Here is a 57,349-nt window from a genome sequence, read left to right as displayed (position 1 = left end):
TCATCGAAGATCTTCGGCAGATGCTCCTCGGCAATCCCCCGGCCCTGGTCATAGATGACAATGGCCAGGCCTTGGCCACGCCGGCGCACGCCAATCAGCACCGGCCGTTCCGCGGCGTACTTGAAGCAATTGGACAGTACGTTCTGCACCATGGTCGCCAGCAGCCCCGGATCGACCCGCACCCAATGGGCGCAGGGCCGCAGCCGCAGTTCGACACCTGCCCAGCGCGCCGCCTCGGAATTCTGGCGCACCAGGTCGCGCAGCAGTTCGCCCAGGTGGACGGTTTCGTACTTGGGCTGCACTCGCCCGTTGTCCAGGGTGTAGAGGTCGAGGATCGAGCGGAACAACTGCGAGACGTTGAGCAGCGAACGATCGATGTTGTCGACCAGGCGCCGCTCATCCCCCCCCAGGCTGGCTTCGCGCAGGCAGGCGGTGAACAGGCCGATGGAGTGGATCGGCTGGCGCAGGTCATGGCTGGCCTGGGCCAGGAAACGGGACTTTTCCAGGTTGGCGGCAATCGCCTCTTCCGAAGCCAGGCGGGTGCGCTTGAGCAGGATGTGGGCGTACACCGGGATCACCGTGCTGGTGATCATCAGCATCAGCACCATGTAGGGCTGGGCCTGCCAATAGGGGGTCAGCAGGTAGACCATGAACAGCGCGAACAGCGCCAGCACGGTGGCGATGGCCAGGTAGCGCGAGCCGAAACGCATGCCATTGCCCAGGTTGACCCAGACCATCACCGCATAGATCGGCAGCGCCCCCTCGCCGCCTACCACCAGGCCGTAACAGGTGCCGGTGTAGTCATAGACCATGCCCAGGATGCGCCGCGCCGGGTAGTGCCCGGGCCAACGGGCAATGGCCATGCGCAGCACGATCGAACCCAGCATGAACAGGGAAATGTAGATCATCACCGGCACGTAGGGATCCACATCCTGCCCCGGCAGGAAGCCGATCACGCCAAACCAGACCAGGGCGCATCCGGCGACGATAATCCGCAGGGTGGCCTGATCGAGTTCACTGTCTTTCTCAACTTTCATGCAATCACCTCCTTGTGCAATATGCGCTGCCGTGGTCTTTTGCCGTTCGGCAAACTGGCCCATCGGACACGACCAGCGGGCAGTTACAACGCCGTGCGCCAAGTTAGCATGCCCACAGGACTGGATGTTTCAAGGAGTTTCAAACATGACATGCCGGATTATCGTCGCCGACGACCACCCGTTGTTTCGCGAAGGCATGCTGCGCACCATCCAGCGCTTGCTGCCCGATGCCGTGCTCGAAGAGGCCGGCGACCTGGCTGCGGTAATGGCCCTGGCCGAGAGCGGCGAGGAGCCGGACTCGCTGATTCTCGACCTGCGCTTTCCCGGCCTGACCTCGGTCAGCATGATTGCCGGCCTGCGCCAGCAATTGCCGCGCACCTCGATCATCGTGGTGTCGATGGTCGACAACCAGGACCTGATCGCCGAAGTCATGGCCGCCGGGGCCGACGGTTTCATCGGCAAGAGCATCAGCCCGGACGAGATCGGCCAGGCGATTCAGGCCATCCGCGAAGGCGACGTGGTGGTCAAGTACGCGCCTTCCGGCCTGCTGCTGCCCCTGGACGCCTGCGCCGAAGTGAGCCAGCTGACCACCCGGCAACAGGAAGTCCTGCGCCTGATCGCCCAGGGCAAGACCAACAAGGAAATCGCCCGAGAGCTGGATATCTCGCCGTTCACCGTGCGCATCCACGTGTCTTCCCTGCTGCATACCCTCAAGGTGCCGTCACGCGCCGCGGCGGCGGTGAAGTTCGCCGGCACCTGGTAAACCGGGACAATCGGGGCCGCGCTATCGGGCGGCCTGCACCAGAATGCCAAGACACGGTTGGTCAGCGCGCGCCGTTAATGCTGGGAAGCCCTGCGCAAATGAGGCAGCATCGGTTTCGGCACGCCGGTATAAACGCCATGGCATTGGGCGGCACGCCAGGAACAGCGTGCTGGCGCGACCGCCCTCGCAGGAGAAAGACATCATGAGTACGGATAAGCGTGATGAGTTGTTTGAACGGTTACACCACTGGTTCGGTGACTCGGAAGCCGCCAACTGGAACGAATACACCACCGAGCAGGTGGCCAAGGGAGTCCTCCACGCCTTTACCCCGGCGCAATGGCAACGCCTCGGCGAAACCCTGCTGTCGCGCCCCGAGTACTGGCAGCACCGCTGCGCGGTGTCCCTGGGAGAGTTGCGCAGCCCGCCGGCCATTGAGCTACTGAAACGCCTGCTGGTGGATTCGCCCTACCTGGACGTGAGGGTCATGGCGATCTATGAACTGGACTGGTCGGAAGCGGCCATCGAGCCCCGCTATGCGCCCTGCATCCTGGAAATCATGGACAACCTCAGTGAGGAAGGCATAGAGCCGGAGCTGCAAAGCCTGTTGACCAAGGCCGAGTCCGCCGCTCCCTGAGCGCGCCCCCTGGATGGCCCCTCGGCCATCCAGCTTTCAGCTCGACACCCGGGAGTTCACCAGCCAGCGCTCAAAGGCCTCGGTCGGCAACGGTCGGCTGATCAGATAGCCCTGCACCGTGTCGCAGCCCCAGCTTTCCAGCAATTTCAGGCAATGCTCATATTCCACGCCTTCGGCCACCACCTTGAGCCCCAGCTTGTGGCTCATTTCAATGGTGGAGCGCACGATCACCGCATCGCCGCTGGTTTCATCCAGATTGCGGATGAACGACTGGTCGATCTTCAGTTCCTGCACCGGCAGGCGCTGCAACTGCGCCAGGGATGAATAGCCGGTACCGAAATCGTCCACCGACAGGCTGATGCCGCAGCCGCGCAAGCGTTGCAGCACGGCCAGGGCCTGCTCCGGGTCGCGCATGATGGCGCTCTCGGTGATCTCGAACACCAACTGTTCGGCTGCCACCTGATAGCCCTCAAGGTAATCGCTGACCCGTACCTCCAGGCCGTCGTCCTCCAGGTCGCTGGCCGAGATGTTCAGTGACAGGCGTACGGGCAGGGCCCGGCGGTTCCACTCCGCCAGTTGGCGGATACAGGCTTCGATGACCCAGGCGGTGAGGCTGTGCATGCTGCCGGTGCGCTCGGCCAGGGGAATGAATTCCGCCGGCGAGACCACGCCGAACACCGGGTGCTGCCAGCGCAGCAGGGCTTCGGCCTGGTGCAGGTAGTCCCGGCGCAGATCGAGCTTGGGCTGGTACAACAGGAACAGCTCACCTTCGGCGGCCGCCCGGCGCAGGTCGCGGATCAGGCTGATCTGCCGCTGGTGAGCCAGGTCTCGGTCCTGCTGGTAGACCTGCAAGTAACCGGGCTTGAGCGAAGCATCATGGCGGGCGATAGCGGCGCGGCTGATCAGTTCCTCGGCGGACTTGCCGTCGGCGGGGTACACCGCCATCCCCATGCAGATCTGCCGGCGCACCTCATCGCCCTGGATCAGTTGCGGCCGGCTGAGCAGGTCATGCAGCCGGTCAGCCATGGCCATGGCCCCGTCCAGTTCGGTGTTCTCCAGCAGCAGGAGGAATTCACTGGCGGTGATCCGGGCCGCCGTATCGCCCTGGGACAATACTTCTCGCAGGCGCCGGCTGAGCTCGCCCATCATCTGGTCCAGGCCTTCTGTGCCAAAGCCTTCGTTGATCGCCCGATAGTTGTCGATGCCCAGGTAGAGCAGCACCACATTGCGCCGGGCGGCAATGGCCTTGGTCAGGCGTTCGATGGCCAGGGCCCGGTTCGGCAGCCCGGTCAGCGGATCATGCAGAGCGTTGTGGGCCAGTTGCCGTTCGCGGGTGGCAATGGCGCTCTGCATGGCGTTGAAGGCATCTGCCAGCACCCCGAACTCGTCGCTGCGCTTGATGGTTACCGGGGCCTGATAGTTACCGGCACCGATGCGTCTTGCCGCCTGGGCCAGGTCTTCCAGGGGCCGCGATACCCGCCGCGCCATCAGCAGGGCGCAGACCAGGGAGACCACCAGCGCCACCATGGCGATCCACATGAACTCCCGGTCCAGCGGGGCAAAGGCCTGCAACGCCTGCTCCAGGGGGCTTTGCAGCAAGGCCATGACCCGCGGATCGCCGGCATCCCCGGTATTGGCCAGTTGCAAGGCCTGGTTGAGGAAACGCTGGCCATGGGTCTCGCTCAACTGCGGCAGGGATTGCCACAGGGAGTCGGCCAGGACATTGATGATGGGCGACCAGAAGAACTCCGGCTGGGTGCTGAACAGCTCGCCGGGATGCTGACCATCGACCGTCAGAAACGACACTTCCAGGTTGCTCATGGAGCGCAGTTCCTGGGCAAACAGCTCATCCATGGGAAAGCCCATCACTACCCGGGCGATGGGTAGCGACTCCAGCACTTCCCCCTGGACCAGCAGATAGGGCCGGCCCTTGATTGCGACGAAGAGCATGTGGGTGTTGTGCCGCATGGCCCGGCGCAGGGCCTGGTCGTAGGGAAAGTGCTGGTCCCGGGCGATCACCGGCAGGGTGCTGGCGATGACCCGGCCCTCGGGGCTGAGCACGAACATCTCGCTGGAACGGATGCCGCCGCTATGCTGGGCCAGGGCGGCAAGGATATCCACCGGCTTGCCGCTGAGCACCGCCCGGCGAAACTCGGAATCCACCACCAGCCAGTCGACACCGTACTGCAGGTTGCGACCGCGCAAGTCCAGCAGCCGTTCGAATACCCGGGTGCCGATCTTCAGTTGCAATTGCGCCTGGCGCTCCACCGCTTGGGTAGTGGCGGTCTTGACCGCGAAATACACCGCGGCAATCAATACCAACAGCAATAGCGCCAGCACCCCGACAATCCTTGCCTGAAAGGTTCGGCGCCACTTCATAAGGCTGCTCTCAGTCGCTCCAAGTCCCCGGCGGGCCTTGAAAAGGCCAACGCGGATAACCCCTGCCGGAAGCTGAAAAATCCCTTCTTCATACCCATCCCTCTGAGAAGCTGAATGCGCGCGTCAAATAAATGCCAGCTTCATTCCGGCATTCCGGGCAATCAGATTAATCCTCAAATTACACAAGATCACGCAATAAAACAGGTGACATCGCAGTCATTTTATTGACAACCCATGTCAAACAGCCCCTTCAAGTGAGCTTGAATCCCTTCGCAAAAACCCCCAGGCATGCAGCAAGAACAGCCTAGACCGCGGCTATGCAACGCTTCTCTGCCAGGGCAAGAGGCGATGCAGCGGTATTTCCCACCGCTTCGGAAAAACGCTGAAACCAGTCCCCCATTGAAACCCGCGGCGACCTGCCCCATCTAAGCTGCATAGTCCATCGCGCAGGAGCCTCCATGAGCGACCAGCAAGAATTTCCCGAAGATCCACGTGACTACGTCGATCCGGAAAACACCGAACACCAGGCTGCCCATGGCACCGGCCTGGCCCTGCCCGGACAGAATCTGCCGGACAAGGTCTACATCATCCCGATTCACAATCGTCCCTTCTTTCCTGCGCAAGTATTGCCGGTCATCGTCAATGAAGAGCCCTGGGCCGAAACCCTGGAACTGGTGAGCAAATCCGAGCATCACTCCCTTGCCCTGTTTTTCATGGACACCCCGCAGGAGGACCCGCGACACTTCGATACCTCCGCGCTGCCGGAGTACGGCACCCTGGTCAAGGTCCATCACGCCAGCCGTGAAAACGGCAAGCTGCAGTTCGTTGCCCAGGGCCTGACCCGGGTGCGCATCCGCACCTGGCTCAAGCACCATCGTCCGCCCTACCTGGTGGAGGTCGAGTACCCCCATCAGCCCAGCGAGCCCACCGACGAGGTCAAGGCCTACGGCATGGCGCTGATCAATGCGATCAAGGAGCTGCTGCCGCTCAACCCGCTGTACAGCGAAGAGCTGAAGAACTACCTCAACCGCTTCAGCCCCAACGACCCGTCGCCCCTGACCGACTTCGCCGCCGCCCTGACCTCCGCCACCGGCAACGAACTGCAGGAAGTGCTGGACTGCGTGCCCATGCTCAAGCGCATGGAAAAAGTCCTGCCGATGCTGCGCAAGGAAGTCGAAGTGGCGCGCCTGCAGAAAGAGATTTCCGCCGAGGTCAACCGCAAGATCGGCGAGCACCAGCGCGAGTTCTTCCTCAAGGAGCAGCTCAAGGTGATCCAGCAGGAGCTGGGGTTGACCAAGGATGACCGCAGCGCCGACCTGGAGCAGTTCGAACAGCGCCTGACTGGCAAAGTGCTGCCGCCCCAGGCGCAGAAACGCATCGACGAGGAAATGAACAAGCTGTCGATCCTGGAGACCGGCTCGCCGGAATATGCGGTTACCCGCAACTACCTGGAATGGGCCACGGCCGTGCCCTGGGGCGTCTTCGGCGACGACAAGCTCGACCTCAAGCACGCGCGCAAGGTGCTGGACAAGCACCACGCCGGGCTCGACGACATCAAGAACCGTATCCTCGAATTCCTCGCGGTGGGCGCCTACAAGGGCGAGATCAGCGGCTCCATCGTGCTGCTGGTAGGCCCACCCGGTGTCGGCAAGACCAGCGTCGGCAAATCCATCGCCGAATCCCTGGGGCGGCCGTTCTACCGCTTCAGCGTCGGCGGCATGCGTGATGAAGCCGAGATCAAGGGCCACCGCCGCACCTACATCGGCGCCCAGCCGGGCAAGCTGGTGCAGGCCCTCAAGGAAGTGGAGGTGATGAACCCGGTGATCATGCTCGACGAGATCGACAAGATGGGCCAGAGCTACCAGGGCGACCCGGCCTCGGCCCTCCTGGAGACCCTGGACCCGGAGCAGAACGTCGACTTCCTCGATCATTACCTGGACCTGCGCATGGACCTGTCCAAGGTCCTGTTCGTGTGCACTGCCAACACCCTGGATTCGATTCCCGGCCCGCTGCTGGACCGTATGGAAGTGATTCGCCTGTCCGGCTACATCACCGAAGAAAAACTGGCCATCGCCAAACGCCACCTGTGGCCCAAGCAGCTGGAAAAGGCCGGTGTCGCCAAGACCAGCCTGAGCATCAGCGACAGCGCCCTGCGCACGGTGATCGATGGCTACGCCCGGGAAGCCGGGGTGCGCCAGCTGGAGAAACAACTGGGCAAGCTGGTACGCAAGGCCGTGGTCAAGCTGCTGGACGAGCCGGACGCCACGATCAAGATCGCGCCCAAGGACCTGGAGGCTTCCCTGGGCATGCCGGTGTTCCGTAACGAGCAGGTCCTGAGCGGCACCGGGGTCATCACCGGCCTGGCCTGGACCAGCATGGGCGGCGCCACCCTGCCTATCGAGGCCACGCGCATTCACACCCACAACCGCGGCTTCAAGCTCACCGGGCAACTGGGGGATGTGATGAAGGAATCGGCGGAGATCGCCTACAGCTACGTCAGCTCGCACCTCAAGCAATTCGGCGGCGACAGCAAGTTCTTCGACGAAGCCTTCGTCCACCTGCACGTTCCCGAAGGCGCCACCCCCAAGGACGGCCCCAGTGCCGGGGTGACCATGGCCAGCGCCCTGCTGTCCCTGGCGCGCAACCAGCCGCCGAAGAAAGGCGTGGCCATGACCGGCGAGCTGACCCTCACCGGCCACGTGCTGCCCATTGGCGGGGTGCGCGAGAAAGTCATCGCCGCGCGGCGCCAGAAGATCCACGAGCTGATCCTGCCGGAGCCCAACCGCGGGCATTTCGAAGAACTGCCGGACTACCTCAAGGAAGGCATCACCGTGCATTTTGCCAAGCGTTTTGCCGACGTGGCCAAAGTACTGTTCTAACCCCTTTCGCCGGCAAGCCGGCTCCTGCAGGGCCCCCCTCGCAGGAGCCGGCTTGCCGGCGAACAGGCCATAACCGCCAACCTTTATTCCCCTCCCCACACCGCCCATCATCTTCAGTTATGCTCGCCGTTCGTCATGAATGATCGGAGCTTCCTGACCCATGCCCACACCCCGCCTTCTTGCCCTGCTCAGCCTCGCCCTGCTGACCGCTTGCGCCAGCCAGCCCAAGCAGAACGTCACCGTTGAAAACCAGAGTGAATGCCCGCTGCAACTGCACAATGGGCAGAACCTGATCCTCACCCTGCCAAGCAACCCCACCACCGGTTATCGCTGGGCGATCCAGGATTCGGCCGGCGGCATCCTGCGCAAGGTCAGCCCCGAGGTCTACAGCAACCCCGAAGACACCGGCCTGGTGGGCAGTGGCGGGCAGTCGATCTGGCGCTTCCAGGCCTTCGCCAGCGGCCAGGGCCGGCTGCTGCTGACCTACCAGCAACCCTGGGCACCGGAAGAGGCCCCGGTGAAGGCCTTCGACTGCTCGATCACGGTGAACTGACATGGGCTGGCTGATACTGGCGCTGATGGGCGCCGCGACCTTCCTCTACGGCGTCAGCGTGCATGCCACCCTGCTCTGCCTGCTGGTCAAGCCACTGCCGGTGCTGGCCCTGCTGGGCTGGCTGCACGATGCACCGCCCGGGGACTACCGGCGCTGGATCATCATCGGCCTGCTGTTCTCGGTGCTGGGGGATGTCCTGCTGGCCTGGCCCACGGACCTGTTCGTGTTCGGTCTCGGAGCCTTCCTGGTGGCACACCTGGCCTACCTCAAGGCTTATCTCAGCGACTGCCGGCGCCCGGCGCTGCTGCCCTTGCTGGTGGCACTGGCCATTGGCGCGGTGCTGTTGAGCATCCTGATCTCCCACGGCCTGGGGCCGTTGCTGGTGCCGGTGATCGTCTACGCCCTGACCATCAGCGCCATGCTCTGGCGCGCCTTGGCACGCCTCGGCTCAGCGGTGCCCACGCGGTCCGCGGTACTGGCAGCGCTGGGCGCCCTGAGCTTTGCCTTCTCCGACAGCCTGATCGGCATCAGCCGCTTCGTGCTGGCCTTCGACGCCGCGCCCTACCTGATCATCATTTTCTACTGGCTGGGCCAGTGGGGCATTGCCGCTTCGGCGTTCAGCCAGAAGCCACGCTGAGCCGCCTGCGCCGACAGGCCGGTCCCTACTCTCCGTAGGAGCCGGCTTGCCGGCGAAAGGACCCCACCTTGCGTCGCCCTTGCGCCCCTGAAGGCCCTGCGGGCCTTATCGCAGCCTGCGGCAGCGGCTACAATGCCGCCCTCTTTTTATCTCCATCGCCGGAACCGCCGTGAGCAAAGAACCCGACCGCCTTTTCGCCCAGCCACTGGCCCAGGTGCCCGACTTCGCCTTCAACGAGGATGTGGTGCGGGTGTTCCCGGACATGATCAAGCGCTCGGTGCCGGGTTACCCGACCATTGTCGAGAACCTCGGGGTGCTGGCGGCGCAGTTCGCCCAGCCCAACAGCGTGCTCTACGACCTGGGCTCTTCCCTGGGGGCAGTGACCCAGGCCCTGCGCCGCCATGTGCGCACGGATGGCTGCCGGGTCATCGCGGTGGACAACTCCGCAGCCATGGTCGAACGGTGCCGGGAATACCTCAACGGCCAGGATTCGATGTTCCAGGAGCTGCTGCCGGTGCAGGTGATCGAGGGCGATATCCTGGCCCTGGAATTCCAGCCGGCCTCGGTGGTGGCCCTGAACTTCACCCTGCAGTTCATCGCCCCCGAGCAGCGTCTGGCCCTGCTCGGGCGCATCCGCCAGTCGCTGCTACCCGGTGGCGCGCTGATCCTCTCGGAGAAGCTGCGCTTCAACGATGACCAGGAACACGCCCTGCTCACCGACCTGCACATCGCCTTCAAGCGCGCCAACGGCTACAGCGAACTGGAAATCGCCCAGAAGCGCAGTGCCATCGAAAACGTCATGAAGCCCGACAGCCTCGAAGAACACCGCGAACGCCTGCTGGCTGCCGGGTTCTCGAAAGTCGTGCCGTGGTTCCAATGCCTTAACTTTGCCTCGTTGATTGCCCTGCCATGATTGATCTGTCCCCCCTCGCTCGCCGTCTGGCGGGTACGCCCCTGGCCACCTGGGCCAATGGGCTGCAAGCCCAGCTCGACGCCAAGATGGAAAAAGGCCATGGCGACCTGGAGCGCTGGCAAAGCGCCCTGGATGCATTGCCGAAGATCCAGCCCAGCGAAATCGACCTGATCAATGGCCTGCGCCTGGACACCGACTGCGACGACGCCACTCGGGCGCAGATGCGCACCGCACTGATGGGCCTGTCGCCGTGGCGCAAGGGCCCGTTCGACCTGTTCGGCGTGCACGTGGACACCGAATGGCGTTCGGACTGGAAGTGGTCGCGGGTCGCCCCGCACCTGAACCTTGAGGGCAAGCGCATCCTCGATGTCGGCTGCGGCAATGGCTACTACATGTGGCGCATGCTTGGCGCCGGCGCCCACAGCGTGATCGGCGTCGACCCCAACTGGCTGTTCTTCTGCCAGTTCCAGGCGGTGCAGCGTTACTTGTCGGAGCCTTCGGTGTGGCACCTGCCCTTCCCCTTCGAAGACCTGCCGGCCAACCTGGAAGGCTTCGACACGGTGTTTTCCATGGGGGTGTTCTACCACCGCCGTTCGCCCATCGAGCACCTGCTGGCGCTCAAGGACTGCCTGGTCAAGGGCGGTGAACTGGTGTTGGAAACCCTGGTGGTGGAAGGCGACCAGCATCAGGTGCTGGTACCGGAAGACCGCTACGCGCAGATGCGCAACGTGTGGTTCCTGCCGTCGGTGCCGGCCCTGGAACTGTGGCTGCGGCGCGCCGGGTTCAGCGACGTGCGGTGCGTGGATGTCAGCGTGACCAGCGTCGAGGAGCAGCGCGGCACCGAGTGGATGAAGTACCAGTCCCTGAGCGACTTCCTGGACCCCAACGACCACAGCAAGACCATCGAAGGCCTGCCGGCGCCGATGCGTGCGGTGATAGTCGCCAAGAAATAACCCCGTCTTCCCCCGCAGGAGCTGGCCGGGCGGCGTTCCGCTTGCCAGCGAAGGCGCCCGCCAGAACGGCGCAAGGCTCAAGAGCCTCTTCGCCGGCAAGCCGGCTCCTACGGTTTTGTGTAGGCCGCGAACCGGTTTGCGATCAGCGCGCTCGACGCGCCTTGAAGAATTCGCTCAGCACCGTGCCGCACTCCTCGGCCAGCACCCCGCCCTCGTACAGCACCCGATGGTTGAGAAACCCTTGGGTGAAGAACTGCCCCTGGCTCTGCACAATGCCGGCCTTGGGTTCCAGTGCGCCGTACACTACCCGGGCAATGCGCGAATGGACGATCAGCCCGGCGCACATGCTGCAAGGTTCAAGGGTCACGTACAGGGTGCTGCCGGGCAGGCGATAGTTGCTCACCGCCTGGGCCGCTTCGCGGATCGCCACCATCTCGGCGTGGGCGCTGGGATCGCTGCCGCTGATGGGGCAGTTGTAGCCACGGCCGATGATCTGCCCATCCAGTACCAGCACCGCACCCACCGGCACTTCCCCCAGGGCGGCGCCTTGGGCCGCCAGGGCAAGGGCTTCACGCATGAAGTCCTGGTCGCGGCTGCGGTCGATGATCGGCGCCGGGCGTATCTGGCGCATCACACCACCTCGATGGCGGCCATCAGGCCGGTTTCCATGTGGTCGATCACGTGGCAGTGGAACATCCAGACCCCCGGGTTATCCGCCACCAGGGCGACCCGGGCACGCTCGTTCTTGCCCAGCAGGTAGGTGTCGGTGAAGTAGGGGGTGATCTTCTTGCGGTTCGAGGCGATGACCTTGAAGCTCATGCCGTGCAAGTGGATCGGGTGCTGGTACTGGGTCATGTTCTTCAATTCGAAAATGTAGCTCTTGCCCTTTTTCAGGGTGGCAATCGGGCGGTCGGCGCAGGTCTTGTCGGTGATGTCCCAGGCCTGGCCATTGATCTGCCACAGGCTTGGCGGCTTGCCATTGTCCACGTTCACCGAGACCGAGCCAACCCATTCGAAATTGAAGTTGAGCTTCTCGGCGTTGTCGAGATCCGGCTCGGCCACGGGGTTGGCCGGCAAGGCGGCGGGCCACTGGGTGGGCGCGTCGTTGTTGGCCACCGAGCGCAAAGTGCCCAGGCGCACCGGTCCGTTGCGCAGGGACAACTCCACACCGGCCGCCGGCGCCTTGATCGCCAGGCAGATGCGCATGCCCGGGCCCAGCCAGTATTCCTTGCCCAAGGGGCGAGGCTCGATGGGGTTGCCGTCCAGAGCGTAGATCTGCGCTTCGACATCCGGGATGTTGATGCGGTAGGTCAGGGTGTTATCCAGGTTCAGCAGGCGCACCCGGGTGATCTGCCCGGCCGGCAGGTCGATCACTGCCTGGGACACACCGTTGATGGTGGACAGGCGCCCGGCCGTACCACCGCGCGCCGCCTCCCGAGGGATGCTGAAGGGCATGAACGCGCCCTCTTCATCCACGTGCCAGCTTTTCAGGCTCAGGGTGCGCTCGTACTTGAAGCCGGTGGGTTCGCGTTCTTCGATGATCAGCGGGCCCACCAGGCCGCGACCCAGTTCTTCACTGCTGTTCACATGGGGGTGATACCAGTAGCTGCCGGCATCCGGTACGCGGAACTTGTAATCGAAGTATTCGCCGGGCAGCACCGGCAGTTGCGAGACGTAAGGCACGCCGTCCATTTCCAGGGGCAGGCGGATGCCGTGCCAGTGGATGGTGGTGGCCACCGGCAGGTGGTTGATGAAGCGTACCCGCAGCCATTCGCCCTGGCGCACCCGCAGTTCGGTACCCGGCGCTGAAGGGCCGAAGGCCCAGGCCTCGGTCTTGTGCCCAGGCACCAGCTCCACGTCCAGTGGCGCGGCGATCAGCTCGTAATCGTGCCCCGCCTCGGCGTCAGCCATCTTTCCCAGCCAATAACGCGATGCGCCGCCCGCCCCCACGCCCACCACTACCAGACCGGCCAGACCACCGAGTATTTGTCGACGGGTAAAGGACATGGACTCAACTACCTCACGTATCAGCCGCGGGCCCAGGCCCGCAAAAGGCGAATACGATACACCCGCAGTTGAGAAACAGTAAGGCCGGCGCGGCGACGGGACGCAGGCGAGACGGGGAAACGATGGGTGTTTTCGAGAGTCTGCTCGCTGGCAAGCCCGTTGCTCTTGTAGGAGCCGGCTGGCCGGCGAACAGCCCCCTCAGCCCTGCAATCCCAGCAGCAGATGCACCACGCCACCGGCCAGGGGCATCACCGCCGGTACCCCCGCCACGCGCAAGGCGCTGCTGTCCAGCAGTTGCGGATCATGCAGCTCAAGGCGCAGGCGGGTCAGGGCCAGGGGTTGCTGGCTCTTGATGTTGGCACTGCCACCCAGCGCCGCCAGCATTGCGTCATTCAGAACATTGCCGTTGGCCCTGGGGGCCTTCGGCTGATCAGGGATCAGGTCCGGAGTCAGGGCTTTCCAGAACGCGCGTTGCAATTTCTCGAACATTTTCAGTTCTCCAGAACCAGTGAATCGGCTGCGACTTGCTGCTTGTGCAGGTATTCACGTACCTGAACCGCGTCCTCCAGATCGATGATCCGAGCTGCCAGCGCCTGGCATTCGCTCAGATCCAGCTCGCGTACCCGGGCCTTGATGGCCGGAATCAACGGCACGCTCACCGACAGTTCGTCCACCCCCAGGCCCAGCAACAGCGGCACTGCCAGGGTTTCGGACGCCAGTGCACCACAGACTCCGACCCACTTGCCGTGGGCATGGGCGGCCTGCACCGTTCGCGCGATCAGGCGCAGCACCGACGGGTGGAAGCTGTCGGCCTGACTGGCCAGGCGCGGATGATCACGGTCCATGGCCAGGGTGTACTGGGTCAGGTCGTTGGTGCCGATGGAGAAGAAATCCACCTCCGGAGCAAAGCGATCTGCCATCAGGGCCGCCGAAGGCACCTCGATCATGATGCCCAACTTGGGCCTTTCCGCCAGGCCCAGGGCCCGAACCTCGTCATCCAGTAGCTGCCGCGCCTGACGCAGCTCCGCCAGCTGGCTGACCATGGGCAACATGATGTGCAGGCGTGCCTGCCCGGCGCTGGCGAGAATCGCCCGGAACTGCTCCCGCAGCAGTTCGGGGCGCTCCAGGCACAGGCGGATGCCACGCAGGCCGAGAAAGGGGTTGGCTTCACTGTCCATGGGCACATAGGCCAGGGGCTTGTCGCCGCCCACGTCCAGGGTGCGCACCACCAGATTGCGCTCAGGGCCCAGGGCCTGGGCGATGGCCCGATAGGTTTCAGCCTGCTCCTCCAGGCTGGGGGCGTGGCTGCGGTCCTGGTAGAGGAACTCCGAACGCAACAGGCCGACGCCCTCGCCTCCCAGGCTCATGGCCTGCTCGGCCTCCGCCAGAGAGGCAATGTTGGCCGTGACCTCCAGATGATGACCATCGCGGGTCACCGCCGGTTGCGCCGCCTGGGCCAGGTCCTGACGCTGGCGCAGGCGTTGCTGCTGACGCAGGGACTCCAGTTGCTGCAAGCGTTGCGGGTCAGGGTCCGTATGCAGTTCGCCGCGATCGGCATCCAGCAGCACCCGGGTGCCGTTGGCCAGGGACAGGACCCGGGGCGACAGCCCACAGATCGCCGGCAGGCCCAGGGCTCGGGCGAGAATCGCCACGTGGCTGGTGGCGCCGCCGCCGACAGTGGCAAACCCCAGCACCTTGGCCGTGTCCAGGCTGGCGGTCTGCGAGGGGGTCAGTTGCTCGGCAATCAGAATGGCCTGGTCCGGCAAGCTCACGGCATGCTCTTGCACCCCGAGAATCAGCTTGAGCACCCGTTGGCCGACGTCCGCCAGATCCACCGCGCGTTCAGCCAGCAGCGTGCTGCCCAGGCCCTTGAACAGCTCGGCGGTAACCTCGATGGCACTGTTCCAGGCAAAGGCGGCGCTCTTGCCGGTGACGATCAGGGCTTCGGTTTGCTGCAACAGGCTCGGGTCGTCGAGGAGCTCCTGGTGGGCACGGAAGATTTCCTGCTGTGCTTCACCCGGGGCATTGTCCCGCAGCTGTTGCAGGCCCCGCACCGCCTCTCGCAAGGCCCGCTCAAGGACTTCACGCTCCTGCTGCGGGTTTGCCGCCCACTCGCTTATCTGCAGGCGCTGCTCAGCCACATGGACCACCTGGCCGACCGCCGAACCCGGTGACGCACAGACACCCCGCAGAACCGTCTCCAACGACTCATCCCGCGCCGCTACTGGCTCAGGACTCGGCGCCGCAGCACTGACTTTCTCGCCACAACCCGAGGCCAGCAGCTCCACCAGAACCTGGATCGCCTGCTCGGCATCCGCACCCGCAGCACTGACCTGCAAGACATCGCCCTGCACCGTCTGCAACGCCATGATCGACACCAGGGACTTGGCATTGGCCGAGTCCTGGCGCCGGTGCAGGCAGATATTCGCGGCAAAGCCCTTGGCGGCCTGGGCCAGCAACGCCGCCGGACGTGCATGCAGCCCCTGGGGGTTGCCCAGGATCAGCGGTTTGGAAAACAGCGCCTCTGCTTCAGCGCCCTCGGCCTTGGCCCCTTCCTCTGCGCAGGCGGGCTCGATCTGCAACACCGGCTGTCCCAGCTCCACCAGCAGGCTGCCGGACACCAGCCCCATCACCGCCTCGCCACTGACCACCAGCATCAGGGTCAACAGGCTGCGCGCGTGCCGGGCCAGATAATCAGCATCGAACTCGATCAGCGGCTGGCCTGCCGAGACCTGCTGACCCTCCTCGACCAGACAGGTGAAGCCCTTGCCCGCGAGGTTCACCGTGTCCAGCCCGATGTGCATCAGCACCTGCTGGCCCTGTTCACCAGTGATGCTCACCGCATGGCCGCTGTGCTGCAGGTTGCTGACCACCCCGGACAGAGGCGCACAGAGGGTCTGGGAAGTCGGGTCGATGCACACGCCGTCGCCGATCACCCGGCTGGAAAACACCGGGTCGGGCACCTGCTCCAGGGGCAGCAGCACCCCGGACAGGGGCGCGAGCAATTGCAAGGGTTGGGTTATGGCCATGACGTCACCTGCTAATGATTCCTTGAAGTGCCGATGGAGCGCGAGCCCCGACAGCATCGCTTATTTCCACCAGTACTCGACCTGCAAACCGACGTTCGCACCGTGTCGGGCGGTGCCGAATACACCGCTGTCGGACAGCGCGGAGCCGGCCGCCAGTTCGTTGGCCGCGCGTTTGGCGGCCTCGTTCCAGCTGGCATAGGTGTAATACAGGCGCACCTCGGGCCGCGCCCAGAACTCCGGCCCCTTGGGTGACCAGGTGGGCGCGAAGGTGAACTTGCTGAGTTTGCGGGTGCCCCCGGGCGCCTCCACCTGATCATGACCAAACTCGGTCACCAGCTTGAACTGTTCGGTGATGGCATAGGCCGGGCGCACACCCAGGGAGATCCAGTTCTGGTCCTGGCCGTCGGGGCGAATGTCCTTCTGATAGACCGCCTCTACCTGGCCGCCGAAGCGCGGGGTGACCTGCCAATCGAAGAACTCCACCAGGCGATAGCTCTTGTTGCCGTCATCCAGATAGGGATTGCCGGTGTAGCCCAGGCCGGTACCAGGCCCCTCACCGTATTGCAGGGCCAGTTTGTTCTTGCCGCCGAAGAAGTCTTTCTGCACATGCTGGGTGGTGATCGCCCAGCCATTGTGGGCACCACGGCGATCGGGCTTTTCCAGGTAGCTCAGGCCCAGCTCCAGCTCGCCGCCGGGGTTGGTCTGGAAACCGGCAACGTTGAAGTCGTGACGGCTCACGGCCTGCTTCTGGTAGAGGTTGTCCTTGCGGGAAAAGGCGTAGCTGTATTTCAGATCGCCGATGCGCACGTCCTCGACCCCGCCGCCAGTGGCGCTCTGGTTCCAGTAGTAGAAGTCGGAAATATGGATGTCGTTACGCTTGTAGTAACGGCGCCCGGCCCACAGCGAGCCGCCATTGAGGCTGGGCAGGTTCGACCACTGGGCGTACATCTGCGGCATGCGCGCCGAGCCGTTTTCGCCCTGGAAGGTCAGGTTGCGGTCGTAGCGGTTGTAGAGCGAAGCCATGCCGTCGACGCTGAGCACCGAGCCGTCCTCCAGGGTGTACAGGTCCTGGCGCAGCTCAAGCTCGGCGTACTGCTCACACTCGTTGCCCAGGCGGTACTTGGAGGGCGCGCCGGGTAGCTGAAAGCAGGACTGCGGGCCGCTGTTGACCGAAGTGCCAAGGCCGCTGCGCAGGTAGCCGGCGAACTCCAGGGCCTGGGCCGGAAAGGGCAATGCCAGGCACAGGCAGGACGCCGCCAGGCCGCGATTTATTGTTGTTTTCATAAGCCACCCCATTATTTTTATTGTGATATTTCGATCCGCAGAAGCCGGCTTGCCGACGAACGAAGCCCTGCGCTGTATCTGCAACAGCGCATTCACGGCAGAGGCAAACCGCCCGGCGGCTTCTGCGAGGATTGTCAGCAGTCGGTCAGGTGCAGGACGAAGGACTCATAGGGCCGCAGCCGCAAATGCCGGCTGCGGGCGCCATCCCCCGGGTAGTTGCTGATCAGCAGACGCTGCTGCATGCCCGGCTCGATGACCTCCTGCGGCAATTCAACCTCGCACGGCGAACCGTAGAAGTTGTTCACCACCAGCAGTCGCTCGCCCTGCCCTTCCCGCACGTAGGCCCAGACCTGCGGATGCTCGGGCAGCAATTGGCGATAGACGCCGTGCTGGATCAAACCCTGCTCACGGCGCAACGCGATCAATTGGCGATAGTGGTGCAGCACTGATTGCGGGTCGTCGAGCTGTGCCTGGACATTGATCTGGCCAGCGTTGGCCGCAACCTCGATCCAGGGGGTGCCGCTGCTGAAACCGGCATTGGCCCCGGCACTCCACTGCATTGGCGTACGCCCGTTGTCCCGGGACTTCTGCTGGATCGCCGCCATGATGGCCTGCGGCTCTTCACCGGCCTCGCGCTTGAGGCGGTAGATGTTCAGGGTCTCGACGTCGCGATACTGCTCGATGCGCTGGAAATGCGGATTGGTCATGCCCAGCTCTTCGCCCTGATAGACAAAGGGCGTGCCCTGCAGCAGGTGCAATGCGGTGGCCAGCATCTTCGCCGACACCACACGGTGTTCGCCGTCGTCGCCAAAGCGCGAGACCACCCGGGGCTGGTCGTGGTTACACCAGAACAGCGCATTCCAGCCGCCACCGGCCTGCATGCCGGTTTGCCAGTCGGAGAGGATGCGCTTGAGCTCGAGGAAGTCGAAATCGGCCCGCAGCCACTTCTGCTGATTGGGGTAATCCACCTTCAGGTGATGGAAGTTGAAGGTCATGGACAGCTCCTTCGACTCCGGGTTCGAGTAGCGGATGCAGTGTTCCAGGCGGGTGGACGACATCTCGCCGACATTCACCAGGTCATGGCCGGCGAACACTTCCCGATGCATTTCCTGCAAGTACTCGTGAACGTTCGGGCCATCGGTATAGAAGCGCCGGCCATCGCTCTGGTCCTCGGGGAAGTCCGCAGGCTTGGAGATGAGGTTGATCACGTCGAGACGAAAGCCGCCGACGCCCTTGTCCCGCCAGAAGCGCATCATCTTGAAGACTTCGGCGCGCACCCGTGGGTTGTCCCAGTTGAGGTCGGCCTGGGTGTGATCGAACAGGTGCAGGTAGTACTGGCCGGTCTGTGCCTCGTATTCCCAGGCAGAGCCGCCGAACTTGGACTCCCAGTTGTTGGGCTCATCGCGCCAGATGTAGAAATCCCGGTAGGGGTTGTCCAGGCTGCTGCGGGCCTGCTGGAACCAGGCGTGCTCGATGGAGGTGTGGTTGACCACGATGTCCAGCATCAGCTTGATCCCGCGCTTGCCGGCCTCGGCGATCAGCAACTCGCAGTCGGCCATGCTGCCGTAGCTGGGATCGATGGCGTAGTAGTCGCTGATGTCATAGCCGTTGTCGCGTTGCGGCGAACGCAGGAACGGGGTCAGCCACAGGCAATCGACCCCCAGCCAGTGCAGGTAGTCGAGCTTGTCCACCACTCCCAGCAGGTCGCCGGTGGCCTGCCCTTGGTGGCTGTGAAAACTTTTCGGGTAGATCTGGTAGATCACCGAACGCTGCCAGTCTTGCATGGGGGAATCCTTTGGAAAGTGCGAGGGCATTCGCCGGCGAGCCGGCTCCTGCAGGGCCGGTCAGGCCACTCGGTAGCCGGGACGGATGATCTTCAGGCTCAGGCCGCAGGTCAGGACGAAAGGCACCACCAGGGCGACGACCATGCCGATCACGAACATCGGGATGTATTGCGGAATGATCGAGATGAACCCCGGCAGCCCACCGACGCCGATAGCCGAGGCCTGGACCTTGTTCAGCGAGAGGAAGATGCTGCCCAGGGCCGAACCGATCAGCGCGGCATAGAACGGAAACTTGTAGCGCAGGTTGACGCCGAACATCGCCGGCTCGGTGATGCCGAAATAGGCCGAGATCGCCGAGGTCGAAGCCATGCTGCGGTCCCGGGCATTGCGGCTCATGGTGAACACCGCCAGGGCCGCGCTGCCCTGGGCCAGGTTGGACATGACGATCATGGGCCAGATAAAGGTGCCGCCCTGGGTGGAGATCAGTTGCAGATCGACCGCCAGGAACATGTGGTGCATGCCGGTGATCACCAGCGGCGCATAGAGGAGGCCAAAGATCGCCCCACCCACCACCGGCGCCAGGTCGAACAGGGTGACCACGCCTTCGGTGATCAGGATCCCCAGATGGCGGGTCACCGGGCCGATGATCGCCAGGGCCAGCACCCCGGTGACCACGATGGTGGTGATGGGCACCACCAGCAGGGTAATGGCGTTGGGCACCCGGGCCCGCAGCCATTTTTCGATCACGCTCATCACATAGGCTGCCAGCAGGATCGGCAGGATCTGCCCCTGGTAGCCGACCTTCTCGATCTGGAACAGGCCGAGGATGTCGAAGTACGGCAGGCTCTGGCCATCCAGCCCGGCCACGGCCTTGCCGTAGTTCCAGGCGTTGAGCAGGTCCGGGTGCACCAGCATCAGCCCCAGGACGATGCCGAGGATCTCGCTGCCGCCGAAGCGCTTGGCTGCCGACCAGCCCACCAGGGCCGGCAGGAACACGAAGGAAGTGTTGGCCATCAGGTTGATCAGGCTCCACAGCCCGTCCAGGCCCGGGTAGGCCTCGAGCAGGGTCTGGCCCTCGATGAACATGCCCTTGGCACCCAGCAGGTTGTTCACCCCCATCAGCAGGCCGGCGATGATCAGGGCCGGCAGGATAGGCATGAACACATCGGAGAACACCCGCACCAGGCGCTGCATGGCGTGGGTCTTCTGCGCGCCCTTGTCCTTCACATCGGCAATGGTCGAGGCCGCAAGGCCAGTCTGCTCACGCAGCGCCGCATAGACCTTTTCCACTTCGCCGGGGCCGATCACGACCTGGAACAGGCCGCCGGTGAAGAACGATCCCTTGACCAGGTCGATCTGGTTGAGCGTGGCGCTGTCGACCCGGCTCGGGTCCTTCAGGGCCAGGCGCAGGCGGGTCACGCAATGGGCAGCCTGCTCGAGGTTGTCGGCGCCACCGAGGCTGTGCAGCAACTCGCTGGCGATCGTTGAATAGTCGTGGCTCATGCTCGTTCTTCCACCTGAGTTTTTTGTTATTGGCAGCACGCCGAGGAGGAAACTACTCGTCTGTACGAGTTAAATCAACAACTCGTACAGACGAGTTTGGATTTTTCTTCGAGCCAACGCTCGAAATGTGCTTTTCCGAGCCGACTCCGGCCTGCTAGGTACATGGACAAATACCCCGCGCAGCCCTTAAGGTGCCTACCTTGAGCACAGCGCGGCACAGAGCCATCCCATGAGCAAATACAACCAGATCTACAGCGATCTGCTTGCCAGCATCACCACCGAACGTCTGGAGCGTGGCGCCCGCCTGCCTTCGGAAAGCGAACTGATGGACAGCTACCAGGCCAGCCGCGGCACCGTGCGCAAGGCCATCGAACTGCTGCAGGAGCGCGGCTTCGCGCAGAAGATCCACGGCAAGGGCACCTTCGTGCTCTCGCCCAATCCCATCGAGTTCCAACTGGGCGGCATCGTCAGCTTCCAGGAAACCTATCCAGGCCTGGGGGATGACGTCAGCACCGAGGTGGTGGAGTTCAGCCAGTTTCCTCTCGAAGGCCCGCTGCGGGCCCATCTGCAAGCCGAAGAAGGCAGCCTGATCACCCGGATCAAGCGGGTCAGGCGCATTGACGGCAAACGGGTGATTCTCGACATCAACCACTTTGTCGCCGATCTGATTCCAGGGCTGGACCGGCAGATCGCCGAGCAGTCGATCTATGCCTACATCGAACAAACCCTGCAATTGAGCATCAGCTACGCCCAACGCACCATCGAGGCCAGCCCGCGGAGCAAGGACGACCAGCAGTTGCTCGACCTGGACGGCCAGAGCCACGTGATCGTGGTGAGCAACCAGACCTTTCTCCAGGACGGGCGCCAGTTCGAGTACACCGAATCACGGCACACCCTGGACAAGTTCTACTTCTCCGACGTGGCGCGGCGCTGATTCAGCAACCATCTCCGAGGACGCATACGTCTATCAGTGGCACTGGTTGCAGGACACCTTATCCATGTCAGTAAATTGCCGGCCTCTGTAGATCACCACATGGGAGCTTGCTGACTCGATTACTTACACATTGCATGGAGCAGCGATGAACCGACCTTTACTGGCTACAAAAATTGCCTCAGGCCTTTCTGGGTGGCACCAACTTCAAACCGCTCAGAATCTCAACAACTTATCCGGTGAAGACTCCGCCCGGTCCGTCACGGCCCAGATCATAAACGCACAAGGTCAATTTCTTCCGGCAACCAGCCAGCTACCACCCGACTGGGGAAACACAAAAAAACGGGTAGATCTGGCCCTTCTGGGACGTTCGCTTAATACAGTTATCTGGTACGGCGCCATTGAACTCAAATGGCCGAGTTCGGCTGTCGATATGCATCAAGTCCGACAGAATATCTTCCAGGATGCTATGCGCCTGGCATTTATCAGCACAAACGGACTGAGAGCCAGATTCCTCATCGTGGGTGGTGAAAGCAGCACTATCAGCACATTGTTCGATACCCAACATCCCAATGCGCCTGATCGAGAAGGCCGCCGGCAAGCCTTTGCCCGCCTGTTCTCCCGCGACTTGAGCAATCCCCGTGGCTTTCTTCCTTCCAACGAATGGGCGGTAAGCTTTCCGCAGGCCGGCGATAGAGTGCCGCAAACGACGTTCAACGGATTCAATGGCAGATTGAAAACCGAACTCATTGCGCATTCACAATCGAAAATAGGCTCCACCACCGTAGGCTCTGTGTTTATCTGGCAGTGCAGCCGCACCCGCGGCACAGCAGCCCCGAATAGCGGACAAGCGGGTTTGACACCATAAGGGTGGTGCTTCACGGAATCCCGTTTCGATACACTGTCTCCTGAAAATCACCGACTCGGCAGTTTGCACCCAATAGATAGCCTTCGTCCGCACACAGATGCGTCGCTTAATCATCTTGCAAGCTGCCAACAAGGACCTTCATGAACCACCACCAAGCCTTCAAGGCGCATCTGGACACTCTTCCCCACGGTGTAGATATTCTGCGGGTATGCAAAAGCTACAAGACCGCTGAGGACGACTATGCCTTTGAGCTCAACGGTCGCTTAAAGGCCGGCCTGCCTCTGGAAAGATTTTTTAGCGACCTACCGCATCTCAAGAAGCTCATAGGCGCTACGCCAACAGACACCATCACCTTGTTTCGAATGACATCAGAGGCGGAGTTTTCCGTTCCATTACTTCAAGCCCTTGAAGGAACCTTCACCTATCAAGCCTTCATGTCGACTACGAGCGATATCAACGAGCTGGGGAAATTCATCCCGCTATCAGGCGCACCGCTGATCCTTGAAATAGAGTGCCCGCCTGGCATGGCATTCGCGCCTATCGATTTCATTTCTGGAATCAAGGAAGGTGAATACCTGCTTGGCTGTGGAACTAAGTTCCGAATGACTTCCGATCCGCAAGCCCTGAGCGTGGAGCAAGCCAAGGAATACGCTTCAGGACGCAGTGACCTGCGGCTTATAAAGCTCAAGGTCGTCGAGAACCCACCCTATATTGAACCTGACAGCCTCCTCCAGATCAGCGTCTGACTTCATGATCGCCAAGGCAACCTGGCACCTAACCACGCGTAGACCGTATCGGAGCTAGGTTGCCAGGCGAATACCCCATCAGCCCAGCAAGGCCACCAGTTCACCGCTGAGGGGGCCGATGCGCTGCGACTCCTTGGCGGTGTTCACCTGCTGCGCCACCCGCGCCACCTCGATCACCGGGTGCTTGAGGGCGTAGCCGCCCTTGCTGTCCAGCCAGCTCAGGACCTCCGCCAAGTGCCACAGCGAAGCGCTGCCTTCATGGATCGCCAGGGGAAAGCTGTCGGCATGGCCGAGCATCAGCTTGCGCATGTTCTGCCGGGACACGCCGACGATCTCGGCGATCTCGCTGAGGCCGACAAAATCCGGGCTGGCCTCCACCAGCCGCGCTTCGGGAATGATCCGCTTGATATCCCCCAGGGCACTGAGCAGCGCCGCTTCGGCACTCTCGGCCTCGCGACTGAACTCCAGGGCCAGGCGCCCGGCCAGGCCGGTGCCCACCAAGACGTCGGTGCAACCCGCCGCACCGAGGCGCTCCACCAGTTGCAGCGGATCACAGCCCTCCAGCGGCAGCAGGTAGTTGAGGGTGAACAGGTATTCCATGGTGCTTACTCCTTGCGGGCTGCCGGCGACTTGGCTCCACGCAGCTGGTTCAGGGTGCAGTTATCGATCACCCGGCATAACGCCCGGGCGTGCTGGGTCGGGTTCTTCGGCGTGCGCCATACGCTGGTGATGGAGAACTCGCCACAGCGACACACTTCGTTGTTGTACGGGCAGTAGATCCGCCCCCAGGCATGACCACCGCCGACCTCGATGCGCCAGCCCTGCCATTCGGCGTAGCGCAGGGCCATTTCAATGTCCTTCTTGGGATGAGTTGCACGAGCCATCCATAGCCTCCAGTATCGCCAGTCACACAAGGTTGTCAACCGACAACCTTGTACCCTCCGATCAAACCCCGCCGCGAACAAGCCGCAGCAAAAACAGGCGGGGGGAGATCCAAGGGTAGAGAGAAGCCCAGGACAAGGGGCCGAGCATGTCTTACGTGATATTGCCGGAAGGCGAAAAAGCGCCGCTTCCAAAGGTCCTGCAACACAAATGCCGATGTGTACCGCAGGCAATCCTCCAGAAACGACAATGGCGATCGACACCCGAAGGTCCCGATCGCCATTGGCTAAAGCGAATGGATCAAGCGCCGATCACTCGGCCCCGATCATTCCCACTCAATCGTGGCCGGCGGTTTGCTCGACACGTCGTAGGTGACGCGGGAGATGCCTTCGATCTCGTTGATGATCCGGCCGCTGACGGTTTCCAGCAGTTCGTAAGGCAGGTGCGCCCAACGTGCGGTCATGAAGTCGATGGTTTCCACGGCGCGCAGGGCCACGACCCAGGCGTAACGACGGCCATCACCTACCACGCCCACGGATTTCACCGGCTGGAACACCACGAATGCCTGGCTGACCTTGTGGTACCAGTCGGCCTTGCGCAGCTCTTCGATGAAGATGTGGTCGGCGCGACGCAGCAGGTCGGCGTATTCCTTCTTCACTTCACCGAGAATGCGCACGCCCAGGCCCGGGCCCGGGAACGGGTGACGGTAGACCATATCGTACGGCAGGCCCAGTTCCAGGCCCAGACGACGGACTTCGTCCTTGAACAGCTCGCGCAGTGGCTCGACCAGCTTGAGGTTCATTTCCTCCGGCAGGCCGCCCACGTTGTGGTGCGACTTGATCACGTGGGCCTTGCCGCTTTTCGCGCCAGCCGACTCGATCACGTCCGGGTAGATGGTGCCCTGGGCCAGGTACTTGATGTTTTCCAGCTTGCAGGATTCGGCATCGAACACGTCGATGAAGGTACGGCCGATGATCTTGCGCTTCTTCTCCGGGTCGGCTTCGCCGGCCAGGTTATTGAGGAACTGCTCCTCGGCGTTGGCGCGGATCACCTTGACGCCCATGTTCTCGGCGAACATGGCCATTACTTGCTCGCCTTCGTGCAGGCGCAGCAGGCCGTTGTCGACGAAGACGCAGGTCAGCTGGTCGCCGATGGCCTTGTGCAGCAGGGCCGCGACCACCGAGGAGTCGACGCCGCCGGACAGGCCCAGCAGGACGTTGTCGGTGCCAACCTGGGCACGGATCTGGGCAATGGCGTCCTCGGCGATCTTCGACGGGGTCCACAGCGCTTCACAGCCGCAGATGTCGAGGATGAAGCGCGACAGGATGCGACCGCCCTGCTTGGTGTGGGTCACTTCCGGGTGGAACTGCACGCCGTAGTAGCGCAGGTCGTCGTTGAACATGCCGGCAATCGGGCAGCTCGGGGTGCTGGCCAGGATGTGGAAGTCTTCCGGCATCTTGGTGACCTTGTCACCGTGGCTCATCCAGACATCTAGGCCGAACAGGCCGTCGGCGTCGACGTGGTCTTCGATGCCGTCCAGCAGGCGGCTCTTGCCGACCACATCAACCCGGGCATAGCCGAACTCACGCAGCTCGGAACCTTCGACCTTGCCGCCCAACTGCTCGGCCATGGTCTGCATGCCGTAGCAGATGCCGAAGACCGGGACGCCCAGGTCAAACACCGCCTGCGGGCAGCGAGGGCTGTTGGCTTCGTGCACGGATTCGGGGCCGCCGGCGAGGATGACGCCTTTGGGAGCGAATTCGCGGATCGCTTCGTCGTCCATGTCGAACGGATGCAGTTCGCAGTAGACCCCGATCTCGCGCACACGGCGGGCGATCAGTTGGGTGTACTGGGAACCGAAGTCGAGGATCAGGATACGGTGAGCGTGAATGTCGAGGGCCATGGTCAGTCTCGTCTAATTTCAGAAACGACACGGGGCTGAAAAACACAGCCCCGGTTACTAAATTCGTCAATCGCCTCCGGGCCTTGGCCTGGAGGCGATCACTATCAACCTACGCGATAGTTTGGCGCTTCCTTGGTGATCTGCACGTCGTGGACGTGGGATTCAGCCATGCCGGCACCGGTGATGCGGACAAACTCCGGCTTGGTGCGCATTTCTTCGATGTTGGCGCTACCGGTGTAGCCCATGGAAGAACGCAGGCCGCCCATCAGCTGATGGATGATCGCGGTCAGGGTGCCCTTGTACGGCACGCGACCTTCGATACCTTCCGGCACCAGCTTCTCGGCACCCGCGGAGGAGTCCTGGAAGTAGCGGTCGGAAGAGCCCTGGGCCTGGGACATGGCGCCCAGGGAACCCATGCCACGGTAAGCCTTGTAGGAGCGGCCCTGGAACAGCTCGATCTCGCCTGGAGCCTCTTCGGTACCGGCGAACATCGAACCCATCATCACGCAGGAAGCACCGGCGACGATGGCCTTGGACAGGTCACCGGAGAACCGGATACCGCCGTCGGCGATCAGCGGCACGCCCGTGCCGACCAGCGCCGCTGCAACATTGGCGATGGCGCTGATTTGCGGCACGCCAACACCGGCAACGATACGGGTGGTGCAGATCGAGCCAGGGCCGATACCGACCTTGACTGCGTCGGCGCCAGCTTCGGCCAGGGCCTTGGCGGCAGCGCCAGTGGCGATGTTGCCGCCGATCACCTGCACTTGCGGGAAGTTCTCCTTGACCCAGCGAACGCGGTCGATCACGCCTTTGGAGTGACCGTGGGCGGTGTCCACCACCACCACGTCGACACCGGCATTGACCAGCGCAGCAACGCGATCGCCAGTGTCCTTGCCAGTACCGACCGCAGCGCCGACGCGCAGGCGACCCTGGTCGTCCTTGCTGGCCAGCGGGTAAGCCTTGGCTTTCTCGATATCGTTGACGGTCATCATGCCCTTGAGAGCGAAGGCGTCGTCGACGATCAGTACACGCTCGATGCGGTGCTTGTGCAGCAGCTCGCGGACGGCGGTCTTGTCGGCGCCTTCCTTGACCGTGACCAGGCGCTCTTTAGGCGTCATCACTTCACGGACGCTGACTTCCAGACGGCTTTCGAAACGCACGTCACGGGAAGTCACGATGCCCACCAGGTCGCCGTTGTGCAGTACCGGCACACCGGAGATGTTATGCATGCTGGTCAGTTCGAGCAGGTCACGCACGGTGGCGTCGGCCTCGATGGTGATCGGGTCCTTGACCACACCGGCTTCGAAACGCTTGACCTTGCGCACTTCGGCAGCCTGCTGCTCGATGGTCATGTTCTTGTGGATGATGCCGATGCCGCCTTCCTGAGCCATGGCGATTGCCAGACGGGCTTCAGTGACGGTGTCCATGGCGGCGGAAACCAGTGGAATATTCAGCTCGATGCCACGGGTCAAACGGGTCTTAAGACTGACTTCATTAGGCAGTACTTCGGAATAACCGGGCACTAGGAGAATGTCGTCGAAGGTGAGGGCTTCTTGGCTGATACGCAGCATCGCGGGGGCTCCCGGGCGGGAAAATGGAAGCGCGCCATTATACTCAGACAGCTACCCGGGCTCAATGTAAAACTCTGGCTAATATCACTGGAGTGATAGATGGAGATATCCGCGCGCTACAACTCGACCTTGACCCAACTTATCGGCTGATCCAGCCAGTCGGCGAACTCGTCGATAAAGCTCTGTTTAAAACCCGCTTCGGCCCAGTTGTTGAAGATAAAGCCCAAGTTGGAAAAACCGCATTCCTGAAGAAACAGAAAGCCGTTGATGTCATCTTCATGGCCGCATTCGGGGCAGGTGAAGTTGTCGGTACGCCCTGGCATCCAGTCTTCCAGGCTTTCGAACAGCGCCTCACCGATTTCCTGCCGGCACTCGGCACAGCCCGCTTCCTCGAGAAAGCCCTTGGCCGGGGTATAGATGCAGCGCTTGGTGATGATTTCCAGGCCATTGATCGGCTCGCCGAAGGGCAGCGCCTCTGGCCGCAGCACCACCTCCCGTGCCCCGGCGGCAATGGCGTGCCCCATGCGATTGCCCGTGCGCCCGCAGGTGCTGAGGCTTTCCTCGACGATGTTCTTGCGCACCAGCCAGCGCACGATCGCCCGGGCCCGGGGCTCGTGCACCGGCAGGGTGGAAATTTTCGGGACGAGGATGCTTTGGGAGTTCATGGATAAGCCTGGAACATGCGGGGACGGTACTCACGCTTTCGCCGGCAAGCCGGCTCCTGTCATCAATTGTAGGAGCCGGCCTGCCGGCGAACGAATTCAAAGGCCCGCAGCTTAATCCCTGGCCCCAGCAGGTCAAGTGCTCAGGTAACGGCCGATCAAGGCAACGCCACTGGCCAGCACCAGCCAGGTCACCAGGCGTACAAAAGCCTCCCGGGACAGTTTCATCGTCAGCCGGCGGCCAATCCACAACCCCAAGGCCATCGCCGGCAACAGGCATAGCGCCAATAGCAGCAGCGGCAACTCGGCATAGACCCCGGCCAGGGCGAACAGGCTCAGGCGCACCACGGTGCTGCAACTGATCAGCGCGCTCTGGGTCGCCCGCGCCGGGTCCTTGGGCAGGCGGCTGTTCAGGTAGATGGCATATAGAAAGCCGCCACTGCCGAAGAGGGCGCCAAACAGCCCACCGACAATCCCCATCGGCACCGCCCAGCCGGCCGCCAGTTGGGTCGGACGCGCCTTCACCCACAGGCTGTAGATGGCATAAGCACTGATGAACAGCCCCATCAATAGCAGCAACAGATCGGATTTGAGGTTGAGCAGGAAGATCACCCCCAAGGTGCAACCTACTGCCATGCAGGGCAACAGGCGCAGCAACTCCGGCCTGGCCACATCCTTGCGCGAGGGCAGAAGGTTGCCAAAGGCTGCGACAAAATCCAGGAGCACCAGCAGCGGCACGATCTTCGACAGCGGCATGAACAGGATCAGCACCGGCCCTGCCACCAGCGCCGTACCGAACCCGGCAATGCCGAACACTATGTACGCCAGCGCGATACCCAGGCCGATCACCAACCAACTGCCCGGGCCGAAAGACCACTGGTTCAAACCCTCGATTACCACGCTCATCGCTGCGACTTCCCAGTTGAATACGCAGTGACTTTAGCCAGCAGTGAGCCTTGCGACTAATATCGTCGAAGTCGCCAACTCATCGCAAAAAGGCATACCTCGTGATTTCGACCCGCCAACTGCGCTATTTCGTGGAAATCGCCGAATGCGGCAGCTTCAGCGCCGCCGCCGAGCGCCTGTTCGTCGCCCAGTCAGCCCTCAGCCGGCAGATCAAGGAGCTGGAAAACCAATTGCAGACCCCACTGTTCGAGCGCACCGCGCGCCTGCCGCGGCTGACGGCGGCCGGTGAAGCGTTTTTCCCCAAGGCACGCAACCTGCTGAGTGAATTGCACAAGGCCAGCGAACTGGCCACTCAGGTAGGCATGGGGCAATTGGGCACCTTGCGCCTGAGCCACTCCAGCACCGTGCCCATGAGCGGCCGGCTACTCCAGGGCATCGGCAGCTACTTGCAGCATTGCCCTGGAGCCTCGATGGACATCGCCAAGCTGTCTTCCGAGGCGCAACTGGAAGAGTTGGCGCAGGGGCACCTGGATATCGGCCTGTTGCGCCTGCCGGTGTTACGTCAACGGGCAGGTGTACAGATCACGCCCCTGTTCGCCGAACCCTTGCTGCTGGCAGTGCCACCTCAGCACCCACTGGCGCTGGACCCTCCGGCCGGGGGCGTCGACCTGGCCCAGCTTCGCGAGGAAGCCTTCATCTCCATCCCCCACCCCCAGCGGGGCGGCTTGAGTTACCTCTCGGCCGAGCTGTGCATGCGCCAGGGCTTCTTTCCCAGGGCGGCGCGGGTGATGTCGCGCAAGACCACCCAATTGCAACTGATCCAGGCCGGCTTCGGCATCGCCCTGCTGCCCGAGTCGATGCAGGACATCGCCCCGGCCAGCATCCGCTTCCTGCCGCTGGCGGATGCCGATTGCCAGAGCACCGTGGCCCTCGCCTACCGACAGGAGCCGACGCCCCTGGTGGCGCAATTCGTCGAACATTTTCGCAATCACTTGTAGTTGATTTGCGTTGTTCCATTCAGAGACAGGCCTTTAAACTGCGCCCCATGATTAAAGATCCCTTCGCACGACTCGGCCTGGACCGCGAGGTCCTCACCGTCACCCAGCTCAACGGCCGCGCCCGAGTGCTGCTCGAGGACGTGTTCAGCAATATCTGGGTGGAGGGCGAGATCTCCAACCTCGCCCGCCCGGCCTCCGGCCATGTGTACTTCACCCTCAAGGACAGCGGCGCCCAGGTGCGCTGCGCACTGTTCCGGCAGAACGCCGCGCGGGTCCGCCAGGCGCTGAAGGACGGCCTGGCGGTCAAGGTGCGGGGCAAGGTCTCGCTGTTCGAAGGGCGCGGTGACTACCAGCTGATTCTCGACACCGTGGAACCGGCCGGTGATGGCGCCCTGCGCCTGGCTTTCGATGCCCTGAAAGACAAGCTGAGCGCCGAAGGTCTGTTCAGCGCCGAACGCAAAGTGCCACTACCGGCCCATCCGCAACGCATCGGCATCATCAGTTCGCCCACCGGCGCGGTGATCCGCGACATCATCAGTGTGTTCCGGCGCCGCGCACCGCAGGTTGTGCTGACCCTGATCCCTACCGCCGTGCAGGGCCGCGAGGCTACGGCGCAGATCGTCCGGGCCCTGCAGCTGGCCGACGCCCGGGGCTTCGACGCGCTGATCCTGGCCCGTGGCGGCGGCTCCCTGGAGGACCTCTGGTGCTTCAACGAAGAAGCCGTGGCCCGTGCGGTGGATGCCTGCGTGACACCGATCGTCAGCGCCGTCGGTCATGAAACCGACGTCTCCATCAGTGATTTCGTGGCCGACGTTCGCGCGCCCACGCCTTCCGCAGCAGCCGAACTGCTGGCCCCCGATTCCAGTGACCTGCAACGCCGGGTCGACAACCTGCATCGACGCCTGGTGATGCGCATGCGCGACCGGCTGGTGCGCGACCGGCTGCGCCTGGACGGCCTGGCCCGACGCCTGCGCCATCCCGGCGAACGCCTGCGCCAGCAGGCACAGCGCCTGGACGACCTGGACATGCGCCTGCGCCGCGCCTTCGAGCGCAGCCTCAATACCCGTCGCGAACGCTTGATCCGCCTGGAAACCCGCCTCGGAGCCCAGCATCCAGGGCGGCAACTGGCACTGCTGCGCCAGCGTCTGGACAGCCTGGCCGAACGCCTGCCCCGGGCCATGCGCGAAGGCCTCAAGGGCCGCCGCCTGCAATTGCACAGCCAGATGCAGACCCTGCATGTGGTCAGCCCCCTGGCCACCCTGGGGCGCGGTTACAGCATCCTGCTGGACGATCGCGGGCAGGCCATTCGCAGTGCCGGCCAGACCCGCCCAGGCCAGCGCCTCAGTGCCCGCCTGGGCGAAGGCGAGCTGCAAGTACGCGTCGAAGACAACCACCTGACGCCCGTCACCCTTTCTCTACTGGATTGATCCATGCCGCGTTTTCTCTGCTCCCTGCTGTTGCTGTGCCTGGCCTTCAATGCTCACGCCGACAGCTACATCACCCGCCTGCTGAACAAACCCGTACCCGGTGGCGTAGCGGTGGTCGACCTGGGCAGCGCCGCCCAGGCGCCCAAGGCCAGCTACCAGGGCAAGCCGGTGCTGGTGGTGAAGGAGCAGAACAACTGGCTGGCGATTGTCGGCATCCCGCTGACGGTCAAGCCCGGCACTCAACAAGTAAGCACCGGCGGGCGCAGCCTGAACTTCGTGGTCGGCAACAAGAAATACCCGGAGCAGCACATCACCCTGAAGAACCAGCGCCAGGTCAATCCGAACCCGGCGGACCTCAAGCGCATCGACGGCGAGTTGGCGGAACAGATCCGCGCCTACCGCAGCTTCAGCCCCAACACCCCAAGCAACCTGCTGCTGGACAAGCCGGTGAATGGCCCCCTGTCGAGCAAGTTCGGCGTACGCCGTTTCTTCAACGGTGAAGAGCGCAACCCTCACGCGGGCCTGGACTTCGCGGTGCCGGCAGGCACACCGATCAAGACCCCGGCGGCGGGCAAAGTGATCCTGATCGGCAACTACTTCTTCAACGGCAACACCGTGTTCGTCGACCACGGCCAGGGCTTCATCAGCATGTTCTGCCACATGTCGAAAATCGACGTGAAGATCGGCCAGTCCCTGGCCCGTGGCGCCGTGGTGGGCAAGGTGGGGGCGACCGGCCGCGCCACCGGGCCGCATATGCACTGGAACGTCAGCCTGAATGATGCGCGTGTCGATCCGGCCATCTTTATCGGGGCCTTCCAGCCCTGATCGCGCAGCGCCGCTTGCCTGCATCAGGCATTGATTCAGCGGCGAGCCGACGCCCACAGGGATTGCGCGGCCCTACTCGACTGCGCAATCGCTAGTATTCTTTCAAAGAATACCCAGCATAAAATCTCGATATAGCTTTGTTTTCGAGTATTCCTCTCAATTTTTTTCGACTGCTTGCCATCTCTCACCCCAGTGGTTAGGGTTGAGCACATGAAAACCTCTCACACCCTCATTCAGCGTCGTCAACACCGGAGCCTCTGCCTCGTCAGCGCACGACTGCCAGGCTGAATCGCGGTGCCTCACCCCCTTGCGTCAACCTCACTCTTGACTCACCGGCAGGCCGCCTCTTTTCGGCCCGGACAATAAGGATTTCTCCATGACCATGCTCAAAGACCCATCCTCCAAGTACCGCGCGTTCCCGACCATCAACTTGCCGGACCGTACCTGGCCGTCGAAAACCATCACCAGCGCGCCGATCTGGTGCAGTTCGGACCTGCGTGATGGCAACCAGTCGTTGATCGAACCGATGGATGCCGTCAAGAAGCTGCGCTTCTGGAAGACCCTGGTAGCTGTGGGTGTGAAGGAAATCGAAGCTTCTTTCCCGGCCGCTTCGCAAACCGACTTCGACTTCGTGCGCACCCTGATCGAAGGCGGCCACATTCCGGACGACACCACCATCCAGGTATTGACCCAGGCCCGTGAAGACTTGATCGCCCGCACCTTCGAGTCCTTGCGTGGTGCGAAAAAGGCCATCGTCCACCTGTACAACGCCACCAGCCCTTCGTTCCGCCGCATTGTCTTCAACCAGGACAAGGCCGGTGTGAAAGAGATCGCGGTGAATGCGGCCAAGCTGTTCGTCAAATACGCCGCCCAGCAACCGGAAACCCAGTGGCAGTTCGAGTACTCGCCAGAGACCTTCAGCGCCACCGAGCTGGAGTTCGCCAAGGAAGTCTGCGACGCCGTGGTGGAAGTCTGGAACGCCACGCCAAGCAACAAGGTGATCCTCAACCTGCCGGCCACCGTTGAAGTCGCCACACCGAACATCTACGCCGACCAGATCGAGTGGTTCTGCCGCAACATCAACCGTCGTGACAGCGTGCTCATCAGCCTGCACACCCACAACGACCGCGGTACGGGCGTGGCCGCCACCGAGCTGGGCCTGATGGCCGGCGCCGACCGTGTCGAAGGCTGCCTGTTCGGCAACGGCGAGCGTACCGGTAACGTCGACCTGGTCACTGTGGCCTTGAACCTCTACACCCAGGGTGTGAACCCTGAACTGGATTTCTCCGACATCGACGGCGTGCGCAAAGTCGTGGAAGAGTGCAACCAGATTGCCGTGCACCCGCGTCACCCTTATGTCGGCGACTTGGTCCACACCGCGTTCTCCGGCTCGCACCAGGACGCGATCCGCAAGGGCTTCGCCCAGCAGAAAGCCGATGGCTTGTGGGAGGTGCCGTACTTGCCGATCGACCCGGCCGATATCGGTCGCAGCTACGAGGCGGTGATCCGCGTCAACAGCCAGTCGGGCAAGGGTGGTATCGCCTACCTGCTCGAGCAGGAATACGGCATCAGCTTGCCACGCCGCATGCAGATCGAGTTCAGCCAGGTGGTGCAGCGGGAAACCGACCGCCTGGGCCTGGAAATGACCGCCCAGCAGATCCACGCGCTGTTGCACAGCGAGTACTTGCAGGCCAACACCCCCTACGCGCTGGTCAGCCATCGCTTGCAGGAAGAGAACGGGCACAGCGCCGTGGAAGTGGAAGTCTCGAGCAAGGGCCAGGGCGAGACCAACCTCAGCTGGCGCGGCAAGGGCAACGGTGCCCTGGAAGCGCTGGTGGCCGGGCTGCCGGTTCCGGTGGAGATCATGGACTACAACGAGCACGCCATCGGCGCCGGCACCAACGCCAAGGCGGCGGCCTACATCGAACTGCGGGTCAACGGTGAGCGTGCCGTGCACGGCGTCGGTATCGACGAAAACATCACCACCGCCAGCTTCAAGGCGCTGTTCAGTGCGCTGAACCGCTCCTTGAGCGAGCAGCAGGCCAAGGCAGCCTAAAGGCTGCCAAAAGCGAAAGGCCCCGAGGAGTTCGACTCCCCGGGGCCTTTTTTATGCCGGAACAGATAACACCAGCTAAATGTCAGCAACGACTGTTTCAGGCATGCACATCAACGCTGAACATGGCTTGCAGCAAAGCCGCCTGCAGCACCTGCAAGGTGCTGTTGGTCACGGCGATCTGCGCCTGGACTTCCATCACCTGCTGGGCTTTCTGTTCGTCGCTGGCCTGGCCCTTCTGCACATTGGCCAATTGGGCCTGCTGTTCGGTCAGGGTTTTCTGGGTCTGCTCGATCTGTTTCTGCAGCGCCTTGACCGGATCACCACCGGCCTTTACCGCATCGATATTGGCATCGCCAGAGTTGACCCGCAGTTCCTTATCCTGACCGTCCTTGCTGTCATCCACCGGCGCCAGCGGGCTGGCGCTGTTGCCTTCGGCTTCAGTCGAAGCAGTTTTGGGTGCCGACAGGGGGTAAGGATTGACGATGGTGGCAGTGATGGTAGTCATGGTTGATTCCTCCTGAACTGATCCTGCTATCGGCCTTCACCCTCGAAGCTTGATATTCGCAACCTGTAAAAAAGTGTGCAGTGCCGAAGCGATCCTAAGTGAACATGAAGGTATCGGCGTCGAGGTTCGCCGGAAAACGCGCACGGTAAGCCGCCAGTTCACCCGCGTTCAGGCACACCTGGAAGACGCCATCGGCCTCCCCGGCACTGAGCAGGGTTTCGCCCTGATAGTCCAGAACCTGGCTGTCTCCGGTATAGGCAAAGCCCTTGCCGTCGGTGCCCACCCGGTTCACCGCCGCAACGTAGCAGAGGTTTTCAATGGCCCGGGCTGGCAGCAGGCGATTCCAGTGCAGGCGGCGGGCACCCGGCCAATTGGCGGTGTAGAGCAGCAGGTCGGTGTCCTGGGCGTCCCGGCTCCACACCGGGAACCGCAGGTCGTAGCAGATCAGCGGGCGAATACGCCAACCCTTGAGCTCGAACTGTACCTGCCGTTCCCCCGGCGTGTAGTGATTGTGCTCGCCGGCCATGCGAAACAGGTGGCGCTTATCGTAGTGCCAGACCTCACCGTCAGGGCGCGCCCACAGCAAGCGATTGCGATGGCTGCCATCCGCTGCCTGGATTATCACGCTGCCGGTGATCACCGCATTCAGCTTTTTCGCCTGGCCACGTAGCCATTTGCTGGTAGGGCCATTCTCCGCTTCCGCGAGAGTCGCAGATTCCATGGAGAATCCGGTGGTAAACATTTCCGGCAGGATGATCAGATCTGCACCACGGGCCTGCTCCAGCAACTGCTCGAAATGCTCGAAGTTGGCCTGGCGGTCGTGCCAGGCCAGGGTGGTCTGGATCAGGGCCAGATTCAGATCGGGTAATGCACTCAGATCACGCATAGTTTCTCCGCTGCTTGGCGCAACGTCTCCTCGCGCTTGGCAAAACACAGACGCACCAGGCGCTGCCCCTGGGGCGGCTGCTGATAGAACACCGACACCGGAATGGCCGCCACGCCGTGTTCGCGGGTCATCCATATCGCCATGTCGACATCATTCAAGTCTGGACGAATCTGCGAATAGTCCACCAATTGAAAATAGGTACCCGACACCCGGTTGAAGCTGAAACGCGAGGCGCTCAGCAGATCGCAGAACAGATCACGCTTGGCCTGGTAAAAGGCCGGCAACTCTTCGACATGTTCCGGATGGTCGGCCATGAAGTCCGCCAGAGCGTACTGCAAAGGCGTGACCCCGCAGAAGCTGACATATTGATGCACCTTGCGCAGCTCGGCGCTCAGGGCCGGTGGTGCAACCACATAACCGGTCTTCCAGCCGGTCACGTGGTAGGTCTTGCCGAACGAGCTGACCACGAAGGCCTGCTGATACAGCTCCTCATGGGCCAGCACACTGACATGGGGTACGCCATCGAACACCAGGTGTTCGTAGACCTCGTCACTGACCAGATAGATATCGCGATCACGGATCAGGGCGGCCAACTGGTCCAGCTCGGCGCGGCTGATCAAGGCACCACTGGGGTTGTGCGGCGAATTGAGGATGATCATCCGCGTGCGCGGACTCAGGGCTTCACCGAGTTTCTGCCAATCGAGGGCAAAGCCCTGCCCTGCCAACGGCACATGCACACAACGCCCACCGGCCAGCTCCACCGACGGCTCATAGCTGTCGTAACTGGGGTCGAACACAATGACTTCGTCACCGCGCTGGATCACCGCCTGGATGGCACAGAAGATTGCCTGGGTCGCACCGGGGGTGATGGTCACCTCAGCGTCAGCATCGACCTGGACGCCATAGCTGCGGGCGATTTTCGCGGCGACCTGCTGGCGCAGTGCCGGTAGGCCGGTCATGGGTGCGTACTGGTTATGGCCATTGGCGGCATGCCAGCCAAGTGCATCACGCAGGGCTTGCGGGCCATCGAAATCAGGAAAGCCCTGGGACAGGTTGAGCGCTCCGGTTTCCACCGCGAGCTGGGACATTTGCGTGAAGATGGTGGTGCCGACATTCGGCAACTTACTGATGATCATGAGGATTCCCTGCTGAGCAGTCCGCACTACGGCGGCGCGGAGGTCCCCGAGAATAGCCCAAACGCCAGGCATGAAAAAGGGCGCCCGGGGCGCCCTCTTATCCACACAGATCCCGTAGGAACTGGCTTGCCAGCGAAGCTCTGAAGCAGGTCCGGAGCTTCACCGGCAAGCCGGCTCCTAAGCCGGTCAGCGCTTGTCGCGGCGCTTCTTGTCGGCCTTCTTGTGGTGCGACATCAAGCGACGCTTCTTGTTGACCTGGCGGTCGGTCAGCGTGTTCTTGTTGCCTTCGTACGGGTTCTCGCCGCCCTTGAACTCGATGCGGATCGGCGTACCTACCAGCTTCAAGACTCGACGGTAGGTGTTTTCCAGATAGCGCACATAAGACTTGGGCACCTTCTCCACCTGGTTGCCATGGATCACGATCAGCGGCGGGTTGGCACCACCCAAGTGGGCGTAGCGCAGTTTGATCCGGCGATTGTTGACCATGGGCGGCGCGTGCTCGCCAACGGCATCTTCGAGGATCTGCGTCAGGCGGCTGGTGGGCCAGCGGGTTACCGCCGACTTGAAGGAGTTCTGCACCGACTGGTAGAGGTTGCCCACACCGGTACCGTGCAGCGCCGAGATGAAGTGGATATCGGCGAAGTCGACGAAGAACAGCCGGCGTTGCAGCTCGGTCTTCACGTAGTCGCGCTCGCTCGGCTGCATGCCGTCCCACTTGTTCAGGGCGATCACCAGGGCCCGACCGGCTTCCAGGGCAAAGCCCAGCAGGTTCAGGTCGTGGTCCACCACACCTTCGCGGGCGTCCATGACGAAGATCACCACGTTGGCGTCCTTGATCGCCTGCAGCGTCTTGACCACCGAGAACTTTTCGACTTCCTCGTGGATCTTGCCGCGCTTGCGCACACCGGCGGTGTCGATCAGGGTGTACTTCTCGTCGTTGCGCTCGAACGGGATGTAGATACTGTCGCGGGTGGTGCCGGGCTGGTCATAGACGATCACCCGGTCTTCACCGAGCATGCGGTTGACCAGGGTCGACTTGCCGACGTTGGGACGACCGATGATGGCGATCTTGATCCCGTCCTTCTCGCTCGGGCCCGGAATGCGCTTGGCTTCCTCACCCTCGGCAACGATCTCTTCCTCGCCTTCTTCCGGCTCGTCAGCGTCATCCTTGGGGAATTCGCTCAGGGCGATTTCCAGCATCTGGGTGATACCGCGGCCATGAGCACCGGCGATCGGGATGGCATCGCCCATGCCCAGCGGCGCGAACTCGGCGCGGGCCATGTCCGGGTCGATGTTGTCGACCTTGTTGGCGATCACGTAGGAAGTCTTGTTACGTTTGCGCAGGTGCTCGCCGATCATCTGGTCGGCCGCGGTAAACCCGGCCTTGGCGTCCACCAGGAACAACACCACATCAGCTTCTTCGATGGCCAGCAGCGACTGCTCGGCCATCTTTTCATCCATGCCATGCTCGTCACCGGAGATACCGCCGGTGTCGATCAGAATATAGGTACGCCCTTGCCACTTGGCCTCACCGTATTGGCGATCACGGGTCAGACCGGACAGGTCGCCGACAATGGCGTCGCGAGTCCGAGTCAGGCGGTTGAACAAGGTGGACTTGCCGACGTTAGGTCGGCCCACCAGGGCGATTACGGGAACCATGCGGCTCTCCACTGCGTTAATTCAGAAAATACAAAAGCCGCTGCGAGGCAGCGGCTGGTGCTCGGGGCAGCACTGTAGGAGCGAGCGTGCTCGCGATTAACTCCATGGCGCCGCGCTCGTCCAGCAAGCTGGCGTCACCTGGCATCCATCGCGAGCACGCTCGCTCCTGCAGTTCGCTTGGGGATCACCCCAAGCATAGTCAAACCATTACTTGATGGTCAGGGCTTCCAGTTTGCCGCTGTTGCCATACACATAAATCATGTCGCCCACCACCAGCGGACGAGCACGCAGGCCGTCGCTATCGATGCGCGTACGACCGACGAAGCGACCGTCAACCTGGCTCAGCAGGTGCAGGTAACCTTCCAGGTCGCCCACGGCTACGTAGCTGGAGAAGACTTCCGGTGCCGACAGTTGGCGGCGAGCCAGGGAGTCGTTGCTCCACAGCGCGGTAGTCGAACGCTCGTCCACGCCTTCCACGGTACCCGAGGACAGGCTGACATAAACGCTGCCGAACCCTTGGGCCACACCGGCGTAGCTGGAAGCATCACGCTGCCACAGCGGACGGCCGCTCTCCAGGTCCAGGGCAACCACACGCCCCTGGTAGCTGGCAACGTACAGGGTGCCACCGGACAGCAGCAGGCCACCGTCGATGTCCACGACCCGATCCAGTTCGGAACGGCCTTGTGGAATGGCTACACGCTGTTCCCACACCGGCACGCCGTTGCGAATATCCAGCGCGACCACCTTGCCGGTGGAAAGACCGGCCAGGGCCAGACGGTTGGTCGCCAACGGCGCACTGGTGCCCCGCAGGGTCAACACCGCTGGAGTGCTGTCGTAGAGCCAGATCTGATGACCGGTGCTGGCTTCAAGGCCAATCACGCGGTCGTCCTGAGTCTGCACCACCACCACGTCACCGTTGGTAGCTGGCGGAGCCAGCACTTCACTGGTCACACGGGCACGCCATTTCTCTTCACCGCTGGAGGCATCCAGGGCAACCACTTCGCCTTTCAGAGTGCCGATCATGACCAACCCATAACCCACGCCCACGGCGCCGGAAACAGGCAGTTCGAGATCTTTCTTCCATTTGACGTCGCCGTTCATGCGATCCATGGAAACCACCACGCCGGTCACGTCAGCGGCATAGATGGTGTCACCATCGATGGCTGGCACCAGCATGTTATAGGTTTCGCCCTGACCGTCACCGATCGAACGGCTCCACTGCTTCTGCAGGACCACTTCTTCTTTGAAGTCGACCAGTTCCGCCGGTGGCAGTTCTTTCTTGCTGTTGCTGCTGCAACCCGCGGCCAACAAGGCCAGAGCCAGCAATGCTGCATGTTTCCAACGGATCACGTCATGCATCCCCTTTGGCCAGGTCGTCCAGCTTGATTTGTAGGCCACCGACTGCCGCTTCATCCGAGAGCGCCGCCTTGGCTTTTTGGTATGCCGCATGGGCTTCGTCCACACGGCCCAGCTGGACCAGCAGATCGCCCTTGAGTTCTTCACGAGTCGCCAGGAATGCCTTGTCGGCATCGCCGTCGAGCAGCTTCAGAGCCTCGTCGGCCTTGTTCTGCGCCGCCAGTACCTGTGCCAGGCGCTGACGCGCCACTTCACCAAGGGTCGGGTTGGCGGGCTTGTCGGCCACGGCCTTGAGCTGTGCCGCTGCATCGTCCAGCTTGCCGGTGTCTACTGCCACTTTGGCCACGAACAGGTTGCCGTACTGCGCGTAGGCAGTACCGCCGAACTCGCTGTTGAGCTTGCCCGCCAGGTCCGTAACACGAGCCGCATCCGGCTTGCCATCCGGCGTCAGGGTAGTTTCCAGCAGTTGCTGATAGAGCACCGAAGCGCCTTGCGACTGATTGTTCTGATACTTGTGCCAGGCTTGCCAGCCGAACACGATAACCAGGGCCAGCAGGCCGCCAGTCACCAGGGGTTTGCCGTTACGCTGCCACCAGTCTTTCAATTCCGCCAGCTGTTCATCTTCGGTACTCGACACCCCAATACTCCTTATTCGCTAAATCGGCTGTTTGACAGCTTCAACCCTGCACGACGCAGGTGGCCAGGTGCGCAGCGAGTGCATCCCAGGCAATGCTTTGTTGTTCGCCCTGGCCACGCAGGGGTTTGAAACCTACCACTTGCTGGGCCAGTTCGTCGTCACCGAGGATCAGCGCATACAGCGCGCCGCTCTTGTCGGCCTTCTTGAATTGGCTCTTGAAGCTGCCAGCACCGGCATTGATCTGCAGACGCAGGTTCGGCAATTGATCGCGAACACGCTCGCTCAGCGCCAGAGCGGCCAGTTCGGCGGCCTCACCGAAGGCGCAGAGGTAAACGTCGACCTGGCGCGAGATCTCTTCCGGGACCTGCTCCAGGGTTTCCAGCAGCAGCACCAGACGCTCGATCCCCATGGCAAAGCCAACGCCCGAGGTAGGCTTGCCGCCCATCTGCTCCACCAGGCCATCGTAACGGCCACCGGCACAGACAGTGCCCTGGGCACCGAGCTTGTCGGTGACCCATTCGAAAACGGTCTTGCTGTAGTAATCCAGCCCGCGCACCAGCTTGGGGTTGATCACATAGGGGATACCCGCAGCATCCAGGCGGGCCTTGAGGCCTTCGAAGTGCACGCGGGACTCTTCGTCCAGGTAGTCGGCCAGCTTGGGCGCATCCACAAGCACGGCTTGAGTGTCCGGGTTCTTGGTATCCAGCACCCGCAGCGGGTTGGTCTTCAGGCGGCGCTGGCTGTCTTCGTCCAGCTTGTCCATGCGCGCCGACAGGAACTCCACCAGCGCGTCGCGATAGCGCGCGCGCGCTTCGGCGGTACCCAGGCTGTTGAGTTCGAGCTTGACCGCATCACGGATGCCCAGCTCGCCCCACAGGCGCCAGGTCAACACGATCAGCTCAGCATCGATGTCCGGACCGTCGAGGTTGAATACCTCGCAACCGATCTGGTGGAACTGGCGATAGCGGCCTTTCTGCGGGCGCTCGTGACGGAACATCGGGCCGATGTACCAGAGTTTCTGCACCTGGCCACCGCCAGTGATGCCGTGCTCGAGCACCGCACGCACGCACGCCGCGGTGCCTTCCGGACGCAGGGTGAGGGAGTCGCCGTTGCGATCTTCGAAGGTGTACATCTCTTTTTCGACGATGTCGGTCACTTCACCGATGGAGCGCTTGAACAGCTCGGTGAACTCGACGATCGGCATGCGGATCTGCTTGTAACCGTAGTTATCCAGCAGGCGCGCCACAGTACCCTCGAAATAACGCCACAGGGGCGTCTGCTCGGGCAGGATGTCATTCATGCCACGAATGGCTTGCAGAGACTTGCTCACAAAAAATCCTTAAATACGTTCGGTTAGCCGCGAGCGATCAGCGCTGCGTCGGCCTCGACCTTTTCGGCCGCCTTCTGCCGGATCAGCTTTTCAAGCTCGTCCACCAGATTGTCATTGGTCAGTTTCTGTGCCGGCTTGCCATCGATGTAGATCAGGTTCGGTGTACCACCGGTCAGGCCGATGTGCGCCTCTTTGGCTTCACCCGGGCCGTTGACCACGCAACCGATCACTGCAACATCCAACGGCACCAACAGGTCTTCAAGCCGCCCTTCCAGTTCGTTCATGGTTTTCACCACATCGAAGTTCTGCCGCGAGCAGCTCGGGCAGGCGATGAAGTTGATGCCACGGGAACGCAGGTGCAGGGACTTGAGAATGTCGTAGCCGACCTTCACTTCCTCGACCGGGTCGGCCGCCAGCGAAATGCGAATGGTATCGCCAATTCCTTCGGCCAGCAGCATACCGAGGCCGACGGCGGATTTCACTGTGCCTGAGCGCAAACCACCGGCTTCGGTGATCCCCAGGTGCAGGGGCTGGATGATTTCCTTCGCCAGCAGGCGGTAGGCCTCGACGGCCATGAACACGTCCGAGGCTTTCACGCTGACCTTGAAGTCCTTGAAATTCAAGCGTTCCAGGTGTTCTACGTGACGCAGCGCCGACTCCACCAATGCAGCCGGGGTCGGTTCGCCGTATTTTTTCTGCAGGTCTTTTTCCAGGGAACCGGCGTTGACCCCGATACGGATCGGGATCCCGCGATCACGGGCAGCATCCACCACCGCGCGTACCCGGTCTTCACGACCGATATTGCCCGGGTTGATCCGCAGGCAATCGACGCCCAGTTCGGCCACGCGCAGCGCGATCTTGTAGTCGAAGTGGATGTCGGCCACCAGCGGTACCTTGACCTGCTGCTTGATCCGGCCAAACGCCTCGGCGGCGTCCATGTCCGGCACCGAAACCCGCACGATATCGACACCGGCGGCTTCCAGGCGGTTGATCTGGGCGACGGTTGCGGCCACGTCGTTGGTGTCGCTGTTGGTCATGCTCTGCACCGCAATCGGGGCATCGCCTCCGACCGGTACCGAGCCGACCCAGATCTTGCGGGATTCGCGACGCTTGATTGGAGATTCGCCGTGCATGACTTATTGACCTAACTTCAGGCGAGCAGTCTCGCCACTGGTGAACGGGGCGATATCCACCGCCTGACCGTTGTAAGTGATTTGTGCGCCACGGGCATAGCCCAGACGTACGGCAAAAGGCGGCTTGCCGCTGACATCGACATTTTCACCCTTGCGCTTGAGGGCGCTGAGCAGAACCTTGCCGTTGGCATCGATGACCTGGGCCCAGCAGTCGGCACTGAACTGGATCTGTACCTGGCCCGCGCCTGCAACTGCAGTTGCCGCTGCGCTGCCCGGTGCAACCGCAGCAGCAGGCGCGGTCGGCGTGACAGGCGCTTGCGCCACGGCAGCCGGTGCGACAGGCGCCGGAGCCGGCGCGTTGTGCACGGGAGCTGCAGGGACGGACGCAGTGGCAGCCGGCGCCGGAGCGGTCGAAACGGCTGGGGCGGCAGGAGTCTCGCTCGCTGCCTGGCCTTCGCTTTGAGCGGCGTTGTCCAGCGCTTCGCTCTGCCCCTCGGCAACCGCCTGGTCTTCGGGCTCATCGATAGGATGAATCTGGGTAGTGCCGTCGGCGCCTTCGACCTCGACATGCTCGGGGCTCAGGGAGACCGGCTCCTTGCCGCGCTGGGAGGACTGATCCTGCCACCAGATGAAACCGCCACCAACCACCGCCACCAGCAGCAGCAAACTGACAATGCGCAAGATAGTGTGGGAAACCCGCACCGGCTCTTCGATGCGCCCCAGGGCATGGACGCTGCTGCCCTGGGAGTCGGTACCGGTGTATTGATCGAACTCCTGGACCAGTACCGCCTGATCCATGCCCAGCAATTTGGCGTAGGCACGAATATAGCCACGGGCGAAAGTGTGCCCCGGCAGCTTGTCGAAGGCGCCAGCTTCCAGGTTGCTCAGGGAGCTCACGGTGAGGTTGAGCTTGTGGGCCACTTCGGCCAGCGACCAACCATTGCTTTCGCGGGCCTGACGCAGGGTCTCACCGGGGTTTACGCGAGTCACTGCTTGAACTTCGGGATGGGCCGCTTTCATCATTGCTCCGACAGGTATTGCTGATATTCCGGCGTACCGGGATAAAGTCGTTTTAGTTGCAGACCGTAACTGGCGGCCTTGTCGCGATCTTCGAACACCGTTGCCAGCCGAACGCCGAGCAATAGACTACGTGCATTTTGCTCGCCGAGCAGGCTAAAACGATCGTAATAGTCGCGCGCGGGCACATAATGCCTGTCTTCGTAAGACAACTCAGCCATTTCCAGCAATGCACGGGGCTGTTGATGATTGAGACGCAAGGCCTTTTCCAGCTGCAGCTGGGCCAGATCACGCTGGCCAAGCCTTGAAGCGGTCATGCCGAGGTTTTCAAACACTCGGGAACGTTCGGGGTACAGAGTATCAGCAGCGGCTTGCTCAAAGCGCTGATAAGCCTCTTTGTAACGTTTTTCCTGGAACAGAAAGCTGCCGTAGTTATTGAGGATCCGGGCACTGTCCGGACGCGCCGCCAGGGCCTGGCGAAAATGCTCGTCGGCCAGGGCCGGTTCCATCTCGGCCTGGAACACCAGTGCAAGGGCAGCATTGGCGTCGGCATCGGCGGGGGCCAGTTCCAGGGCTTTCTTCAGTGGCACCTTGGCCCGCTCGCTCATGCCCTGCTGCAAGTAGCCCAGGCCCAACTGCACATAGGCCTCGCGCGCCTCGTCGCGCCCCTTGCTGGTGTTCATCGGGTTGGAATCACCCGACAGAACACAGCCAGCACACAGGCTGGCAACAAGCAGGAGCAGCGCAAAGCGCAGGGCCATGGAGATCCTCTCTCAGGTACGGGTTGCGGCGCTTTGCGGCATATCGGCGTCGGCGCTCAACTCACGCACGGCGATATAGCGTTCGCTACGACGGGTGCGGTCCAGCACCTGCCCGACCAACTGACCGCAGGCAGCATCGATGTCTTCACCACGCGTGGTGCGCACGGTGACATTGAAACCGGCGTGATGCAGCTGGTCCTGGAAGCGACGAATGGCATTGTTGCTCGGACGCTCGTACCCGGAATGCGGGAACGGGTTGAACGGGATCAGGTTGATCTTGCACGGTACATCCTTGAGCAGCTCGATCATCTCCACCGCGTGCTCAAGCTTGTCGTTGACGTCTTTGAGCAGGGTGTACTCGATGGTCAGCACACGCTTCTCACCCAGGGCCGACATGTAGCGCTGGCAGGACTCGAGCAGCATCTTCAGCGGGTACTTCTTGTTGATCGGTACCAGCTGGTTGCGCAGCGCATCATTGGGTGCGTGCAGAGACAACGCCAGCGAGACGTCGATGTGCTTGGCCAGCTCATCGATCATCGGCACCACGCCGGAGGTCGACAGGGTCACCCGGCGCTTGGAGATGCCGTAGCCCAGGTCGTCCATCATCAGGTGCATGGCAGCGATGACGTTGTCGAAGTTCAGCAGCGGCTCACCCATGCCCATCATCACCACGTTGGTGATGGCACGGTCGACGGTCGCCGGGACGCTGCCAAAGGATTTGTTGGCAATCCACACCTGGCCGATGACTTCGGCGGCGGTGAGGTTGCTGTTGAAGCCTTGCTTGCCGGTGGAGCAGAAACTGCAATCCAGGGCACAGCCCGCCTGGGACGAAACGCACAGAGTGCCGCGCTTGCCCTGGGGAATGTAGACGGTCTCGACGCAACTGCCGGACGCCACGCGCACCACCCATTTACGGGTGCCGTCGCTGGAGATGTCCTCGCTGACCACTTCCGGACCGCGAATCTCGGCAACAGCCTTGAGCTTTTCGCGCAAGGCCTTGCCGACATTCGTCATGGCGTCGAAATCATCGACGCCAAAGTGGTGAATCCATTTCATTACCTGACCGGCACGGAAACGCTTCTCCCCGATTGAGTCGAAGAATTTCTCCATTTCCGGTTGAGTAAGCCCCAACAGGTTAGTTTTGCCGATCGATGCAGTCATGGTTTCACCTCTCACGCGCAAGCCTTACTCAGCGAGCGGTTACTTCAGTAGCTGCGAAGAAGTAAGCGATTTCGCGAGCAGCGGCAGCTTCGGAGTCCGAACCGTGAACGGCGTTGGCGTCGATGGACTCGGCGAAGTCAGCACGGATGGTGCCGGCAGCAGCTTCTTTAGGGTTGGTAGCGCCCATCAGCTCACGGTTGCGAACGATGGCGTTTTCGCCTTCCAGAACCTGAACAACAACCGGGCCGGAAGTCATGAAGGCAACCAGTTCGCCGAAGAAGCCACGCTCGCTGTGCTCAGCGTAGAAGCCTTCAGCTTCAGCCTTGGACAGTTGCTTCATTTTCGAAGCTACAACGCGCAGGCCGGCTTCTTCAAAACGGGAAACGATCTTGCCGATAACGTTTTTTGCAACAGCGTCAGGCTTGATGATGGAGAAAGTACGTTGAACAGCCATGGTGTAACTCCAGAAACGGTGATTAAAGCGAAAAATTAAACCCGCGAATTATACGCGGGTTTATAGGGATTGCCTAACTGCGTAGCCCGCGGATTCAGTCAGTTTCGTCGATCCAGGCGGCCTGAATTGCTTCAAGAACCTTCTCGCCTCCGCGAGCCGGATCGTCGCTGAACTCCGGCAGTGCCAGAACCCATTGGTGCAGATCGACAAAGTTCACATAACGCGGATCCACATCCGGCTTGGACTCAGCCAGTTGGATCGCGATTTCCAGTACATCAACCCACTTGAGGCTCATGCCAGTTCCTTGAAATCAGTGCGGCGCTTCGGCTGCATGGTTGAGCGAGTATTTTGGAATTTCGACGGTCAGGTCTTCATCGCCGACGATGGCCTGGCAGGACAGGCGCGACTGCGCTTCCAGGCCCCAGGCCTTGTCCAGCAGGTCTTCTTCCAGCTCGTCAGCCTCGTTCAGCGAGTCGAAGCCTTCACGAATGATGCAATGGCAGGTGGTGCAGGCACAGACGCCGCCACAGGCACTTTCGATCTCGATGTGGTTGTCATGCGCCACCTCGAGCACCGAGACGCCAGGCTCGACCTCTACAACCAGGCCGTCCGGACAGAACACGGCGTGTGGCAGAAAAATGATCTGCGGCATCAGTTATTCCTCGATTTCATTCAGGTTGCGCCCCGCCAGCGCGGCTTTCACCGTCGAATCCAGGCGTCGGGCAGCAAAGGCATCGGTCACTTGCGACAGACGCTTGGTCTGCTGCTCGATGGCATAACCATCGGTGCCACGCATCAATTCACTCAATTCCTGCATCTGCAGCTCGATGACCATGCGCTCTTCGGCGTCTAGCAGACGCTCGCCATCGGCGTCCAGGGCACCTTGCACCGCCTCGATCAGGCGCTGAGCATCAACCTGCTGCTCGCGCAGTACACGGGCCACCTTGTCGTCGCCGGCGTACTGGAAGGAATCCTTGAGCATCTTGGCGATCTCGCCGTCGGTCAGACCGTAGGATGGCTTGACCTGGATGCTGGCTTCGACGCCCGAACCCAGCTCTCGCGCAGAAACGCTGAGCAGGCCATCGGCGTCGACCTGGAAGGTCACGCGGATCTTCGCCGCACCGGCCACCATCGGTGGGATGCCGCGCAATTCGAAACGCGCCAGGGAGCGACAGTCGCTGATCAGCTCGCGCTCGCCCTGCAGCACATGAACCATCATGGCCGTCTGGCCATCCTTGTAGGTGGTGAAGTCCTGGGCACGGGCAACCGGAATGGTGGTGTTGCGCGGAATCACCTTCTCCATCAGCCCGCCCATGGTTTCCAACCCCAGGGACAGCGGAATCACGTCCAGCAGCAGCAATTCGCCGCCTTCGCGCTTGTTGCCGGCCAAGGTATCGGCCTGGATCGCGGCCCCAATGGCCACCACTTGATCCGGATCGATCTCGGTCAACGGCTGGCGACCGAACATTTCAGCCACCGCCTCACGCACACGCGGCACACGGGTCGAACCGCCCACCATGACCACCGCCTGCACTTCATCCAATTCGACATTGGAATCGCGTACAGCACGACGACAGGCCTTGAGGCTGCGGGCAACCATCGGCTCGATCAGGGCGTCGAAGGCGTCGCGAGTCAGGGTGGCACGCCAATCGCCATACACCACTTCCACGGACGCGGCGCCGGTCAAGGCTTCCTTGGCCGCACAAGCGGCTTGCAACAGACTGCGCTGGGTACCCGGGTCGAGGTCGGCGGACAGGCCCGCGCCCTCGATGATCCAGCCGGCAATGGCGTGATCGAAGTCATCGCCGCCCAGGGCAGTATCGCCACCGGTAGCCAAGACTTCGAAGACGCCGCCGGTCAGGCGCAGAATGGAAATATCGAAGGTGCCGCCACCCAAGTCATAGATCGCCACCACGCCTTCGGCATGCTGATCCAGACCATAAGCCACAGCCGCCGCGGTCGGCTCGTTGAGCAGACGCAGCACATTCAGGCCGGCCAGCTTGGCCGCATCCTTGGTGGCTTGACGCTGGGCGTCGTCGAAATAGGCAGGAACGGTGATGACCGCACCTACCAGCTCGCCACCCAGGGCCGCCTCAGCACGCTGACGCAGCACCTTGAGCACTTCAGCCGATACCTCCACCGGGCTTTTCGGCCCCTGGATGGTCTCGATGAACGGCATGTGCGACTCGCCCTCGACGAAGCGATAGGGCAGTTGCTCACCCAGCTGCTTGACGTCGGACAGGCCACGACCCATCAGGCGCTTGACCGAAAGCACGGTGTTCAAAGGGTCGGTAGGTGCAGCCAGGCGGGCAGACTCGCCCACCTCGACGCGGTCGGCGTGATAACGCACCGCGGACGGCAGAATCACCTGCCCCTGCGCGTCGGCCAGCGGCTCGGAAAGACCACTGCGCAAGGCAGCGACCAGCGAATTGGTAGTGCCCAAGTCGATCCCCACAGCCAGGCGACGCTGGTGCGGTTGAGGACTTTGGCCGGGTTCGGCGATCTGCAGTAGGGCCATGCTTATCTGGACTTATCTGTATATCAGGCGTGCGACCGGAGCGGCACTGGGTTAATCGTCGAGGCGCTCTTCTAACTGGCGCACTTCGTAGGTGAGCTTGTCGAGGAACTGCATGCGCCGCATCAGGCGCTCGGCCTGCTCGCGTTGCGCCGCATCATCCCAACAGGCTGCGAAGCTTTCATTCAGTTCATCCTGGGCTGTCTTGAGCCGACGCTTGAATGCCGCCACTCCGGCCAGGTCGGCGCTGTCCTGCAAATCCTCGAGCTCTTCGCGCCATTGCATCTGCTGCAGAAGAAACTCCGGATCATGCACCGTGACTTCCAGCGGCAACTCGCCGCCATTCAAAGCCAGCAGGTAACGGGCGCGCTTGGGCGGGCTCTTGAGGGTCTGGTAAGCCTCGTTGAGGCTTGCCGACTGCTCCAGGGCCAGGCGCTGCTCGCGCTCGGAAGCATCGGCAAAACGGTCTGGATGAACCCCACGCGCCAACTCGCGGTAGCGCGCGGCCAACTGTTCGAGATCCAGGCGGAAGCTCGGTTGCAGCTCAAATAAAGCGAAATGACAAGGAGTACCCACGACAAGCCTCAGATGTTGAAGCTTTCGCCGCAGCCACACTCACCGCGCACGTTGGGGTTGTTGAACTTGAAGCCTTCGTTCAACCCTTCCTTGACGAAATCAAGTTCGGTGCCGTCCAGATAGGTCAGGCTTTTCGGATCGATGATCACTTTCTCGCCGTGACTCTCGAATACCTGATCGTCCTCGCCAATCTCGTCGACGAACTCCAGCACGTAGGCAAGGCCGGAACAGCCCGTGGTGCGAACACCCAGACGAATCCCATCACCCTTGCCGCGCCCGTTGAGGGAGCGTCGCACGTGTTGAGCAGCCGCTTCTGTCATGCTGATAGCCATCGTGACTCCTTACTTGTCGCCAAATCTGTGAAAGCCGATCGGTCAGATCAGGCCTTTCTTCTGCTTGTAGTCGCGTACGGCAGCCTTGATGGCGTCTTCGGCGAGTACCGAGCAGTGAATCTTCACGGGAGGCAGGGCCAGCTCTTCAGCCAGCTGGGTGTTCTTGATGGTTTCGGCTTCATCCAGGGTCTTGCCCTTCATCCACTCAGTGGCCAGGGAGCTGGAAGCAATGGCGGAACCGCAGCCATAGGTCTTGAACTTGGCGTCTTCGATGATGCCCTGCTCATTGACCTTGATCTGCAGGCGCATCACGTCGCCGCAGGCAGGAGCGCCGACCATGCCGGTGCCGACATCCGGATCTTCCGCGTTCATCTTGCCGACGTTGCGCGGGTTCTCGTAGTGGTCGATGACCTTTTCGCTGTAAGCCATGATTCTTAATCCTCACTCATCAGAGAGTCGCTCTTGGGTTCTGCAAATCGCCGTTATCGGTACGCTCTACAGAACCCTGTGCGGCGACTTATATTCAGTGCGCCGCCCACTCGATCTTCGAGATATCGACGCCATCTTTGTACATGTCCCACAGCGGCGACAGAGCGCGCAGCTTGGTAACGGCTTCGCAGACTTTCTGCGCCGCGTAATCGATTTCTTCTTCAGTGGTGAAGCGGCCGAAGGTGAAGCGGATCGAACTGTGAGCCAGCTCGTCGTTGCGACCCAGGGCACGCAGCACGTAGGAAGGCTCCAGGGAGGCCGAAGTACAGGCCGAACCGGAAGACACTGCCAGGTCCTTGAGGGCCATGATCAGCGACTCGCCTTCAACGTAGTTGAAGCTCAGGTTCAGGTTGTGCGGTACGCGGGCAGTCATGCTGCCGTTGATGTACAGCTCTTCCAGGTGCTCGACCTGCTTGTAGAAGCGGTCGCTCAGGGCCTTGATGCGCAGGTTCTCGGCAGCCATGTCTTCCTTGGCCACGCGGAAGGCTTCGCCCATGCCGACGATCTGGTGAGTAGCCAGGGTGCCGGAACGCATGCCGCGTTCGTGACCACCGCCGTGCATGGTGGCTTCCAGGCGCACCCGCGGCTTGCGGCTGACGTACAGCGCGCCGATCCCTTTCGGGCCGTAGGTCTTGTGGGCGGAGAAGGACATCAGGTCGACCTTCAGGGCCTGCAGGTCGATGTCGACCTTGCCGGTGGACTGAGCGCCGTCGACGTGGAACAACACGCCCTTGGAGCGAGTCAGTTCGCCGATGGCAGCGATGTCGTTGATGGTGCCGATCTCGTTGTTCACATGCATGATCGAAACCAGGATGGTGTCGTCACGCAGGGCTGCTTCGACCATGGCCGGAGTGATGAGGCCGTCTTCGCCCGGCTCGATGTAGGTCACTTCGAAGCCTTCACGCTCGAGTTGGCGCATGGTGTCCAGGACAGCCTTGTGCTCGATCTTCGAGGTGATCAGGTGCTTGCCCTTGGTGTGGTAGAAATGCGCGACACCCTTGATTGCCAGGTTGTCGGATTCGGTAGCACCGGAAGTCCAGACGATTTCACGCGGGTCGGCGTTAACCAGGTCGGCCACTTGGCGACGGGCGTTTTCCACCGATTCTTCGGCTTTCCAGCCAAACACGTGGGAGCGGGACGCCGGGTTACCGAAGTTCCCGTCGACCAGCAGGCATTCACTCATTTTCTGCGCGACGCGCGGATCAACCGGGGTGGTCGCTGAGTAATCAAGGTAAATCGGCAATTTCATGGACTCTCTCCTAAATCAGGCTGGCTGGCGTGCCGCTAGCTCTTTGGCTGTCATTCGACGGCGGACGCTTCAATCTTGTCCAGGCGCGGCGCCTTGCCATTACAACGGCGCTGGTCCTGACGCTGGGCTACTTCTTGCACCTCACGGCGAGTGACAAGGTCAGCCAAGCTGATACCGCTTAGAAATTCGTGGATCTGCAGGCTCAGATCGCACCACAGATGGTGCGTCAGGCAAGTGTCGCCGGCATGGCAATCACCCAGCCCCTGGCATTTGGTTGCATCGACCGATTCGTTCACCGCATCGATCACCTGGGCCACCTGGATCCCCTGCATGTCGCGGGACAGCTGATAGCCGCCACCAGGACCCCGGACGCTGGACACCAGATTGCTACGGCGCAATTTGGCGAAAAGCTGTTCGAGATAGGACAGGGAAATGCCTTGGCGCTCGGAGATATCGGCCAGGGAGACCGGGCCATGTTGCGCGTGCAACGCCAGATCGAGCATGGCGGTCACGGCGTATCGGCCTTTAGTAGTCAGTCGCATGGACAAGTACCACGGAGTTTCGGAATGGAGGCGAGTATGCAATACCCGAGTAATCAGGTCAACTATAAGACCAACTACTTTAGTCGGATTTACCCGCAAAAGAGCGCGCGAATCATAGCAAAGTCTGCGACGTAATGGCACAGCGCGATGGCAACAACTGACCCGCGGGTCGCTTATGGCCTCTCGGGGGCTTTTTCGCCGGCAAACCGGCTCCTGCAGGAGAAGCCGGTTTGCGGGGCATCAGCCGACCTGGCAGTCGCCCTTGCCCTTGACTTCAGCAAAGTCTTCTTCACGCAGGGCAGGCAAGTCCTTGGCGCAGTAGTCACTGCCCAGATCCTTCAGCGCGCCACACATCCCCTCCAGACGACCATCGACCGCTTGCAGGTGATCAAGCAACTGACCAATGGCCCGCGCCACGGGGTCAGGCATGTCTTCGCTGACGCCATAGGCATCGAAGCCGAGCTTTTCCGCCATGGCCTTGCGCTTGGCTTCCTGCTCATCATTGGATTTCATGATGATCCGCCCCGGGATCCCCACTACGGTCGCACCGGCCGGCACCGCCTTGGTCACCACGGCATTGGAACCGACCTTGGCCCCGGCCCCGACCGTGAACGGCCCCAGCACCTTGGCGCCAGCCCCCACCACCACACCATCTTCCAGGGTCGGGTGGCGCTTGCCTTTATTCCAACTGGTGCCACCCAGGGTCACCCCCTGGTAAAGCGTGACGTCATCACCGATCTCGGCGGTTTCACCAATGACGATGCCCATTCCATGGTCAATAAAGAAGCGACGACCGACCTTGGCCCCCGGATGAATCTCGATCCCGGTCAGCCAGCGCCCGAAGTTCGAGACCAGCCGCGCCAGCCACTTCCAGCCCATCCCCCACAAGGCGCCGGACAGGCGATGGATCCAGATCGCATGCATCCCCGGGTAGCAGGTCAGCACCTCAAAGGCGTTGCGCGCTGCCGGGTCACGATGGAAAACACTTTGGATATCTTCACGCAGACGTTCGAACATCACTGATCCTTCCGCTTCTGTAGCTCCCCACGAGCCGCTTTCTGGGTTTCCGTGAGGATGCCTCGCAATATATTCATTTCGGCCCGGCTGACCGAGCTGCGACCGTACAACCGACGCAAGCGCGCCATCAAGTGTCGAGGTTTCTCCGGATCGAGGAAGTCGATGGCCACCAGGGTTTGCTGCAGGTGCTCGTAGAACCGCTCCAGCTCATCCATGGTTGCCAGCTCATCACTGCGCGGCGACGCCACCTCATCCTTCTCCACCTTGCTCGGCTGGCCCTGGGCTGCCAACCAGGACATGCGCACTTCATAGGTCAGCACTTGCACTGCCGTGGCCAGGTTCAACGAGCTGAACTCCGGATCCGACGGGATATGCACATGGAAATGACATCGCTGCAGTTCGTCATTGGTCAGGCCGGAATCTTCACGACCGAACACCAGAGCGATCTGCGCCCCCTGCCCGGCCTCCTCCACGACCTTGAGGCCCGACTCGCGGGGATCCAGCAGCGGCCAGGGAATGCGCCGATCACGAGCACTGGTGCCGAACACCAGGGTGCAACCCGCCAGAGCATCCTCCAGCGTCGCCACCACCTGGGCATTTTCGAGAATATCGGTGGCACCAGAAGCCCGCGCATCCGCCTCATGGGACGGAAATACCCGCGGCTCCACCAGCACCAGCCGCGACAAGCCCATGTTCTTCATGGCACGCGCAGCCCCGCCGATATTGCCCGGATGACTGGTATTGACCAGGACGACACGAATGTTCTGCAGCAAGGGAGGCGCTCTCGGACACGGGAAGGGGGAGCAAATATTACAGAACAGGCTGCACCACCGCCTCAAAAATAACCATCTGCCAATTCCGCCGCCTTATTGAGAGCCCGCGACAAGAGCGGCCAATACCCGCTGAGGAAATGCGCCACACAGCGGATCAATGCAATCAAAGCGAACGCCGACCTTCATCTGCAAAAGTTTTCTGCTAGAATGCTCGGCTTTCTTTAACAACCTTAGGTGACCTATCCATGCAGCCAATGCTGAATATCGCGCTGCGCGCCGCCCGCAGCGCCAGTGAATTGATTTTCCGCTCCATCGAGCGCCTGGATACCATCAAGGTCGACGAAAAAGACGCCAAAGACTACGTATCCGAAGTTGATCGCGCTGCCGAGCAGAAGATCATCGACGCGCTGCGCAAAGCCTACCCGACCCACGCCATCCTCGGCGAAGAAACCGGCCTGCACGCCGGCAGCGGCGAAGGCGAAGACTACCTGTGGATCATCGATCCGCTGGACGGCACCACCAACTTCCTGCGCGGCATCCCGCACTTTGCCGTGAGCATCGCCTGCAAATACCGTGGCCGCCTGGAACACGCCGTGGTTCTGGACCCGGTTCGCCAGGAAGAATTCACCGCCAGCCGTGGCCGCGGTGCCCAGCTGAACGGTCGTCGCCTGCGAGTCAGCGGCCGCACCAGCCTGGACGGCGCCCTGCTGGGCACCGGCTTCCCCTTCCGTGACGACCAGATGGACAACCTGGACAACTACCTGGGCATGTTCCGCGCCCTGGTTGGCCAGACTGCAGGCATCCGTCGCGCTGGCGCAGCAAGCCTGGACCTGGCCTACGTCGCCGCCGGTCGCTTTGACGCCTTCTGGGAATCGGGCCTGTCCGAATGGGACATGGCAGCAGGCGCCCTGCTGATCCAGGAAGCCGGCGGCCTGGTGAGCGACTTCACCGGCGGTCACGACTTCCTGGAAAAAGGCCACGTCGTGGCCGGCAACACCAAATGTTTCAAGGCAGTCCTGACCGCCATCCAGCCGCACCTGCCGGCTTCGCTGAAGCGCTAAGCACCAGCGACAAAAAAAGCACCCCGAGGGGTGCTTTTTTTATGCCCGCAATTGCCGTAGAAGCCAGCTTGCCGGCGAATGGGACCTTGAGATCGCCTTCGCCGGCAAACAGCCCCTGCAGTTGAGGGTTACTGGCCGGGCTGATTCTGGTTCTGACCGAGAATCAGGCGCCCTTCTTTATCCACCGGAATCTGGTTGCCCGGATCCCGATCCATACGCACCTGGCCCTGCTTGCCACCCAGGTCGTACTTCACGTCATAACCAACGATCTTGTCACTGATGTCATTGACCGTGTTACAGCGAGTCTGCGTAGTGGTGTAGGTATCACGCTCCTGCATGCCTTCCTGCACCTTGTTCCCCGCATAGCCCCCACCAACAGCACCGGCAACCGTGGCGAGTTTCTTGCCATTGCCATTACCGATCATGCTGCCCAACAGGCCACCGCCCACTGCGCCAGCCACGGTGCCCAGGATCTGATGCTCATCCTTGACCGGGCGCTGCCGGGTCACGGCGACATCCTTGCAGACCTCCCGCGGGGTCTTGATCTGTTGCTTGACCGGCTGAACGGCCAGCACTTGCGCATACTCAGGGCCGCTTTTAACCAGGCTGTAGGTGGCAACAGCACCCCCGGCGGTGACACCGACAGCACCCAATACCGCACCAACCAGCAACGACTTGTTCACGTGAACCTCCTGACCATACATGCGGGTCAAAAGCCCGCGCTTCTCCCAGCCTTGGAGCAAAAAAAAAGGCGCGAGTTCAACACTCGCGCCTTTTTAACTGACAGCCGGAACAGGTCAGGCCATCAAGGACGGTCGTCCACTTCCTTCTCGGTATTGGCCGGAGGAATCAGGTCTTCACTGTTCAGGTTCAGCCAGATCAGCACCACGTTGGCGATGTAGATCGACGAGTAGGTACCCGCCAATACACCGACGAACAGGGCGATGGAGAAGCCCCACAGGTTGTCGCCACCGAAGAACAGCAGGGCCACGATCGCCAGCAGGGTGGAGATCGAAGTGGCCATGGTGCGCAGCAGGGTCTGGGTGGTCGAGATGTTGATGTTCTCGATCAGACTGGCCTTGCGCAGCACACGGAAGTTCTCACGCACCCGGTCGAACACCACGATGGTGTCGTTGAGCGAGTAACCGATGATCGCCAGTACCGCCGCCAGCACCGTCAGGTCGAAGGTGATCTGGAAAAACGACAGGATACCCACGGTCACGATCACGTCGTGGATCAGCGAGACGATGGCACCGACCGCGAACTTCCACTGGAAGCGGAACGCCAGGTAGATGAGGATGCCGCCCAGCGCCATGAGCATGCCGAGGCCACCCTGGTCGCGCAGCTCTTCACCCACCTGCGGACCCACGAACTCGACGCGCTTGACCTGCGCCGGGTTGTCACCACCGACCTTCTGCAGGGCGGCCGCCACCTGGTGGCCCAGCTGCGGGTCTTCGCCCGGCATCCGCACCAGCAGGTCGGTGGTCGCACCGAAGCTCTGCACGATGGCTTCGTGATAACCGGCGTCGTTCAGTTGTGAACGCACCTTCATCACGTCTGCCGGACGTTCGTAGGTCAGCTCGATGAGCGTACCGCCGGTGAAGTCCAGACCGTAGTTCAAGCCCTTATGGAACCAGCTGAACAACGCCAGGACGGTAAGGAGCACAGTGACGCCGAACGCAACGTTGCGCACGCCCATGAAGTTAATAGTACGTAACATGGCAGCCCCTTAAATCCACAACTTCTTGAAGTCACGACCGCCGAAGATCAGGTTGACCATCGCGCGGGTCAGCCAGATGGCCGTGAACATCGAGGTAAAGATCCCGAGGGACATGGTCACCGCAAAGCCCTTGACCGGGCCGGTGCCCATGGCAAAGAGGATGCCACCCACCAGCAATGTGGTCAGGTTGGAGTCCAGAATCGCGGTGAATGCCCGGCCGAAGCCTTCGTTGATTGCTCGCTGCACGGTCATGCCGGCGGCGATCTCTTCACGTATCCGCGAGAAGATCAGCACGTTGGCGTCCACCGCCATGCCCATGGTCAGCACGATACCGGCGATACCCGGCAGGGTCAGCGTAGCCCCCAGCAGGGACATCAGGGCCAGCAGCAACACCATGTTCAAGGCCAGCGCCACAGTGGCGATCACCCCGAAGAAGCGGTAGATGGCGATGATGAACAGCGACACGAACAGCATGCCCCACAGCGACGCATCGATACCCTTGGTGATGTTGTCAGCACCCAGGCTCGGACCGATTGTGCGCTCTTCAGCGAAGTACATCGGCGCCGCCAGACCACCGGCACGCAACAGCAGCGCCAGTTCGGAGGACTCGCCCTGGCCATTGAGGCCAGTGATACGGAACTGACTGCCCAGCGGCGACTGAATGGTCGCCAGGCTGATGATCTTCTTCTCTTCCTTGAACGCCTGGACCGGCACGTCCTTCTCGACGCCGTCGACCACCTGCTTGGTATAGGTGGTGATCGGCTTCTGCTCGATGAAGATCACCGCCATGCTGCGGCCGACGTTGCTGCGGGTCGAACGGTTCATCAGCTCGCCACCGTGGCCATCAAGCTTGATGTTCACCTGTGGGCGGCCATGCTCGTCGTAACCAGCCTGGGCATCGGTCACC

General features: G+C 62.0%; 55 protein-coding genes (2 of these 55 cut by a window edge). 15 read left to right on the top strand and 40 right to left on the bottom strand.

What is annotated here, in order from left to right:
• Positions 1-1,037 carry the 5' portion of an ATP-binding response regulator gene (locus tag BM382_RS08540; protein WP_072442619.1) on the bottom strand. It extends 622 nt beyond the left edge of the window, so the window shows 1,037 of its 1,659 coding nt (coding positions 1-1,037); the start codon lies at positions 1,035-1,037; the stop codon falls past the left edge of the window.
• Between the two features lie 145 nt (positions 1,038-1,182).
• Here BM382_RS08540 and BM382_RS08535 point away from each other — a divergent pair, with 145 nt between their 5' ends.
• Positions 1,183-1,800: a LuxR C-terminal-related transcriptional regulator gene (locus BM382_RS08535; RefSeq protein ID WP_015636859.1), complete on the top strand. Its 618-nt coding sequence runs from the start codon at positions 1,183-1,185 to the stop codon at positions 1,798-1,800.
• A gap of 202 nt (positions 1,801-2,002) precedes the next feature.
• Complete coding sequence (locus BM382_RS08530) at positions 2,003-2,434, top strand: hypothetical protein (RefSeq protein ID WP_011063174.1); 432 nt, start codon at positions 2,003-2,005, stop codon at positions 2,432-2,434.
• Positions 2,435-2,470: 36 nt separating this feature from the next.
• Here BM382_RS08530 and BM382_RS08525 read toward each other — a convergent pair whose 3' ends face one another.
• A complete protein-coding gene (locus BM382_RS08525; RefSeq protein WP_015636861.1) occupies positions 2,471-4,813 on the bottom strand; it encodes a putative bifunctional diguanylate cyclase/phosphodiesterase in 2,343 nt (780 codons plus the stop codon).
• A 458-nt stretch (positions 4,814-5,271) separates the two neighbouring features.
• Between BM382_RS08525 and lon the strand changes: the two genes are divergently transcribed.
• From lon to cmoB, 5 genes are all read left to right on the top strand, one after another.
• Positions 5,272-7,692 (top strand): endopeptidase La, encoded by a 2,421-nt coding sequence (gene lon / locus BM382_RS08520; protein WP_011063176.1) that lies wholly within the window; start codon positions 5,272-5,274, stop codon positions 7,690-7,692.
• A 160-nt stretch (positions 7,693-7,852) separates the two neighbouring features.
• Positions 7,853-8,245 (top strand): protease inhibitor I42 family protein, encoded by a 393-nt coding sequence (locus BM382_RS08515; protein WP_072442617.1) that lies wholly within the window; start codon positions 7,853-7,855, stop codon positions 8,243-8,245.
• A 1-nt stretch (position 8,246) separates the two neighbouring features.
• Positions 8,247-8,882, top strand: a complete 636-nt coding sequence (locus tag BM382_RS08510) for a lysoplasmalogenase (protein ID WP_011063178.1) — start codon at positions 8,247-8,249, stop codon at positions 8,880-8,882.
• Between the two features lie 169 nt (positions 8,883-9,051).
• The gene (gene cmoA, locus BM382_RS08505; protein WP_011063179.1) at positions 9,052-9,795 is read left to right on the top strand and encodes a carboxy-S-adenosyl-L-methionine synthase CmoA; all 744 of its coding nucleotides are present in this window, start codon (positions 9,052-9,054) and stop codon (positions 9,793-9,795) included.
• On the top strand, positions 9,792-10,748 hold the full coding sequence (gene cmoB / locus BM382_RS08500; RefSeq protein ID WP_072442615.1) for a tRNA 5-methoxyuridine(34)/uridine 5-oxyacetic acid(34) synthase CmoB: 957 nt from the start codon (positions 9,792-9,794) through the stop codon (positions 10,746-10,748). The genes cmoA and cmoB overlap by 4 nt, the downstream gene beginning before the upstream one ends.
• A 142-nt stretch (positions 10,749-10,890) precedes the next feature.
• Here the strand turns inward: cmoB and tadA are convergent, their stop codons facing one another.
• The 7 genes from tadA to treP form a co-directional block, all read right to left on the bottom strand.
• A complete protein-coding gene (gene tadA, locus BM382_RS08495) occupies positions 10,891-11,379 on the bottom strand; it encodes a tRNA adenosine(34) deaminase TadA (protein WP_041119721.1) in 489 nt (162 codons plus the stop codon).
• The gene (locus BM382_RS08490; RefSeq protein ID WP_015636864.1) at positions 11,379-12,755 is read right to left on the bottom strand and encodes a multicopper oxidase family protein; all 1,377 of its coding nucleotides are present in this window, start codon (positions 12,753-12,755) and stop codon (positions 11,379-11,381) included. The genes tadA and BM382_RS08490 overlap by 1 nt, the downstream gene beginning before the upstream one ends.
• 198 nt (positions 12,756-12,953) lie before the next feature.
• A complete protein-coding gene (locus BM382_RS08485; protein WP_011063183.1) occupies positions 12,954-13,244 on the bottom strand; it encodes a PTS sugar transporter subunit IIB in 291 nt (96 codons plus the stop codon).
• Between the two features lie 2 nt (positions 13,245-13,246).
• A complete protein-coding gene (ptsP, locus tag BM382_RS08480) occupies positions 13,247-15,784 on the bottom strand; it encodes a phosphoenolpyruvate--protein phosphotransferase (RefSeq protein ID WP_072442613.1) in 2,538 nt (845 codons plus the stop codon).
• Between the two features lie 60 nt (positions 15,785-15,844).
• Positions 15,845-17,068, bottom strand: a complete 1,224-nt coding sequence (locus BM382_RS08475; protein ID WP_011063185.1) for a maltoporin — start codon at positions 17,066-17,068, stop codon at positions 15,845-15,847.
• A 134-nt stretch (positions 17,069-17,202) separates the two neighbouring features.
• Positions 17,203-18,852 (bottom strand): alpha,alpha-phosphotrehalase, encoded by a 1,650-nt coding sequence (gene treC / locus BM382_RS08470; RefSeq protein WP_072442611.1) that lies wholly within the window; start codon positions 18,850-18,852, stop codon positions 17,203-17,205.
• A 60-nt stretch (positions 18,853-18,912) separates the two neighbouring features.
• The gene (gene treP, locus BM382_RS08465; protein WP_011063187.1) at positions 18,913-20,355 is read right to left on the bottom strand and encodes a PTS system trehalose-specific EIIBC component; all 1,443 of its coding nucleotides are present in this window, start codon (positions 20,353-20,355) and stop codon (positions 18,913-18,915) included.
• Positions 20,356-20,584: 229 nt separating this feature from the next.
• On the opposite strand from treP, the gene treR reads away from it, so the two are divergent.
• The 3 genes from treR to BM382_RS08450 all read left to right on the top strand — a co-directional run bounded on the left by treR (position 20,585) and on the right by BM382_RS08450 (position 22,900).
• Complete coding sequence (gene treR / locus BM382_RS08460) at positions 20,585-21,289, top strand: trehalose operon repressor (RefSeq protein ID WP_011063188.1); 705 nt, start codon at positions 20,585-20,587, stop codon at positions 21,287-21,289.
• A gap of 145 nt (positions 21,290-21,434) precedes the next feature.
• A complete protein-coding gene (locus BM382_RS31570) occupies positions 21,435-22,154 on the top strand; it encodes a hypothetical protein (RefSeq protein WP_138641126.1) in 720 nt (239 codons plus the stop codon).
• A gap of 140 nt (positions 22,155-22,294) precedes the next feature.
• Positions 22,295-22,900 (top strand): ADP-ribosyltransferase family protein, encoded by a 606-nt coding sequence (locus tag BM382_RS08450; protein WP_011063189.1) that lies wholly within the window; start codon positions 22,295-22,297, stop codon positions 22,898-22,900.
• Positions 22,901-22,978: 78 nt separating this feature from the next.
• On the opposite strand, the gene BM382_RS08445 is transcribed toward BM382_RS08450, so the two are convergent.
• From BM382_RS08445 to BM382_RS08420, 6 genes are all read right to left on the bottom strand, one after another.
• On the bottom strand, positions 22,979-23,500 hold the full coding sequence (locus BM382_RS08445) for a helix-turn-helix transcriptional regulator (protein ID WP_011063190.1): 522 nt from the start codon (positions 23,498-23,500) through the stop codon (positions 22,979-22,981).
• A gap of 5 nt (positions 23,501-23,505) precedes the next feature.
• On the bottom strand, positions 23,506-23,784 hold the full coding sequence (locus tag BM382_RS08440; RefSeq protein ID WP_041774463.1) for a hypothetical protein: 279 nt from the start codon (positions 23,782-23,784) through the stop codon (positions 23,506-23,508).
• A gap of 323 nt (positions 23,785-24,107) precedes the next feature.
• Positions 24,108-25,685 (bottom strand): glutamine-hydrolyzing GMP synthase, encoded by a 1,578-nt coding sequence (guaA, locus tag BM382_RS08435; RefSeq protein ID WP_011063192.1) that lies wholly within the window; start codon positions 25,683-25,685, stop codon positions 24,108-24,110.
• A 104-nt stretch (positions 25,686-25,789) separates the two neighbouring features.
• Entirely contained in the window at positions 25,790-27,259 is a 1,470-nt protein-coding gene (gene guaB / locus BM382_RS08430) for an IMP dehydrogenase (protein ID WP_015636874.1), read from the bottom strand.
• A 116-nt stretch (positions 27,260-27,375) separates the two neighbouring features.
• On the bottom strand, positions 27,376-27,924 hold the full coding sequence (locus BM382_RS08425) for a hypothetical protein (protein WP_011063194.1): 549 nt from the start codon (positions 27,922-27,924) through the stop codon (positions 27,376-27,378).
• A gap of 132 nt (positions 27,925-28,056) precedes the next feature.
• On the bottom strand, positions 28,057-28,827 hold the full coding sequence (locus BM382_RS08420; protein ID WP_011063195.1) for a sulfite exporter TauE/SafE family protein: 771 nt from the start codon (positions 28,825-28,827) through the stop codon (positions 28,057-28,059).
• A 101-nt stretch (positions 28,828-28,928) separates the two neighbouring features.
• Here BM382_RS08420 and BM382_RS08415 point away from each other — a divergent pair, with 101 nt between their 5' ends.
• From BM382_RS08415 to leuA, 4 genes are all read left to right on the top strand, one after another.
• Positions 28,929-29,825 carry a LysR family transcriptional regulator gene (locus tag BM382_RS08415; protein ID WP_015636875.1) on the top strand — a complete coding sequence of 299 codons (897 nt, stop codon included), beginning with the start codon at positions 28,929-28,931 and terminating at the stop codon, positions 29,823-29,825.
• A gap of 47 nt (positions 29,826-29,872) precedes the next feature.
• Entirely contained in the window at positions 29,873-31,252 is a 1,380-nt protein-coding gene (gene xseA, locus BM382_RS08410) for an exodeoxyribonuclease VII large subunit (protein ID WP_011063197.1), read from the top strand.
• A gap of 3 nt (positions 31,253-31,255) precedes the next feature.
• The gene (locus BM382_RS08405) at positions 31,256-32,077 is read left to right on the top strand and encodes a M23 family metallopeptidase (protein WP_011063198.1); all 822 of its coding nucleotides are present in this window, start codon (positions 31,256-31,258) and stop codon (positions 32,075-32,077) included.
• Positions 32,078-32,453: 376 nt separating this feature from the next.
• Positions 32,454-34,133: a 2-isopropylmalate synthase gene (gene leuA, locus BM382_RS08400; RefSeq protein ID WP_011063199.1), complete on the top strand. Its 1,680-nt coding sequence runs from the start codon at positions 32,454-32,456 to the stop codon at positions 34,131-34,133.
• A gap of 97 nt (positions 34,134-34,230) precedes the next feature.
• Here leuA and BM382_RS08395 read toward each other — a convergent pair whose 3' ends face one another.
• The 22 genes from BM382_RS08395 to trmJ form a co-directional block, all read right to left on the bottom strand.
• The gene (locus BM382_RS08395; protein ID WP_011063200.1) at positions 34,231-34,638 is read right to left on the bottom strand and encodes a hypothetical protein; all 408 of its coding nucleotides are present in this window, start codon (positions 34,636-34,638) and stop codon (positions 34,231-34,233) included.
• 94 nt (positions 34,639-34,732) lie between these two features.
• Complete coding sequence (locus tag BM382_RS08390; RefSeq protein ID WP_011063201.1) at positions 34,733-35,524, bottom strand: amidohydrolase; 792 nt, start codon at positions 35,522-35,524, stop codon at positions 34,733-34,735.
• Positions 35,512-36,660 (bottom strand): pyridoxal phosphate-dependent aminotransferase, encoded by a 1,149-nt coding sequence (locus BM382_RS08385; RefSeq protein ID WP_072442609.1) that lies wholly within the window; start codon positions 36,658-36,660, stop codon positions 35,512-35,514. Before BM382_RS08385 ends, BM382_RS08390 begins: the two co-directional genes overlap by 13 nt.
• 186 nt (positions 36,661-36,846) lie before the next feature.
• Complete coding sequence (gene der / locus BM382_RS08380; RefSeq protein ID WP_011063203.1) at positions 36,847-38,319, bottom strand: ribosome biogenesis GTPase Der; 1,473 nt, start codon at positions 38,317-38,319, stop codon at positions 36,847-36,849.
• 207 nt (positions 38,320-38,526) lie between these two features.
• Positions 38,527-39,678 carry an outer membrane protein assembly factor BamB gene (bamB, locus tag BM382_RS08375; RefSeq protein WP_011063204.1) on the bottom strand — a complete coding sequence of 384 codons (1,152 nt, stop codon included), beginning with the start codon at positions 39,676-39,678 and terminating at the stop codon, positions 38,527-38,529.
• Entirely contained in the window at positions 39,671-40,312 is a 642-nt protein-coding gene (locus tag BM382_RS08370) for a tetratricopeptide repeat protein (protein ID WP_011063205.1), read from the bottom strand. Before BM382_RS08370 ends, bamB begins: the two co-directional genes overlap by 8 nt.
• A 40-nt stretch (positions 40,313-40,352) precedes the next feature.
• Positions 40,353-41,642, bottom strand: coding sequence for a histidine--tRNA ligase (hisS, locus tag BM382_RS08365; RefSeq protein WP_011063206.1), 1,290 nt, complete (start codon positions 41,640-41,642; stop codon positions 40,353-40,355).
• Positions 41,643-41,665: 23 nt separating this feature from the next.
• Entirely contained in the window at positions 41,666-42,775 is a 1,110-nt protein-coding gene (ispG, locus tag BM382_RS08360) for a flavodoxin-dependent (E)-4-hydroxy-3-methylbut-2-enyl-diphosphate synthase (protein ID WP_011063207.1), read from the bottom strand.
• Between the two features lie 3 nt (positions 42,776-42,778).
• Entirely contained in the window at positions 42,779-43,795 is a 1,017-nt protein-coding gene (locus BM382_RS08355; RefSeq protein ID WP_015636879.1) for a RodZ domain-containing protein, read from the bottom strand.
• Positions 43,795-44,553 (bottom strand): type IV pilus biogenesis/stability protein PilW, encoded by a 759-nt coding sequence (gene pilW, locus BM382_RS08350; protein WP_011063209.1) that lies wholly within the window; start codon positions 44,551-44,553, stop codon positions 43,795-43,797. The genes BM382_RS08355 and pilW overlap by 1 nt, the downstream gene beginning before the upstream one ends.
• 12 nt (positions 44,554-44,565) lie before the next feature.
• Positions 44,566-45,714, bottom strand: a complete 1,149-nt coding sequence (rlmN, locus tag BM382_RS08345; RefSeq protein WP_011063210.1) for a dual-specificity RNA methyltransferase RlmN — start codon at positions 45,712-45,714, stop codon at positions 44,566-44,568.
• 28 nt (positions 45,715-45,742) lie between these two features.
• Positions 45,743-46,168: a nucleoside-diphosphate kinase gene (ndk, locus tag BM382_RS08340; protein WP_011063211.1), complete on the bottom strand. Its 426-nt coding sequence runs from the start codon at positions 46,166-46,168 to the stop codon at positions 45,743-45,745.
• 94 nt (positions 46,169-46,262) lie between these two features.
• Positions 46,263-46,463: a Fe-S cluster assembly protein IscX gene (gene iscX, locus BM382_RS08335; RefSeq protein WP_047289129.1), complete on the bottom strand. Its 201-nt coding sequence runs from the start codon at positions 46,461-46,463 to the stop codon at positions 46,263-46,265.
• Positions 46,464-46,478: 15 nt separating this feature from the next.
• On the bottom strand, positions 46,479-46,820 hold the full coding sequence (gene fdx / locus BM382_RS08330; RefSeq protein ID WP_011063213.1) for an ISC system 2Fe-2S type ferredoxin: 342 nt from the start codon (positions 46,818-46,820) through the stop codon (positions 46,479-46,481).
• Positions 46,821-46,823: 3 nt separating this feature from the next.
• Positions 46,824-48,686 (bottom strand): Fe-S protein assembly chaperone HscA, encoded by a 1,863-nt coding sequence (gene hscA, locus BM382_RS08325; RefSeq protein ID WP_011063214.1) that lies wholly within the window; start codon positions 48,684-48,686, stop codon positions 46,824-46,826.
• Positions 48,687-48,737: 51 nt separating this feature from the next.
• On the bottom strand, positions 48,738-49,259 hold the full coding sequence (gene hscB, locus BM382_RS08320; RefSeq protein WP_011063215.1) for a co-chaperone HscB: 522 nt from the start codon (positions 49,257-49,259) through the stop codon (positions 48,738-48,740).
• 8 nt (positions 49,260-49,267) lie between these two features.
• The gene (gene iscA, locus BM382_RS08315; RefSeq protein WP_007929524.1) at positions 49,268-49,591 is read right to left on the bottom strand and encodes an iron-sulfur cluster assembly protein IscA; all 324 of its coding nucleotides are present in this window, start codon (positions 49,589-49,591) and stop codon (positions 49,268-49,270) included.
• A gap of 42 nt (positions 49,592-49,633) precedes the next feature.
• Entirely contained in the window at positions 49,634-50,020 is a 387-nt protein-coding gene (gene iscU / locus BM382_RS08310; protein WP_007929523.1) for a Fe-S cluster assembly scaffold IscU, read from the bottom strand.
• Between the two features lie 94 nt (positions 50,021-50,114).
• The gene (locus tag BM382_RS08305) at positions 50,115-51,329 is read right to left on the bottom strand and encodes an IscS subfamily cysteine desulfurase (RefSeq protein WP_015636881.1); all 1,215 of its coding nucleotides are present in this window, start codon (positions 51,327-51,329) and stop codon (positions 50,115-50,117) included.
• Positions 51,330-51,379: 50 nt separating this feature from the next.
• Positions 51,380-51,871 (bottom strand): Fe-S cluster assembly transcriptional regulator IscR, encoded by a 492-nt coding sequence (gene iscR / locus BM382_RS08300; protein WP_011063217.1) that lies wholly within the window; start codon positions 51,869-51,871, stop codon positions 51,380-51,382.
• Positions 51,872-52,111: 240 nt separating this feature from the next.
• Positions 52,112-52,888 (bottom strand): serine O-acetyltransferase, encoded by a 777-nt coding sequence (gene cysE / locus BM382_RS08295; protein ID WP_072442607.1) that lies wholly within the window; start codon positions 52,886-52,888, stop codon positions 52,112-52,114.
• Positions 52,888-53,661 (bottom strand): tRNA (cytosine(32)/uridine(32)-2'-O)-methyltransferase TrmJ, encoded by a 774-nt coding sequence (gene trmJ, locus BM382_RS08290; protein WP_019094261.1) that lies wholly within the window; start codon positions 53,659-53,661, stop codon positions 52,888-52,890. Before trmJ ends, cysE begins: the two co-directional genes overlap by 1 nt.
• Before the next feature lie 245 nt (positions 53,662-53,906).
• Between trmJ and suhB the strand changes: the two genes are divergently transcribed.
• Complete coding sequence (gene suhB / locus BM382_RS08285; protein ID WP_011063220.1) at positions 53,907-54,722, top strand: type III secretion system regulator SuhB; 816 nt, start codon at positions 53,907-53,909, stop codon at positions 54,720-54,722.
• Positions 54,723-54,850: 128 nt separating this feature from the next.
• Here the strand turns inward: suhB and BM382_RS08280 are convergent, their stop codons facing one another.
• From BM382_RS08280 to secD, 3 genes are all read right to left on the bottom strand, one after another.
• Positions 54,851-55,405 (bottom strand): glycine zipper 2TM domain-containing protein, encoded by a 555-nt coding sequence (locus tag BM382_RS08280; RefSeq protein WP_011063221.1) that lies wholly within the window; start codon positions 55,403-55,405, stop codon positions 54,851-54,853.
• Between the two features lie 122 nt (positions 55,406-55,527).
• Positions 55,528-56,442 (bottom strand): protein translocase subunit SecF, encoded by a 915-nt coding sequence (gene secF / locus BM382_RS08275; protein WP_053153604.1) that lies wholly within the window; start codon positions 56,440-56,442, stop codon positions 55,528-55,530.
• Positions 56,443-56,451: 9 nt separating this feature from the next.
• Positions 56,452-57,349 carry the end of a protein translocase subunit SecD gene (gene secD / locus BM382_RS08270; RefSeq protein ID WP_011063223.1) on the bottom strand. Its footprint extends 971 nt past the window's final position, so the window shows 898 of its 1,869 coding nt (coding positions 972-1,869); the start codon falls outside the window, past its right edge; its stop codon occupies positions 56,452-56,454.

The sequence above is a fragment of the Pseudomonas sp. NFPP25 genome, from assembly GCF_900116505.1.
In the GTDB taxonomy this organism is placed as follows: Bacteria; Pseudomonadota; Gammaproteobacteria; order Pseudomonadales; family Pseudomonadaceae; genus Aquipseudomonas; species Aquipseudomonas protegens.
Note: the sequence above shows the minus strand (reverse complement) of the source record. Positions and strands in the feature narration are given on the sequence as shown.

Bases quoted from the DNA above. Each gene is read 5' to 3' on its own strand.
- BM382_RS08535 (WP_015636859.1), top strand. From the start codon at position 1,183: ATGACATGCCGGATTATCGTCGCCGACGACCACCCGTTGTTTCGCGAA.
- BM382_RS08530 (WP_011063174.1), top strand. From the start codon at position 2,003: ATGAGTACGGATAAGCGTGATGAGTTGTTTGAACGGTTACACCACTGG.
- BM382_RS08525 (WP_015636861.1), bottom strand. From the start codon at position 4,813: ATGAAGTGGCGCCGAACCTTTCAGGCAAGGATTGTCGGGGTGCTGGCG.
- lon (WP_011063176.1), top strand. From the start codon at position 5,272: ATGAGCGACCAGCAAGAATTTCCCGAAGATCCACGTGACTACGTCGAT.
- BM382_RS08515 (WP_072442617.1), top strand. From the start codon at position 7,853: ATGCCCACACCCCGCCTTCTTGCCCTGCTCAGCCTCGCCCTGCTGACC.
- BM382_RS08510 (WP_011063178.1), top strand. From the start codon at position 8,247: ATGGGCTGGCTGATACTGGCGCTGATGGGCGCCGCGACCTTCCTCTAC.
- cmoB (WP_072442615.1), top strand. From the start codon at position 9,792: ATGATTGATCTGTCCCCCCTCGCTCGCCGTCTGGCGGGTACGCCCCTG.
- tadA (WP_041119721.1), bottom strand. From the start codon at position 11,379: ATGCGCCAGATACGCCCGGCGCCGATCATCGACCGCAGCCGCGACCAG.
- BM382_RS08490 (WP_015636864.1), bottom strand. From the start codon at position 12,755: ATGTCCTTTACCCGTCGACAAATACTCGGTGGTCTGGCCGGTCTGGTA.
- BM382_RS08485 (WP_011063183.1), bottom strand. From the start codon at position 13,244: ATGTTCGAGAAATTGCAACGCGCGTTCTGGAAAGCCCTGACTCCGGAC.
- ptsP (WP_072442613.1), bottom strand. From the start codon at position 15,784: ATGGCCATAACCCAACCCTTGCAATTGCTCGCGCCCCTGTCCGGGGTG.
- BM382_RS08475 (WP_011063185.1), bottom strand. From the start codon at position 17,068: ATGAAAACAACAATAAATCGCGGCCTGGCGGCGTCCTGCCTGTGCCTG.
- treC (WP_072442611.1), bottom strand. From the start codon at position 18,852: ATGCAAGACTGGCAGCGTTCGGTGATCTACCAGATCTACCCGAAAAGT.
- treP (WP_011063187.1), bottom strand. From the start codon at position 20,355: ATGAGCCACGACTATTCAACGATCGCCAGCGAGTTGCTGCACAGCCTC.
- treR (WP_011063188.1), top strand. From the start codon at position 20,585: ATGAGCAAATACAACCAGATCTACAGCGATCTGCTTGCCAGCATCACC.
- BM382_RS31570 (WP_138641126.1), top strand. From the start codon at position 21,435: ATGAACCGACCTTTACTGGCTACAAAAATTGCCTCAGGCCTTTCTGGG.
- BM382_RS08450 (WP_011063189.1), top strand. From the start codon at position 22,295: ATGAACCACCACCAAGCCTTCAAGGCGCATCTGGACACTCTTCCCCAC.
- BM382_RS08445 (WP_011063190.1), bottom strand. From the start codon at position 23,500: ATGGAATACCTGTTCACCCTCAACTACCTGCTGCCGCTGGAGGGCTGT.
- BM382_RS08440 (WP_041774463.1), bottom strand. From the start codon at position 23,784: ATGGCTCGTGCAACTCATCCCAAGAAGGACATTGAAATGGCCCTGCGC.
- guaA (WP_011063192.1), bottom strand. From the start codon at position 25,685: ATGGCCCTCGACATTCACGCTCACCGTATCCTGATCCTCGACTTCGGT.
- guaB (WP_015636874.1), bottom strand. From the start codon at position 27,259: ATGCTGCGTATCAGCCAAGAAGCCCTCACCTTCGACGACATTCTCCTA.
- BM382_RS08425 (WP_011063194.1), bottom strand. From the start codon at position 27,924: ATGAACTCCCAAAGCATCCTCGTCCCGAAAATTTCCACCCTGCCGGTG.
- BM382_RS08420 (WP_011063195.1), bottom strand. From the start codon at position 28,827: ATGAGCGTGGTAATCGAGGGTTTGAACCAGTGGTCTTTCGGCCCGGGC.
- xseA (WP_011063197.1), top strand. From the start codon at position 29,873: ATGATTAAAGATCCCTTCGCACGACTCGGCCTGGACCGCGAGGTCCTC.
- BM382_RS08405 (WP_011063198.1), top strand. From the start codon at position 31,256: ATGCCGCGTTTTCTCTGCTCCCTGCTGTTGCTGTGCCTGGCCTTCAAT.
- leuA (WP_011063199.1), top strand. From the start codon at position 32,454: ATGACCATGCTCAAAGACCCATCCTCCAAGTACCGCGCGTTCCCGACC.
- BM382_RS08395 (WP_011063200.1), bottom strand. From the start codon at position 34,638: ATGACTACCATCACTGCCACCATCGTCAATCCTTACCCCCTGTCGGCA.
- BM382_RS08390 (WP_011063201.1), bottom strand. From the start codon at position 35,524: ATGCGTGATCTGAGTGCATTACCCGATCTGAATCTGGCCCTGATCCAG.
- BM382_RS08385 (WP_072442609.1), bottom strand. From the start codon at position 36,660: ATGATCATCAGTAAGTTGCCGAATGTCGGCACCACCATCTTCACGCAA.
- der (WP_011063203.1), bottom strand. From the start codon at position 38,319: ATGGTTCCCGTAATCGCCCTGGTGGGCCGACCTAACGTCGGCAAGTCC.
- bamB (WP_011063204.1), bottom strand. From the start codon at position 39,678: ATGCATGACGTGATCCGTTGGAAACATGCAGCATTGCTGGCTCTGGCC.
- ispG (WP_011063207.1), bottom strand. From the start codon at position 42,775: ATGCACGGCGAATCTCCAATCAAGCGTCGCGAATCCCGCAAGATCTGG.
- BM382_RS08355 (WP_015636879.1), bottom strand. From the start codon at position 43,795: ATGAAAGCGGCCCATCCCGAAGTTCAAGCAGTGACTCGCGTAAACCCC.
- pilW (WP_011063209.1), bottom strand. From the start codon at position 44,553: ATGGCCCTGCGCTTTGCGCTGCTCCTGCTTGTTGCCAGCCTGTGTGCT.
- rlmN (WP_011063210.1), bottom strand. From the start codon at position 45,714: ATGACTGCATCGATCGGCAAAACTAACCTGTTGGGGCTTACTCAACCG.
- ndk (WP_011063211.1), bottom strand. From the start codon at position 46,168: ATGGCTGTTCAACGTACTTTCTCCATCATCAAGCCTGACGCTGTTGCA.
- iscX (WP_047289129.1), bottom strand. From the start codon at position 46,463: ATGAGCCTCAAGTGGGTTGATGTACTGGAAATCGCGATCCAACTGGCT.
- fdx (WP_011063213.1), bottom strand. From the start codon at position 46,820: ATGCCGCAGATCATTTTTCTGCCACACGCCGTGTTCTGTCCGGACGGC.
- hscA (WP_011063214.1), bottom strand. From the start codon at position 48,686: ATGGCCCTACTGCAGATCGCCGAACCCGGCCAAAGTCCTCAACCGCAC.
- iscA (WP_007929524.1), bottom strand. From the start codon at position 49,591: ATGGCTATCAGCATGACAGAAGCGGCTGCTCAACACGTGCGACGCTCC.
- iscU (WP_007929523.1), bottom strand. From the start codon at position 50,020: ATGGCTTACAGCGAAAAGGTCATCGACCACTACGAGAACCCGCGCAAC.
- BM382_RS08305 (WP_015636881.1), bottom strand. From the start codon at position 51,329: ATGAAATTGCCGATTTACCTTGATTACTCAGCGACCACCCCGGTTGAT.
- iscR (WP_011063217.1), bottom strand. From the start codon at position 51,871: ATGCGACTGACTACTAAAGGCCGATACGCCGTGACCGCCATGCTCGAT.
- cysE (WP_072442607.1), bottom strand. From the start codon at position 52,888: ATGTTCGAACGTCTGCGTGAAGATATCCAAAGTGTTTTCCATCGTGAC.
- suhB (WP_011063220.1), top strand. From the start codon at position 53,907: ATGCAGCCAATGCTGAATATCGCGCTGCGCGCCGCCCGCAGCGCCAGT.
- secF (WP_053153604.1), bottom strand. From the start codon at position 56,442: ATGTTACGTACTATTAACTTCATGGGCGTGCGCAACGTTGCGTTCGGC.